The following is a 57,671-nucleotide window of genomic DNA, read 5'->3' on the forward strand; positions in this document are numbered from 1 at the left end:
CAAAATCTTTTTTCGATTAATTGGGTAGGAGAACATGACAAGGATCGTCCGATTCTTAAACTCTTCAATGATTATTTTCGCAATAAGCACAGCGGCAAAAACAATAAAGACCCCTCTGACAAAAGCCCCGATGAACATTAAATAATCTGCGGTATTATTTATTCCTTGCTGTCCGTCGTTCCTTTCCATTATTGGAAGCAGACATGAAAAAACCAGAATGAAGATGGTTGCAAGAATGGCCCCCTTAACAAACCATCCTAATTTATTTTTTTGCTGCTCAAGCTTTATCAAATGGAACAATGAAATCTCCTCCTTGATAATTCCGAATGGGTTGCTGTACCGGACTTCTTTTCTTTATCTGGAAATTAGATTCCTGGCTGATCGAGCTCAACTTTTTTTATGAAATACTCTTCCAGTGTTGTCCGTTTTCTATCAATTGACTCAATACTAATATCTTCCAGTATTAATGTCTTTGAAATTGTCGATTGAGGCACATCTGTGGCATAGACACGAATGATTTGATCATCGACCACCTTAAAGTTATGAATACCGAGTTTATCATGCAGAACCATTGCTGCCTTTTTCTGATGACTTGTCACTAATTCTATATACTCTGTATTTCTCGCCTTTATCGTATCCATAGACTCTTCTTCAATAAGTTTGCCATTCTTAATGACGCCAATCGTGTCTGCGATCTGTTCAATTTCACCAATAATATGGCTAGAAATCAAAATGGTCATTCCATACTCTTTATTTAGCATTTTGAATAATTTCCTCATGGCCTTAATTCCGGCGGGATCCAGTCCGTTAATCGGCTCATCTAAAATTAAAAATTCCGGTTTTGTAATGATTGCTCTTGCGACACAAAGCCGTTGTCTCATTCCTAATGAAAAATTTTTAGGAAGCTTATTTTCTACGTTTTCGAGGCTAACCTTATCCAAAGCGTCGCGAATAGCCTGTTTGTTATGGTATCCCATGTACGCACAATGCAGTTCTAAATTTTCTAATGCCGTCATTTTTTCATAAAAAATGGGATATTCAATCATACTGCCTATTCTCTTTAAAAAATTGAATGAATCATGTTTCAGTGGTTTCCCGAAGATTGTAATCTCTCCATGCGAAGGCTTAATCATATTTGTCAGCATCTTCATGATCGTTGACTTACCCGCGCCATTTGGCCCGAGAAATCCGTATATTTCACCTTGTCTAATGTTCATCGTTACATTAGATACAACATCCTGCCCTTGAAATGTTTTTGTCAGATTGCTTGTCTGTACAACATAACTCATTGTGAACCTCCTCGTTTTGCTAACTGTTTTCAGTGTAACGAGAGACCGTTGCTTTTTTCTGTCTTGATTCTTACGAAAATCTTAAGATGACGATAGCTACCTTTTGAGATATTTCAATGAAAATGTAAATGATGTTTTTTCAAATGGCTTGGATTGTACCGAAATATCTCCTTGCATCTCTTCAATCAGTCTTTTAGTGATCGTTAAGCCCAGACCACTGCCCTGAAATGCTTTGTTTCTTGACTCTTCAAGTGTGAACATGCGTTCAAACACACTTTCCTGCTCAGTTTCATTAATCCCTTTTCCACGATCTGATATTTCCACATAGACGCGTTCTTCATCATAAAATACCTTTAAACTGATCATCTTGCCATCCGCGCCATAGCGAAGGCCATTTGAAATCAGGTTATTTAATACACGGTTTAACGCTTCCTCATTCCCAAGTGCAAAAAGAGGTTTCTCAGGTATTTCGATAACAGCTTCCAGTCCTTTTGCTTGGATCAAATCATAAAACAATAGAATATTTTTTTTACATATCTCAGTTAGATTAACTTTATCAAGTGGAATATCTTTATCTCCGGACTCGAGCTTTGCTAAATCAAAAAAAGCATTCATTAACGTAATGAGTTCTAATGTTTTATCATGTACTTGTTGCAGCAGACGCGCGCGCTCTTTATCATCAATCTGAGGTTGGCTCTGAAGCATTTCCGTATAGCCTGCGATCACTGTCAGTGGTGTTTTAAGATCATGAGAGACATTGGCCAGCATACGCTTCATCGAGGTTTCCATTCTTATAAATTGACGTGAATTTTCTTGATTTTCATCTAATAGTTGATTTAATTGAACAAGTAACCCAACCAGCTGCTTATCATCTGATACGAGTAGGAGCCGTTCCTTTGACCGCGACATTGTGATCTGCTCAAGCTTATTTGTTATGTAGATGAGGTTCTTGTTTCTTATCTTCTTTTGTTGAAATTGATAAATGGTACAGATGAGAAGGATGATAACAATACAACTTAATAATGCGATCATTTAAAACTCTCCCAGTTTGTACCCGATGCCCCATAATGTTTTGATATAGACTGGTTTAGATGGGGTATCTTCAATTTTTTCTCTTAGGCGGCTCATGTGAACGTTAATTATATTTTCGTCACCATAGTAATCATCGCCCCAGACTGAACGATAAATTTGTTCTTTTGTAAATACCTTTTTCTGATTGATAAAAAACAAAAGGAGAATCTTCCATTCCTTTGATGTTAAGTTAATCTCAACACCCTTCTTCGTTAAACGATGATTATCCACATCTAGCACAAGCTCATGGACTGTAATGTTTGATTGATTTAATTCAGTCTGACTAACCATGTACTGTGTCGCTCTTCTTATGGCAGCTTTCACTCTTGCTGCAAGCTCAATCATTGAAAATGGTTTGGCAATGTAGTCATCCGCGCCAAAACCGAGCCCTAGTGCTTTGTCGACTTCACTATCTTTTGCTGACATAATAATGACTGGAATGTAACTTTTTGTCCTCACAATTTGAAGAAAGTCCATGCCATTTAACTTCGGCAGCATTATGTCCAACAAGACCAAATCATAATGCGTTCGTTTAAAGATACTCGCTGCTGCCTCGCCATCAAAGGCACATTTAACGTTAAAGCCCTCATTACTTAAATATCTTTTTACCATATCACTAATCGAGCGATCATCTTCAACAAGTAAAATAGTTTTTCGCAAGAAATTAAAGCACCTCCCGCTTTCACTTTGTAAAAAAAACACCTCTTAAAGTTACAATATCTTAAGAGGTGTTCTCCCACAATATTTTTTCATTTATTTTAAGTCTGCCTTATCAACTATCTTTTTCGCTTGAAGCAAGTCAAGTGGATAATTTTTTTCACGCAACTTTTTTATAACCGACACTTTATCGTTAGTTTTCAACAGTGTCTCTGCTTCCTGTAGTAATACCTTCTCATCAAATGTGATTAATACCTTGAGTTTATGAATTTCTCTTGACTGCAGATAGTTCAATAGCATCAGGATTACAATAAGTAGCGTCAATAGCAGCATCGTTTGGTTCCCTTCCTTTCAATAGTAAGGAATAAATTTTTAATGGCGCATGATCCGTCCGCTTTGCGGTAAATGACTAACTGTCCAGTAAACGTTCTTTACTCATTCAATGTGCTTCACCAAACAAATTTAAGCCAATTGCACCAATCACAATCAAACTGATGAAGATCATCTTCTGCAATGATAGTGGTTCTTTAAAAAACAAAATGCCAATGGTCACAATTAAAACAATACCCACTCCTGACCAGATCGCGTAGGCTGTACCGATTTCTATACTTTTTAGAGCGAATGACAGCATGGTAAGACTGATAACGTAACAAACAAACATGATCACTGTATATGAAATATGTGATAATCCATTTGACACCTTCATCAACAGGGTACCACAGACTTCAAACAAAATGGCCAAAGATAAATAAAACCAGCTCAAATCAATCGCCTCGCACTATTTTTTCAGAAGCTTTGCTTGTATACGTAAAGGCGCCGTAAGATCAAAATCAACGTTTGTTTTCATATCCTGCCACTTCCGACCGCTTTCAGTTTTCAAAATTAATACGACGCATCATATTTTTCAGCATTGCCGATACGATTGTTTTATGAAATCGTTCGATAACGAAAAAGTACAGTCTGCCTAACCCGTTATGAAAAAAAACGACAGTCGAAATCGTGACATACTTTCGTTCATTCACTTCATCCAGCAAAAGAGACACACGAAAATCCAGATGACGGTCGTCTTCCCCCAATAATACCTCATGGGATGTACGAGCCATGACACGGAAAATGCCTATTCTGCTTCCCTTTTCCAAGGTCAGATTCTGTCTTTCCGCCGTATCGGATGTTTTTAACCCAACCAGACTGACCAGCCGATCGCGTACTTTCATTAAGCGTGAAACCCAGGAAGGCACGCTCGTTAAAAATATTCGCGTGACAGACTCTACATCTTGTATCGATTTGCCAGGCAGGATCACTCTATACGAATCCGAATAATTGATCTGAGGAAAAGCTTGATTGGCCAAAGATTTTTCAGGAACAGGTACTTTTTCCACAGCACACTCATCCATTATTTTGTTCTCTCCTTCAATTTTATTTTAATTTCAGCACCGTACACTGCCAATCCTTAATTCGATATAAAAGGGCATCTGCGGATATATCGTTGATCAGAAACCTGGCCAACCAGAAAATTCGCAATATCTTCGTTTGTCATTTTCATTCCCGGCATGTCGTGCAGATTGACTTTAATTTTCTCCACGGCCGGCTTCTCTACTATGAAGGGCAGCCGTACCAGTGTCCAATCAGCCTCGCTATCCAACAAAATACGGAGCTCTTTTTCTTTATCTTTGATCATATCCCTGTACAGCCAGCGAAAAATTTGCGCACCAATTTGATTGAGCAGCGATTTCCGGTCACCCGGCTCATTTAATGAGCCTCCCGTAACTGTGATGTACCGCTGAATCCCCAGAGCTTTCATTGTGGTCAGGATGTGGCCTGTTACTTTGCTGTAGATGGGAGTTGCCTTATTGGGTTGCCCCAGCGTATTAATCACAGCATCGCAACCTTCGAGCAAGGTTCGAATCGATGCTATATCCTGTGCGTCACCTTTTATCACTTCGACTCGCTCGCTTGACAAGGTTGTTCTCTGCGGATTCCTGGCAAGCATTCGAACTGAGTATCCCTTTTCCAGAACCTTCCGCGCGACAAATCGTCCTGCCCTGCCATTCCCGCCGATCACCGCAATTTGTTTATTTTGTTCCATGTTTCAAACTCCCTTAACAAATTTCTTTGCCTCTGCCAGTTTCTGTTTTTTAAGTGTGCTTCTGAAAAGTACCATGACAAAACCAAGCGCAAGCGCAATAAAGCCGGCACCGGCAAGCAGGGACGGAAGCATATGATTGCTGAATGCTTCAGGAGAGGTAATCTTTTTTCCTGATTCAAAGATCAGCGTACAAATAGCTATTCCGAAAACACCCCCGAGTTCACGAGTGGCATTGCTGATTCCGCTCGCTTCCCCTGATGCATCTTCAGGAACAGCTGATAGAATCCCATGTGCAAGCGGCGTGAAACTCAGCCCCATACCGGTTCCCGCTGCCACCATGAACGGAGCCAGGTATCCGAAGGAAAAATCCGTACCTAGTCTTGAAATAAGAACCACGAACCCCATAAGTCCTATCGCCTGAAAAAGAAGACCAATGGATAATATCGTTTTTGTTCCGAATCGGGCAACTAAAAGTCCGGCAATCGGTGCGGCAACCATGGTGCAGCCGGTCCAAGCCATTTCGCGAACTCCCGCTTCAAGTGCCGTGTATCCTTGAGCCATCTGCAGGAAAAGCGTTAACAGAAAGATGGAACCGAAGATACCCGCATTCATGAGAAATCCGGCAATAATCAAAGTGGAATAGCGTCCATTCTTGAAAAAGTGAAATTGGATCAATTGCCGTTTTCGCGTTCTCTCCCACATATAATAAAGGAACAGTACAATGAATCCTCCGAAAATCGATCCCATTACATTTGGAGAGCTCCAGCCATCGGTATTGCTTCTCTGCAGACCGAAAATGATTCCGAACATACCCGCACCGAGCAAAATGATACTTAATGGATTCATCGGCTTCGCTTCTCCTTTGGATTCAGGCAGCCAGCTCAATCCGAAAATCAAGGCCAGTATACCGACCGGAACATTGACCCAGAAGATCAGCTGCCATGGTGCGCCTTCTAAAATCAATCCACCAACAAGCGGCCCGACTGACAATCCAAGGCCGGATATTCCGGACCAGATACCCATTGCCGCCGCTCGCATTTTTTCAGGGAAAGCCGTATTCACAAGTGTCAGGCTTAGCGGTACGATGGCAGCTCCCCCGACGCCCTGAAGTGCGCGGGAAAAGATCAGCTGAAGGGAATGGTGGCTCATTCCTGAAAATGCCGATCCTAAAGTAAACAGAACAACACCTGCTAAGAAAATTTTCTTGCGCCCGATTCGCTCGCCCAGCATACTGAAAGGAATTAAAAGCACCGCAAAGGCAAGTGTATAAGCATTTGTGAACCATTCCAAATCTGAGAGGCCCGCATGAAATGATTTCTGAATTGAAGGCAGGGCCACTCCGAGAACCAAATTATCCAGCATCGCCATAAATAACGCCGCACAAGTTACGACCAATAGTTTGACACGCAAAGGCGTAAACATAGGATCATCTCCTTTTATTTATTGATAAATAAATTTTATGTTAAAAAGGAGTATCCTCCTTTTAATAATCCTAAAGAAACAGTTTGGGAAGCTGCAGAACTTCTGCCATCGTAATCAAAAGTCCGCAACCGATAAATTCTTTCGCCTGGTTTTCAGGATCTTCAATTCCTGCTTTAGTAAACTCGATCCTGACTCGCTCATAGACTTCATCAAAACCGGCTCTCACATAATCCCTGATCGCTGGCTCCGGTGTGGTGAAAGCTGTCATAATCAGCAGCATTTCATTGCGGTGACTTTTCAGCAAAACTTCAAAAGCCCTTCCCATTGAAACCTGCAACTGTTCCATTGATGCTTCCGTATGGGAAAAAACATATAGAATGATGTCTTTGGCTTTTTGCAGAACTGCCAGATAAAGCGCTTCTTTCGTTTTAAAAAAATGGAATACATAGGGCTGGGTGACCCCTACTGCCCGTGCCACATCGGCAGTCGTCGTCTTGTAATAGCCCTTTTCAGCAAACAGTGCCGCTGCGGCCTTTAAAATTTGATCTTTTCTATTTAAAGGTGTATCTTCCTTGCTACTCATAAAAGATCCCTTCAGATTAATTTATTTATTGATTAATAAATAGCATGAACCTTTGAGATTGTCAACTAATGTTTAATCCTGTGTGGCCCTGTAACTAAGATACCTGATTTCAATCTTAACTGAATCAAGATTAAGACGATCACATCTATAACCGATTCCATGTTTAATAGACGCAGATCGCATTTTGCTATACGATTGTGATAAATGACAAAGCTTGGATTGGGGTCTTCAGGATGTGGCAAGCGCACTATTTAACCGTCGGAAAAGAAAAAATCAACTATAAGATCAGGGAAACCGGAAATTTGTCTGCATCAAAAGCCGTACTCCTTATACATGGTCAGGCATGGACCGGAGAAGCGTGGACGATGGTCGCCGAGAAACTGCAAGGAATCCATGTCATTGCTCCGGATATGGCGGGACACGGAGACAGCGATGAAACGAGCGACAATAGTTTTGATCATTTATCAGAACAATTGCTGGATATTTTAGATCAGCTGAATATAGAAAAAGTATGGATTGCCGCGCATTCCTGGGGTGCTTCCCTTGCCCTGAATTTTGCGGATAAGTATTCTGAACGCGTGAGAGGGTTCATGCTCCTGGATGGTGGCTATTTTAATTATCAGAAATGGCCCGGGATCAGCTGGGCAGCTTTTACAGATTTCAGCTTGCCTGAGGCTGCATTGGAGAGCGTCGATGCCTATGTCCGTTTTCAGAGTGAAGATACGCCCTTCTGGAATGAGAAGGTGGAGAAGGCGGTTCGGGATCAAGTTTCTGAAACTAAAGAGGGAAAAGCGACTTTAAAATGTCTCCCGAAAACAGAGTTAGCCTGTGCCAAAGCATTATGGAACTTTGATCCTGATCATCACATCGCCCACATTAATTTTCCAAGTTATTTAGTTGTCGCCCGGCCAGATGAAGAGAACGACAAAGTAAGGAAATTCAAAACGAACGCATTGAACCATTTCGAGGCAGTGGTCAAAGATTGCCAAGTAGTACGCTTAGAAAACACGTCTCACATGATCATGCTGGAACGTCCTGAAACAACTGCGGATCTCATATGGAAAATGATTGAAGAAAAATAGATATGTGAGATTCTCTTCAACGCAGCATCTTATCTCGCATTAAATATAATCAAGATCATGTGCCAGAGGCGTTTGGATCATTCGCCTTATTTCGGATGGATCTGTTGTCTGAGAGAGCACCCACATCAGTTTGGCGACAATTGCTTCGGTATTCATGTCACCGGCAGTAATGCCTCCCGCATCGGCAACTCTTTTGCCGACTTCATAGAGGTCCATGTTCTGCCCTTCTTCAAGGCATTGTGTTGTAATAATTACCGGGATACCTTTCTGGACCAGTTTTTCTATTCCGGATACCAGGTCTCTTGTCAGAAAAGGCAGTCCCCCGTTTCCAAAGCTCTCAATAATCAAGCCTTTAATGTGATCCTGCAGATAATCGAAAAACTGTGGGGCGAGCCCTGGGAATGCCTTCAGCAAAAAAACGTCCGGGCAAACACCGAGATGTTTTCTGAAGACGGTCTTCTCAGGTTCTGGACGAAAGGTGATCTGCGCACCGAATTCGCCAATTGCGGCAATGTATGGAAAATTGACACTTTCAAATGCATCATAGCTTTTCGTTCTCATCTTTACCGCTCGTGTTCCCTGGATCGCTTTTCCGTCAAAAGCAATAAAAACGCCCGGAATATCAGCTTGGTGGGCAAAAGTCAGCGCGTCCCGAATATTTTTTCTGGCATCGGTCTTTTTAAAACTAACCGGCACCTGGGATCCGGTGATCACAACTGTTTTCTTGATGTCATGAAGCAGATAGGAAAGGGCGGAAGCGGTGTAGGCCATCGTATCCGTTCCATGCGTCATAATAAAGCCGTCATAGGCGTTCTGATTTTCATCAATCGCCCGGGCCATAACAACCCAGTCTTCCGGCTGCATATTCGTACTATCCTTATTCATCAGTACTTTGAAATCCACCGAGACATCCTGATTGTGATGAAAATACTGGGCCAGCTGGTCAATCGTCAGACCAGGCGCGAGTCCGCCCCGCTGATGAGTTGATGCAATTGTTCCTCCCGTTGCCAAAACCAAGAGTTTCTTCACTGCGTCTTTCCCCATTTCATATCGTGATAATTTGATTATAATCATTTATTAAAAATGAAATAAGAGAAAAGGCCAAATTCGTGAACGCAAGTACCTCGTTTGTACCTCAATCCATGTGACACTTTTATTTCTAAAGTCAGGCATTTTCTACTGTGTAACCGTCCCCCTGTTACGCCTGAATGAGACGCAAAAATAGAAAACAAGCATCAGAACGGGTATCAAAAAGAGCAGAAAATAAGTTTTCCGACTCAGGTAAGGTCTTTCACTCAGATCATAAACTTGAAATCTCAGTTCCGCGTTTTTTACCACCGATCCATTTTCCATAAAATGGCCGCCTGAATAGATGCTGCCGCGATCGTAGCCGTTGCCGTACAGTGACAAACCAAGTTTTGATCTGTTTGTGCCGCTGACCTGCCTTAACGTAATTTGATCTTCAGTGCGCTGTCTTGTCCGGTTTTGATTCACCGAAAAAATTAAATCATGCCAAGGCTTGGCCTGTGCACTTGAAAAATATTGGGAGAAAAAAGTTTGATGCGTGTTCAGGTTCATCATCGAAAGATCATAGACCCCACGCCCCTTCCGATTCAAGATGTTTATTAAGACATCTGTAAACGGATGGGTTACCCGGAAGGTCTGATACACCGCATGATGCGCATCGACAAAGGCCGTCTGTTTCCCGGTCGCCGTTTCCTGATCGACAATGTATTGTTTCTGTCCGATCAATTTCTGCGTGTATCCGGAAACGTTAATCCAGGCGCAGATAACGACACTTGTCATCAGTACTCCAGAAATGATCAGAACAGGCGCTCTGCTCTTTGCTTTTGACTCGGAATGAATCCGCCCCGGGCGATTGATCAGAGTCATCAATTCACTAAAACCGATGACAGCGCCGATAAGCATGAATGGGGTAAAGAGCAGGCTGTACCTCGGTTCAGATTCCCAGACAAACGTATAAAAGATAAAATTCCCGACAAGGCAGATCTGGATCAGCAGTCCCAGAGTGATTTTCTTCGTTCTTAGATAAGTCACGGATGAGAGAATAAGGAAGAAAATCGTGACTATATGGAAGATCTGAATGATGTAAAGCATCAGCCGGTTCTGATGACCAAAAATGTATTCATAGGCTCTTGTCGGCTGGTTGGAAATCTGTGTATAAAGGTTGTATGAACGTGCGCCCATGCCCCAGGTCTCCGCTGTTTTAATCACCCAGAGGTAGGGCAGACCAGGTGCCTTCATTTGAGTAATCCTCGATTTAATCGTATTAAGATCTGCGTGGATTTTAGCCTGCTGCGTCGGCTGACTGCGGGTCAGTGTAAAATCGGCCGTGTTATACTCTCCATATTTTGAAACCCCAAGCATAATCCAGTGAACTGACGGCATGGACAAGGAAGGATCCGGTAGGTAGCCGAGCCGCTGATCATACGCATGAACGGAATAGCTTACTGCAATCAGCATCACAGCAATAACCGCTAAATTCAGCAGCACTTTTTTCAGTTTGAGTACAAAAAGCATATAAATTCCAAGAGCCGGAAGAAATAGAATCAGATTTGGCCGGACCTCATAGCCGATGCCGAGCAGCAATCCTAAGAGAATAAGGTACCTGATTTTCATGGACCGATGATAGAGATACCAAAAATATAGAAGCAAAGCGGGAAACATCAGCGTCATCGTGTCGGTATAAAAATAGGTGATATAAAAGAAAAGCGGAAAGCAGGTGAGTGTCATCATCAGTAAAAGATCAGCCATTTTTGTGTCGTACAGATGGTGAACGAGTTTCCAGGAAAAATAAATTCCGATATCCAGGACAACAGCGCAGGCCAGCTGATCGATGATTGTATAATCAGAGAAATGGACGATTGCAAAAAAGCGGTAGATCCAGTATCGAAGCACTGTCACCGGTATGTTGTTCGGGTAGACTTTGAAATAGCTGTCACCGGAGGCGTGTCCATGTGCCAGCAAATAGAGTGCCTCTCCATATGTATGTCCACCGTCAACGACCGGAGGGACGATCGAATGAAAAAAGAAAATAATCGCCAATTCAAACAGCAAAATTGCCGCGCTGAGACAAAGAGTGACCTTTTTCAGACCTGAGCGAGTCAGCTTTGAAAGGAACCGGTGAGCAGCAATAAAGAATAGAATAACGATCGCAGAAAAAATCAAAAGTGAGAGTGAAGTGCTGAATATGTGCTGATCGCTCTTTATTAAGAGTGAAAATAAAAAGCTGATGATCAGAATAACGGAAAAGCAAGCTGTGAAAATAATACTGAAGGTCGAAAGTAATACGTTTTTAAATCGTGAAATGATGGCCACATCCTTGATCCAATAGATTGCGGACCAGTTAATCCTGATCTGTGCTACATTTAATGGCATACAATCATTCGTATTATTGAGCTCTGAAAAGGGTGATCCCATGAAGAAGAAGATCATTCGTTAACAGTTTGCGAGCCCTGTCTGCATTTTATGGTGTAAAAAAAGCAAAGGAGATTCTCTCTCCTTCGCTTTTTCACTGACAGATCTATTCTTTGTGTCTTTATAATCGATCATTCGCATAAGCCAGAAGTTCATTAATTTCCTTCTTAGCGCGTTTGGTCAGCATTTTGTTGTCGTTCAGCATTTGTTCGCCCCGCGCTTTGATAAAGCGAAGGTAATCTTTTTTTCTGCTCTGGCTGTAGCCTTGTTTTGCATGATGCATGTCGCGGAAGTCGCCCTCCGCCTGTCTGGCCAATAGGAACCTGCCGATCAGCAAGGCAATTGCCAGGGACAGACAGACAAGCGTTCCCCAGCCGCCGGTCAGCTGATAGAGCAGAATGCCGATCACCATGAGCAAAGTCACCCATTTTGCGACGCTGAAAACATAGCCTTCTTCATTGTTTTTCCTAAGCGCGGTTCGTATATTTTCGAACATTGCTCTCCCCCTCCTTTTTTAGGATTTAAATTTATTTTTTATTACGTCAGGTTATACTCTTTGATCACAGACCGAAAATCCCTGCCCAGTAACCGAGGATACCTACAGCAAACATACCGAAGATGATCCAGATCGCGTTAACCTTATGTTTCAGAAGCCACATGCAGGCAAATGTCATCAGCAAAGCTACCAGGCCTGGCAGCAGTGAATCAAGAGTGCTCTGCAACGTTGTAGTTACCAAGTGACCCGCCTGATCTTTGTAATGGGCAAGAGTCAAAGGCATTTTAATATTGGTCCATTTGGAAACAAGAGAGCCCATGACAAACAATCCAAGAACCGATGCCATCTGCGTCAGTTTTTTCAGACGGTTGCCAGCGACATCCTGAACGATATCCGTTCCTTGTCTGTATCCAACTTGAAAACCATACCATCTGGTTAACATACGCACAATGTTAATGCCAAAGAAGAAAAGCAGCGGGCCGAGAATGCTGCCACTCAGTGCCAGCGAAGCGCCCAGTGCTGCGAGAATCGTGCGGGCGGTTCCCCAGAAAATAGGGTCGCCAATCCCGGCTAAAGGCCCCATGAGCCCTATTTTGACGTTGGTAATCGCGGCTTCATCAATGTCGCCGCCTTCCGCCTTTTTCTGTTCCATTGCAGCTGTTACACCAAAGATGGCTGATGCCGGCCAAGGCGTTGTGTTGAAGAATTCCAAGTGACGCTTCAGCGCGGCCGCCTGATCCTCTTTTTTATGATAAAAACGTTTGATCGCCGGAATCATGGTCACACAAACCCCGATCGCCTGCATACGTTCGAAGTTGAAAGATCCTAACATGAACGTACTGCGAAAATATGTGCTGATAATATCTCTCTTGGTCAACGGTTGAACTTTTTTCAATTCTGTTGATTCAGTCATTTATTGTACCCCCCTTATCCTAATACGTCATCGTCATCGGTTCCCGCGCTCGTTGCAGCAGCAGGGGCCTTGATGGAGTCATGAAAGTCCGGATTAAGCTGAACATAGACAACGGCCGCGCATGCACCGAGGATTCCAAGTCCGACAAGGTTCATTCCTGAAACGAAGGTTGCAAGTATGAAGCCGATGAAGAAGAACGGCATCAACGAGCGTGCTTTCATCATGTTAATAACCATCGCATACCCGACGACAACGATGAATCCGCCGGAAACCTGCAGCCCATGGGTGACAACCGGAGGAATGTCATTCAGCCATTGACTGACGATACTCGTTCCGGCAATCGCCGCAACGGCACCAGTCGGGATGGCCACGCGAAGACCCTGCAGGAACAGCGCGCCTATATGGCACCACTCAATGCCACGGAAATTAGCCTGAGCCGCGAAATGATCAGCCTGATGCTGAAAGAATACGGCAATCGTACGAACAAAGATGGTGAGCACCTGGCCTGCAGCGGCAAGAGGAATCGCAATCGCCATACCTTCACCAATGGACTGATGGCCTACAATAACGATAATAGCTGAAATCGTGGAAGCCAGTGCCGAGTCAGGAGCCATTGCGGCGCCGACGTTCATCCATCCAAGAGCGATCAGTTCCAATTGACCACCAAGAATAATACCAGTATGCAAATCTCCCAAGACAAGGCCTATCAGTGTACAAGCAACGATTGGCCGATGAAACTGTCGTTCATCCATAACGCTGGCCATGCCGCACACTAACGCAACAAGGATAACGAGAATAAATTGCATTGCATTCATAGAATAAGAACCTCCCTTTATTTTGTTTTTATATCAAATTCTTGCTCTTCAGCCGGTTCATAAAGTCTGACGCGCCAGTATTCGGCAGCTGCTGAAGAGTAAGTTTGACGCCGCGTTTATCGAGTTCCTTAAAAGCTTCAACATCCGCCGGGCTTACGGAAACAGCCTCGGAGATCAATGTCATGCCCTCCTTGAAAGTGATGCCGCCAACATTGACTTCTTTGACTTCCACACCCTGATCTATCAGGCGAACGACATCTCCTGGCGTTTCAACAACGAGCAGAACATCCAGATTTTCATAAGACGGGTTTTTGTAGCAACGCGCCGTTTTATCAATCGACATCACATAGGACTTGGTTCTGCCCGGTGCCACCTGCAGCAAAAGCGTCTTTCTCAGATCATCTTTGGCAGCGCTATCATTTGCGGCAATGATTGTACTTGCACCCACGTGGTTCACCCAGTTATTTGCCACCTGACCATGAATCAGTCTTGAATCAATTCTCAACCATTTAATAATCATCCTAGTTCATCTCCCTCTTCATCTTTGGAAAAGTCCGCCATTTTCTGACGGGCAAATATTTCGCGGAATGATTTAATCCCTTCAGCTCCCGCCTGCTTCGCTGTCTGTACCAGTTCTGTTAATGTACCGCCTGCCATCCGTCTGCCCAGAACTTCGACAAGCATCGGCAGATTGACACCGGTGACAATTTCCATGTTTTCCCGTCGGGCAACGAAACGGCTCGCCGCATTGTAAGGGCTTCCACCAAACAGATCAACAAGAAACAATGCACCGTCATCATCAAAATAATTGCTGGCCGCCATATACTTTTCCAAGAGATTTTCGGCTCCTTCGCCCGGATTAAATGTGACGGAATCCACATTTTCCATGTTTCCGAAAATCATCTTTGCCGTACCTATAAGTGCTTCTGAAAAATTCCCGTGGGACGCGATTACGATTGTTACCACTTTCCACCCTCCCTTCTTCCTTGCCTACACTTTTGTATAAGCAATTATCGTGCCAAATTGTGTATTAAAAAAGAAAGCCTTTTCAGGCCTTCTTTTATGCGCTTTTTTTATGACATTGATTCTCTTTGAAACACTGTATTTGGAAAACGAAACACTATTTGCCGAAATAAACCACTGATTTGTGTATTCCTAAAAATTAAAACACTATGCGTTTGATACACTTGAAAATAATACATTCTTCCCCAGTTCATCGAACATCATATCAATAAAATAATAAGTTTCCCCTTCGCTCAGACGGACATTTATTTTGTTTTTAAAGACTTCCAGTGCAGGCTTCAGTAAGCCAAGCACTTGTCTTTTCTCCTCGCCGAAATCACCCTCATACTTCAACTGCGAGTGTGAAACCTCACGTTCCAATGCAAACGCGAGATGCATGATCAGACGGATCTGCGTCGCATTTTTAAAATGGACGTCGAGAATTTTCTGCAGTGTATCGTTGAACGCGAGAATGGTATCTACTGCCCTTTTCGGATTGAGATAGATCAGCATATCCTGAAGACTGTCCTCACAGACTCCTTTAACAATAATATGGGAAGGATTCTCTTTGTTCGGGAGCGCCTGGTTAAAGAAGAGCGACTGCAGAATCTCCTGTCCTTCACCGCCGACAAATTGTGAGAGCGTGATGAACGGTACGCCCTCGAGCTTCGGATTTTTAGCGCCGATACTCGCCACGATCTGATACCCCGCCTGAATTTTCTGTGCGTGTTCATACAGTCCTTCGATGGACACAGGAATAACGTGGATCTCTTCATCTGTCATATTGCGGATATAGGAGCCGACAATGCTTTTGATTCTGCTTGCGATCCCGCTTCCTGTCGTGCAGATGGTCAGAATGGCTTTCGGCCGCTCATTCTCAGCCGGGCTGCTTTCCTGTCCGGACGCGCGTCTCAGTTTATATAAGGCATCCACAATCCCTTTTAGATCCATATGAAGATAGTTGGCATCCTTAACTGCGTCCAGTATCATTGGTGTAGAAACCATGTCAATCGCTTTGACCCGTACTTTGGCGCTTTCGGCAATCTTGTCTTCGAAATAATAAAGGGACCCCATATCGACCATCATCAGAACACCCGCGCCCTGATCCACCGACTGAACGGCCTGGACAATGGTATCAAAAATATCCCCGAAGTTCAGGCTGAGCGGCATATCCACAGCCGCAACCGGATAATCGCCCATCAGCTCTTTAACAACACCAACCATTGAACTTGCCGTTTGTGTGCCATGGGCAGCAACAACGATGCCGACATTTTTCTGCCGGGACAGTTCTGAGAAGGAACTGATCAGAAAAGCGATATAAGATACTTCGACCTCAGGCAGTGCAACTGACAGACGATCTTCAATCAGTTTTGCTATTTCATTGGCAGCCACGTAATCTTTTTCCGTATAGGAGAACATGGACTGTTCCAGCTTGGGCGGACAGTCCAGCTTTCGTTTCGGGTGCTCAAGGAACGAAGACAGATGCACATTCAGCAGCGACACGAACTGGCTGCTTAGATGACCGCCCAGTACCTTTGAACAAATGGCCTCCAGATCTTTGGTCAGGTCCGCAAGCCGCTTGTCAATTGCCGTCATCAGCATATCTTTCGCCGTTTTCTGATAAAATTCCTTGACCTGCTCTTTGATATCTTCCGCAATTAATTTCCTGATATCATGAACGGACAGCCCTTCCTCCGACAGCATGCTGAATTTTCCTGAAATCATCTGATACAAATCAAAAGGGGGCTCGTACTGATCCACATCGGTCAGCATCGGATCCTTTCTGCCAGTGATCACAAGGAATAAAGGCAGCTGTTGATTGAGCTGCTGATTGACTCTCGGATTATGAGAAATCCGGTGCAGGCCTTCCCTCATTTCCATCGGCAGCATCTTTGCGTCAATCTGTACAGATTCACTATTCATACTGTCAAGAAAAGCCTGGGCACAGACCAGCTGCACATTGGATTTCAGTTGCCCGATGTTGCCGAACGTGACACTGCCGATCAGAGCCTTAATCACATCGGCACTGACGTGAAACTTATGATGGGTCCGGTGTGCTTCACGTGACAAGAGAAACTTGGTTAATTCGATTTGTTCACTGACGCTTCTGTTCCTGAAATCCGGAATGTTGATCATGACCGGTACCCGTCGCAGGAAGGTCTGAAGGAGCGTCGATGCCGGATCAGCAGTCGTCGCACCGATGATCAGGACGCGGGATTCGCGCTTATTACCTGTCTCTCCAAGCTTGCTGTAACGGCCTGTGTCCATAAAATAGAACAGCATTTCCTGTCCCTCAGGAGGCAGGCGGTGAATTTCATCAAGAAACAGAATGCCGCCATCCGCTTTGGCAACAAGACCCTCCTGGTCACGTGCTGCACCTGTGAAAGCTCCTTTCACATAACCGAACAGCTGGCCGATCAACAGCTGCGGGTTATTATAGTAGTCCGCACAGTTAAAGTCGACAAAGGGCGCTTTTTCATCAATCCTGCCGATTGATCGGGCATAATGATGCATCATATGTGCGAACAGTGTCTTACCGGATCCCGTCGGACCGAATATGAGCGTGTGCAGCCCGCGAGGCGGATACATGATCGCCGATTTTGCTTGTTTCACACTGCTTTTGAGGCTTTCGCCGGCTCCGATCAGGTGAGTGAATGGATCTTCATTCTTTTCCTCTGAGGACTCGTGATGCACTAATTCCTTCAGTGAAGCGCTTTTCACTGAAAACTCACGGACAACATCTCCGAATTCCTTAAGGACAAGATCAGCAGGAATATATAAAACGGGCCGAGTCACAAATTTGATGACCCGTTTCTCACGAACGAGTTCATTCAGTTCTGAGCTTACATTGCTTCTTTGAATATCCAGGGCTTCTGAAAGGTCGGATGCCGATACCCCGGACTTTTCTAGCAGTGTCTCTTTATCAAGCTGGCTGCACAGTTTTGCTAATTCATCGAAAATTTTTTCGCGGCGACGTCCCATTGCATGCACCTCATTGTCTATCATTAATAAAAAAAATTCCCCGTATCTTTTATTATATAATAAGAACGCTTTCATAGAGCGACTATTTTCTATTAATGAGAAGATGCTTAAAAATAGTTCCTCAGATTATGTCATCTAAACAGCCACAGTTTTTATTTTTTTCAGGGTTTAGATTTCCGCCGCCGGCACCTGATTCACCTGATGCTCACTTTTACCCGTTTTAAGTACAGCCATCACGTCGTTCAGACTAATCTCCACCATATTCTTCACAGCAAGGTTTGTGTAGAACCCAACGTGTGGCGTGATCAGAACATTGGGCATAGCGCGCAATGTTTTCAACGCTTCGCTTGGCAGCTCCTTACCCCGCAGGTCAACATTAAAGAATTTTTCCTCACCTGGAAGCGTATCGAGAGCCGCCCCCGCGATTTGTTTATTCTGCAATGCCCTGATCAGAGCATCAACATCAACAACCGGACCCCTGGAAGCATTAATCAGGAATGCGTCAGGTTTCATGAGTGCCAGAGCGGTTTCATCAATCAGGCTGACCGTTGAATCCATTAGAGGCACATGCAAGGTCACTACATCCGCTTTTTTGAGCAGTTCTTCCTTTGTAGCATAAGTAAGCACATCTTTCAGGTCGTCACGCAGAACGATATCATGGGCGATCACATTCGCGCCGAGTCCTTTGAATAAACGTGCTACAGTGCCGCCGATCCGTCCGGCGCCAATTACACCGACAGTTAGCGAGCGAATTTCCCGCGCCATCAGGCCCGACCAGCGGAAATCCTGCTGTGCTTCCCGCTGTTCAAATAAGGGCAGGTTGCGGATCAGACGCATCGTCTGGGTGACTGCCAGCTCCGCCACTGAGTTAGGGGAATATGCCGGCACATTGGTGACTGCCAAGCCATTTAAGGCGGCCAAATCTATATCGATCATGTCGTAACCCGCTGTACGGGTGGAAATCTGCCGGATCCCGTATTCTTTCAACGCGGCAAAAATGGCCGGATCATCCACTTTTGTCCGCTGCTGAATCACGACCCCGTCATAATCCTTTAAAAGATGCACCGTATCAACAGTCAGTTCAATCTGATTGATATCGACCTGTACGCCGTTCTGTGCCGCCCATTCACTGATCGCTAATTCCTCGTCATCCCTGACTGTAAACATTAAAATCTTCATCATCTGAGACTCTCCTCGCTTTTTTTGTTCTTCTTAACATATTCCCCAATACGGTTCATCGCTTCTTTCAGCGTTTCCATACTCGCCGCATAGCTGATTCTGAAGTGGCCCTCGCTGCCCGGTCCGAACGAATCGCCCGGAATAACAGCGACTTTTGCCTTATGAGCGAGATCAATACAGAAGTCCAGACTGTTCTGGATCAGCCCTTCCGGTATTTCCGGGAACAGATAAAATGCCCCTTCCGGCTTCGGACAGTTAAAGCCCAGCTCTACCATTTTCTGATAAACGAAATCACGTCTTTTTTGGTACTGGACGCGCATTTCGGCGCCATCGTCCATCCCATTTTCAAGTGCTTCCTGTGCTGCGTCCTGAGCGATGGTCGCTGCCGATGTAATCGTGAATTGGTGGACCATGCCCATCTTCGTCATGATATCTGCCGGTCCGCAGATGAAGCCAATCCGCCAACCTGTCATCGCATGGGACTTAGACACACCGTTAATGAGGATCGTTTGCTTGGGAATGTATTCCGCCATTGAAACATGACCTTCGCCGTAAGTCAGTTCACTATAGATCTCATCACTGATGACAAAAACATCATGTTCTTTCAGGACATCAACCAGAGCTTTTATCTCCTCCCGGCGGTAGGTCACGCCGGTCGGGTTAGTCGGGAAATTAAAAATAATCGCCTTGACCGCGTCACCGTGTTTGTCGAGCGCCTCCGATAGCACATCCGGAGACAGGACAAATCCGTTTTTCGATGTATCCAGGAAAACCGGTTCACCTCCGTTCAGCAAAGTGACTGGAATATAGAGAGGAAAAATAGGAGTCGGAATCAGCACTTTATCGCCGGGATTCAGTATGGAGCCTAAAATCGTGTAAATTGCTTCTGTGGCGCCTGCCGTCACCAGTATTTCATCCTCCGGTTTGTAATCCAGCCCGTATTTTACCTCCATAAAATGGCTGAACGCCCGGCGAAGTTCGATCGTCCCGCTTGAAGCCGCATAGTGGCTGCGGTTATTCTCAATACTTTTCTTGCCGGCTTCTTTCACATGCTCAGGCGTATTGAAGTCCGGTTCACCCAGCGTCAGTTTGATAATGCCTGGAATGGAAGATGTCTCCTGGTCAAACTTCAGAATGTCCGAAGGCTCAAGCAGACTTAACTCTTTTTTCATTTTACCGGCTAATACGTTGGTCACCACAATCTCTCCCTTTTTCTAAGGCTTTGTTAAAATTGTCTGTTGTTTTTCGCTCCAATCAACGGAGGGGCAAAAACAACACTGAATTTAAACTTAGCTTTTTCTAAAAAAATCACCCACGGCTTCAATAGCTGTGGGTGATTAACGAATCTTTCGCAAGATGCATCAAAACCACACGGACTATTGAATCAATCCATGTGGTCATTTTTTCGAGTGCAACAAAACTACTCTCGGCTTCCGCATGGATGCAAACATCTGATGAAGTGTCTGCACCCCCGTCAATCGAATGCAGACACTACCGAAAGAACCCAAAGTAGTAATAATAGTTATTCAATTGGAGTTTTCTAAACACCTGACGGCTCACCATAAATAAAAACTCCCTAACGTTGGTGAATCTATTTAAACAAAATTTTCAAAAAGTGTCAAGGCAGCTTCTGCTTATTGCGGTACGTCAAGAAGAATTTTTCCAACGCTCTGACGGCTTTCCATCCATTCATGCGCTTTCGCTGCTTCTTCCAAGGTGTAGTGTCTGCCGACTTTCATCTTAAGCCGGCCATCCCCCAGGTACTGGAAAAGTCGGACCGATGCATCGTGCAGAAGATCCGGGCGATTTCTCACCGTTGTACCCAGGCTGAATCCCAAAACCGCCCGGCAGCTGGCGTGCAGATCCGTTGTCTTGAAATGCCCCGTTTCGCCGCCGGCACTTCCGAAGTTGACCAGCCGTCCATACATAGCGAGACAGGTCAGGCTCTTTTCAGCGACCTCACCCGAAAGCGAGTCAAGAATAACATCGACACCCTTTCCATCAGTCAACTCATTCACTTTATCCGCAAAATTTTCCGTCTGATAATTAATGACTTCATCCGCTCCTGCTTCAAGAGCAGTCACCTTTTTCTTGTCGCTTCCGACTGTTCCTATGACTCGTTTCGCGCCGAGCAGTTTGGCCAGCTGTACGGCTGTTGTACCAATCCCGCCGCCTGCTGCGTGAATCAGCACTGTTTCTCCTGGCGTGAGGCGTGCAACATCGGCCAGCAATTTATAGGATGTGAAAGCTACGGTCGGACATGCCGCGGCCGTCTCAAAATCCACTGAATCCGGAATAGAGAATGTCAGATCTTCATCGGAAGTCACATATTCCGAATAAGAACCGTTTTTGAGAAGCGCGATCACGCGCTGACCTTTTTTAAAATGCTTTACTTCAGAGCCGATTGCTTCAATGATCCCGGCCGAATCCAATCCGGGGATAAAAGGAGGCTTGCTACCCGAATGATACCTTCCCTGACGTGACATAATATCGGCAAAATTGACACTTGTCGATACGACACGGATCAGCACCTGCTTTGCGCCGATTTCCGGTACCGGTAGATCCGTATATTTCAAGACGGACGGTCCGCCAAAATCAGATACAACCACTGCTTTCATTTTTTGCCCCTCCATAAAATCAAAACTGCTATGCTTATTATAATGACTGACGAACAATGGCGTATAGTAATTCGTTTCAAGAAGAGACCAGATTCCCGCCAAACAATCTTAGTCATCAAATAAACCAAGCTGCTCGATTTCGCCAAGGCGTTCCAGACTCTGCGGATCATGGTCCTCAAAGAATGCTTTGCTGATCCTTTTTTCCTTAGTCATAACTTGTTTTCCAGCATCAGAGGATTCTCTCAATCGACAGCTGTAAATAATCGGAAAATAATCCTGCAGAAATTTGCCCTCAGCCAGGGCCGTGAGTGCAATGATCTGAAAACCGAGCTGCTGCGCGACAAAGAAAACGGGACTCAAGACATGATCGCTGGAGGCCTGACCGAAGGGATTATCAAGAATGACAGACCGATGCAATTGACCACTGGCCTGTAGATGCTTCTTTTTTTCCGCAACATAGTTAAGAATGCCGAGGAAGAGCGTCATGTTCTTGCTCCATCGTTCACCTCCGGACCAAATATTGCTTGTCTCCCAGGTGTAAAAGCGCGTCGACACAGTGCTGTCGCTGGCGACTTTGCGCAATGTGACCTTTAAGACATCACTACCAATGATTTCGCGAAGCAGCTGTTTCGATTGCAGCCAAGTATCCAGGGCTTTGTGTATTTTCCCACTGTCTTGCATACCTTCTTCGTTTTTAAAATTCGGGTCGTCCAGTTTGCTTAGAATCCATTCAATGTGATTGCGAATCCGCGCTTTTCCGTCTTCTTCTTTCCATTCAGGAATAGTAAAAGAATAAATCTGTTTCCAATCATCTTTCACTTTGACCTTTGTTTTCTTTGGAATCTGGCGCAGTTCTTCCGCCAGCGTAAGCAAATGGGTATGAATCTGATCGATGAACAACTGCAAGTCTTTGTCTCTTTGACGGATGTGCTCTCGGGCATAGTGAGAAATGCGTTCGATGCGCAGTGACATATTCTTCTTGAATGCAACAATGGCTTCATAGCTCTGCTTGGTTTCAATGCCGCTGATCGCCATTTGTCTGAGTTTCACATCGGAAATTTGTGTCCGGCAAAAGTTCTTAAATGTCTGCCGGGCATGGTCGACTTCACTCTTGCCGGCTGTCACATCATCTTGATTTTCTTCTAAAGTACGCGTAATAGCCGACACAGACTTTTTACGGTTATAGATAAGATCGTTGATTTCTTGGCTGGTTAACGTAATCGCTTCGAGATCCGGTGCCGTGAAATGATGGGCGATCTCAAATTTATCGAGCTGCGTTCTTGCCTGATTGATTGCCGTCAGTTCTTTCTCAATACGCCCGGTTTCCTGATCAAGATAGTGTTTGCGTTCGTTCAGCCGCTGCTTTTCGCCCTGAAGTTCCTGCTTTGCATCGCCTACATAAGCATGATAGTTAACAACTACTTCATTCGGGAAGTGCTGCTGGAATTGTTCTTTACAAGTTTCCAATTTTCCATCCTGCTTGTCCTTTTCCGAACGGGCTGTCTGTACAGCATCAGCGCATTGTTCTCTCTCCTTTTCAAGTGCTTTAATACGCACCCGGAGCCCGTCAATTAGATGATCGCCGTCACCTGGGAACACTTGCGTTTCATCAATGGAATCGTACTCGCGGCGCAGGCGGCGCATTTCTTCTTCCAGATGCTTGATTTCGTTTGCCGCGCCTTTACGTTTTTCTTCCCATTCACCGCGCGTTTTGCTGATTTGCTTCAGGCGCATTTCTAAGTCCTTAATCTGTTCCTTGATCACCGCTTTGCTTTTGTCTGTCTTTTCCGGAGTCAAGTCGCGTAAAGTGATATAGTCGTCATCCCGCCTCAGAATGCGCAATTCGGCAGATACATTGGTGAGCCGCTCTTCAATGCTGCCATTCTTCTCGTTCAGAGCATTGACTGCATCCAGAACAGCTGTCAGCTCCTGCTCGGCTACGCGCACTTTTTCTTTTGCCTGCGTTAATAACTCTTTCTCCTCTTCAATTGTTTTCTCAATGACCAGTGAGCGTTGGGCTTTTTCCATATATGGTGCCAGCCCGCTTCGTTCTTCGCGGTGCTGATCGATAGCATTCTTACCCTTGATCCGCTCAGATTCCAGATCGACTGCTTCCTGTTCCACCTTGCGAATCGTCAGAGTAAGCGTCTCAATATTATTTTGCAATTCATTCTTTTTTGCTCGCTGATCTTCGACTGTTTGATAAGGATACTCTTTTAAAAAGCTGCGGAATGTATGGAGTGTCTGCTTCCAGCGTGCTGACTCGCGTTCATTAGCGACTCGTCGCTCCGTCGCCTGATCGGCTTCATCGCCCAGCCGCTGTTTCCATTCTGCAAATAAATCGGGATTCGCATTGTCCCGCCAATGAGCCGGAGCTACCCATTGGCCGGCATTTTCTGCATCCGCCGACAGCGCTTCTTCCGTTGAAAGCACTGTGATCGGGTATTGCAGACGTGCCGCGAATTGATCCAGCTTTTCCAGAAGTTGCGGTTTTTCTGAGGCCGTGGTCACAAGGGTAAGTGGCCATAGTGAGTAACTCATCATCCGCTTTCGATCAGAATCATCAACCATTTGCAGGTATTCTACACCAGTTGCAAGAAACCTGAATTGATTTTTCCATGTAGGGATTCGTTTGTCTAAATAAGCATCGCCAAAAAAAAGACTCTGATCGCCATGGTCGTCAACAAACCTGCGAGCGACCCTTTCTTTATAGAAAAGCTCCTCTCGCTCTGATGTGAAACGATCAATTGTCTCGCAGAGCCGATGTATGATCGAATCCTGGTCCAAATAGACGGTCTCGAGTCCTCCCCATTGCGCGCGAAGTGACGCCAGTTGATCGATCACACCATGCTCTGCCCTTTCCATTTGCGCAAGTACATTTTGTAGCTGATCGGTCTCGCGTATCGTCTCACTTTTCTCAACCTGTAACGCCGCGTTCTGTTCCTGAGCCTCGTTCTGGCGCGCGCTCAATATCTTCTCCTTCTGTCCTAAAGCAATGATGGACTTGTCTAAAAATTGATCTCGAATCTTCCATTTTTCAAGTTGGTCTTTAACCGTTTCCTGTTCCAGATTGATTGGCAATTCACGGATTAATTGACCCATATTTTCCTTATGTGTTTGTAGGCGTCCCTCAATATTCGCACATGAATCACGCCTCATTTTTACTTTTTCAAAACAGGCTTTCTGCACATTTTCCTGCTCACTCATTTGACGAATAATCGGTTGTTGTGCTGTTTTCAGTTCCTGTTCCGTTGTTTCTAAGCTTTCAATTTTCTGCAGCAAACAGCCGAGCAGCTGCCGTCTGGCCAATTCAAACTGGCTGCGAAGCTCGCGTGCATCCGCGCGTTGATCCATTGCCTCCAGATGATGCTCACATTCCTGCAGCAGTTCCATCTGATCCTTGCGCCCCGCACATGCTTTTGCCCATTGCAATGAGGCAGAGATGCGCCGGTCTTTTTGCAGTTGTTCCTCCGTTTCCAATTGCAAAGCAAGTGCCCTTTTATAAGCTTGTTCCAACGTCTCAAGCGCTGTCTGTTCTGTAAAAATCTTATAGGATTCTACCTTCACTGCGTACGTAAAGCTTTCATTTTTCCATTCAAGAACCTTTGCATCCTTCGCCTCCTGCTCCTCCTGCTGTTTGCGCTGCTGATCGGTCAGTTCCTTCCAGATCCCTTTTGCCTGTTGCTTTGTTTTTATGTACGTCATTTCACGCTCATGCAATGCTTCACTGGTTTTACTATAATCCTCCAGCGCGCTGCTGATCTGCTCGTTTTCTTCAATCATCTCTTTCAGCTTCTGATAATTTTTAAAACTTTCAAGCTGTTTTTCAAACAAATCGGCGAACAGGTGCCGATCGTGCCCAACCATCGAATCCTCCACAGTTGGGATCAGCAATCGGTCAAACAGCTGACTCGTATTCTTGCACTCATCAAAAAATGCTTCAACGCCGCCTTCAGAACCGTTAATTTTGACAACACTCTCCCATTCACTGGAAATAATGTTGTACTGCTCCTCAATAAAAGCTTCATAATCTTTAATCGTTTTAAAGGTTTGCGCACTGAGCGTTCGCTCATGCATCCCGCTGTAATAATCTTGCATTTCACCACGATCAGCGGGTCGTTTACCGCCCCTGATGTCGCGGACAAATGGAATACCCTCAATACCGTTCAGATCATTCTCCTGGTATTCATAAACATAGCGCAGCGAATCGAGCGTGTTCTTCGATGTAAAAAGTGAAACCGCAGTCACCACGTAACGTCTCGGCCGCTCGTTGATGATCCATTCGATTGCAATATGTGCCGGTGCACCATCGAGCATCAATGTATTTTTAATTTTGCGATCGGCAAGGTCGATATGCGGCAGAATGGCCTGAAGCGCAGTTTGAATAAATACAGTTTTCCCGCCGCCGTTTTCAATCAGGATCGCACCGTTGTGTCCGTCAAAGAGAAACAATTCGTCATTATAGCGTTTGTTGCCTTCTTCATAGATGACATTCGTCAAGCGGATTTTACTGATCGTCGGCATGCGGTTCATCTCCTTCAAAGCCGTAAATAAATTCAAAAATTCCTTTATTGTATTCAACTTCCATGAAATAACGCTGAACGATCGTCTTCGCTTTCTCCGTCAGCCGAATCTCTTCGTTACCAATATCCTGCACCAGATTCTGATCGATCAAAAACCGTTTGACCGTGTTGATAAAACTCATGCGGCTGATCGTATTACCGCTTTGCTTTTTGGCAGTCTCTTTAATGTCATCCATGTCGTCCCATTTTTCAATAATCAGTCGCCAGTTATAGGAAAACTCTTGCTCCAGCTTTTTCAGTTCTTCTTCATCATGGATTTTCAATTGATCCATGCGTTCCTGAATAAAACGCACCCACTCGTCCAGACGCAAAAAAAGCCGTGTCGGTTCCTGACTCTGATACGTGTCGTAAAAGCTGCCAAACAGAATCATCGTCGCAAAATACAGCAGATAGAGATCACCGTTGGTTGACCCGGCACGCATATAATTGCGTTTGATCCAGTCATTACTGACATGAAAGGGGGAAAGCTTGGTTTCAGGCACGAGGAACAACTGCTCGCTGGTACTGATCACGACGCAGTCCACTTCCCCGGCAAATGTATCCAGCAGACCGCGAATCGCATCATCCGCACGATAATTTTGCACGGCATCTTCTCCTGCGGCACCGTCCCTGGCGAGAATCGTATAAAGTCGAAAAGCGTGGATCACTTTTTGTTCAGGATAGTTCATCGTTATCCTCCTCAAGATGGATCAGCATCTCCTGGATTGAGAAGCGCTTGTTTTTTTGGATGATGCCGCTTCCTTCATGCACATGGAGCACCTGGTCCCCAAGCAACGCCAGGGCTTCATCGAGCACTGTTTTACCTTTATCGCTGTCCTCTGTTTCTCCATTCCTGATCGGCGTACGCTGATGTAGAACAAGCCAAAACTGATAAAAATAACGATAATCAAGTAGATTCGAACGGTTGCGCTCTTCGAGAAAATTCATGAACTGAGACAGTTTCCGCACTTTTCGCTGTTGATAAGCGTGTAGAAACAGTTCCATTAATTCACGATATTTTTCCGCAAGAACACGTCGATAGGACAAGGTTTCCTCATCTGAATCGACAACGATAAAACCTGAATCATCTGCCAACTCACGTTCTTCACTGATTTTCTGATCGGCAAGGATGGTCAGCGGTGACCACTGTCTGTTCTCCTCTACCTTCACAAAAGGCTGGAGTATGCCGGCCATCGCTTCAAGCGGCAAGGGTGTCGCAATAATTTTCGCAGACAAGTCCTGATCGAAATTAAATGCCTGAATACCTGTGTAGTACAAAGACTCTTGTGCCGTCAGCAGTGTGGTATTTTTCAAATCACCGGTTTGATCCAACAGGCGTGTATGCTCGTAATGAACCGACTCCAATTCACGCGCGATCCGCAAAACCAAATCATACGTCCGTGTCTCTTTCTTATGCACATCCTTTGCGTACAGGCGCTCACGGGTCTCTTTCACAAAAGCGCGCAGTTCTTTGAATTCGTCATTCTCCCGATTCAAGCGTCCATAGATATCCTCAAGCAGCTGCTTATAGCGCTCAAACGTCTCTTCAGACACAATACTGCGCTGAATTTCGTGCTTGAGCCGTGTCATCCGATCAACTAGGCTTTCCACATCAATATGCATCTCATTGATCTGCCTCAATGCACCTTTGAATTCGCCTTTGTCCAGCTGTTTGCGCAGCATGAGCTGATTGATCGACAACTGAAATTCACTGTAAAATTCCTTCGTTGCAAATACGAGTTCAAGCCCGTCCTCATCCAGAGTATAGTACTGCGCATTTGTTTTCAGATCGAAACTGCTCGCCTTCAAAATCGAGTATTCAATACCATCGTCCTGACCTGTTTCCCAATTAAAAAAGGTATAACGTCGTTTTTTTCCAGTGGTTGGTCGAAAAGTCTGAATGATCAACCGAGCCAGCCGCTCATAATCTTCAGGATCAAGCCGGTACTGTGATTCAGCCGTTTTTTCAAGAAAAGCTGCCAATTGCCTGGCACCCGCCTTATATTGACGCATTAGTTTCTGTTCAAAGAAAAAAAGCAATGTGAGCAGGCCCAAACCCTTCATATCAATTTCATTGTTCTTATGATCCTGTTCACGTTTACGTTCCAGTTCGTACAGAGGATCAAACAAGGCTAATCGCCGTATCCGCTCTTTATAGCCATTCACAATTTCGTGCAGATCAAGTTCTTCCAATCGCTGTTCCTCCATATCTGCTGCAGTTCCTTCGTTTTCAAGATTTCCTGCGGATAATAGTTTCCTTCATGCAGTGCCGTGCGCATTTGCCGGATTTGTCCTTCTGAAAAAAAGGGGAAAAAGGCATCCGCCGCGGCATTCCGCAAGTGCTGATAAGCCTTCCCGACAGCAGCTTCTTTTCTCAGGCAAGCCTGATAGAAGGGGAGTGCAGGCTGTGCCGCTTGTCTTCGATTCAGTGAGTACCAGATTGAAAGTCCTTCCCAATCTAAATCGCCAAAATAGAAAAAGTGGTGCACAGCCTTAATCGGATACTGCATGGCAAACTGATCAATACTCTTGACGATCGCCTTTCCGCATCCATAAATCAGCGTTGCAAAGCTCGTTTCTTTTAAAACAGGCAGTAAACCCTGATAAGTCGTTTTATTTTCGACAATAAGATGAATGTGTTCTGATTCATTAATTAATTGAGGGTTGATCGCGAACATCAGGGGATCTGAGACAGGAATAATGTTCAGGCGGGGATACAAATTAATTTTTTCCAAAAGTTCCTTTCCGCCATTTTCATCAATCCATTTTTCATCCTCAACTAATTCAAAACTCCGCTCTGGAGCGGGAACCTGGTCCTCCGGAAATCCGTGGGCTTTAAGGTAGTGATCTATTTTGAGAAGATACGGCAGATCTTTCTCCCACAACCCCGGATCTCCGCGATAATAGCCGTCAAGGCTGATCGCTTTGTGCATCCGTGCCCGGTAGTGCTGAAGCTCTTTGTGGTAATCACTTTTCAGCGCATTTTTATTAATCCGATATCGGTAGGCAAGCGATGGAGTGCGATCCGTGCGCCCTGCCGCACGTATCATGACAAGAACGTCTTCATTTTCAAATTTGCGTAGCGCGTCAGCAAAATCCGCATAAGAATCATAGATAGGAGTAAATAGCTGCTCAAGTTCTTCTAAATTGATCGTCATCTTCGGAAACATTACAATCCTCTTTGCTGCTTCATCCATATTTAACTCTCCCGCATTGACACTTATAGTTCCATTGTACTAATTTTTCAAACTTCTCGCTCTTTTTTTGTAAAAAAAGAATGTATTGATAATCAAATTTTAATTTTGAAAAATAAAAAAGAGCAGGTTGATCTGCTCTTTTCTCAATTTTCACCTTAATTGGTCCAATCAATTGGTAATTGATAAGCAATCGGATCCACCTGTCCGGCTTCTTTAAATCCCTTAATCCGCAACCGGCAGCTGTCACAGGTTCCGCACGCTTCTTCTCCGCCCTTATAGCAGGAAGTAGTGAGATCATACGGCACACCCAGTTCGGTTCCGAGCCGAATGGTCTCTCCCTTAGTCAGATACATCAGCGGTGTTTTTATGGACAGGTGATGATTCGTCACTCCCGTTTTCGTCGCAAGATTAATCGTCTGGTTCATGCTTTCAATAAATTCAGGCCGGCAATCCGGATACCCGCTGTAGTCGACCGATGACACACCGGTAAAGATCGCCTCCGCTCCGATTACTTCCGCGTACGCGCTGGCGAGTGACAAAAAAATCATATTTCTGGCCGGCACATACGTGACCGGTATCCCGTTATCTTCTCCGTCATCAGGAACGTCAATCGACTGATCAGTCAGAGCGCTGCCGCCGATTTGCCTGAAAAAGTCTAGATCAATAATGCGGTGTTCCGTGACGTTGAAAAATGAAGCGATCTTTTTCGCCTGCTCTATTTCACGCTGGTGGCGCTGCCCGTAGCTGAAAGTTAGTGGATAAAGTTCGAAACCCTCACTCTTCGCGATGCCCATACATGTTGTACTGTCGAGTCCGCCGCTCAGTACAACAACGGCTTTTTTCGTCATACCCGGTTCCTCCCATCAATCCTATTCTTTTTATAGAAATCAGCGATTATCAATCTTCTCAGGATACAGGTCATGCCGGCTCAACCGGTCGAAGGCAACCTCTTCCCAGCGGGTTTCCTTCTTTCCGTAATTCACATACGGATCAATGCTGATACCACCTCTTGGCAGGAACTTCCCCCACACCTCAAGGTATTTCGGATCCATCAGCTGAATCAGGTCGTCGGCGATTTTGTTGACACAGTCCTCGTGAAAATCACCGTGATTTCGGAAACTGAATAAATAAAGTTTCAATGATTTGCTCTCAACCATTCGCACATCCGGCACATAACTGATATGCAAGGTTGCGAAGTCCGGCTGATGGGTAATCGGGCACAGGCTTGTAAATTCCGGAAAATTGAATTTGACAAAATAATCACGGTCCGGGTGTGCGTTCTGAAAGGTCTCCAAGAGTGTCGGATCGTAATCAAAAACATATTGCGTGCCCTTGTTGCCAAGCAGCGTCAGGCCCTCTTTTTTTCGGTCGTTCATTTTTTATCTCCTCTCACTCCTGATTAAATTGCGGTATGACACGTCCATTTTTGCTTCCATGGATCCATCGTACAATCAGATAGATCAGCGGAACACCAACGACCGCATATAAAAATTTAAGCACATATTCCGTGCCAATCGTTGTAAAAATCGCCGTTATCGGCAAAATTCCGGTAAATCCGATAAACATAAAAACGGTCGAATCCGCGAGCTGACTGATCGCCGTGCTGAGCAAACTGCGCAGCCACAGCATTTTACCCTGGGTCCGCTTCTTGAGTCCGACAAAAATAGTGATATCAAGCGTTTGTGAAACAGAATAGCCGCATAATGAGGCGAGCACAACTCTCGGCAGTGCCCCAAGAACCAACGCGTAGGCTTCCTGTCCCTTCCAGAAAGGCGCGGCGGGCAAGTGGATCGCCAGCTGAAGCAGCAGGACGAACAGGACATTGGCGAGCAGACCGACCCAGACAATTTTCTGAGCGACCGGTTTGCCCCAGCATTCGGTAATACTATCTAATACAAGAAAAGTAAGCGGGTAAATGATAATTCCTGAGGTCATTGAAAATCCGCCAACGGAGAAAAGCTTTGAGGCAACAAGATTTGCGGCAATCAGGCAGGTCATAAATACCATTGCCAGAAAAATGAGTTTGAAAGGAACGTTCACTTTCGTTTGAATCTGATCCAACAAGATCACTCCCGTAGTTTTTTTTGTAAGGCAGAGGAGGGTTTCGAACTCTGCCAAAATTGCAACCTCTTGATTATAGAAGTTGCGCGACTCATTGACAAGGGTCGCTTTGAGCGGTACTCAAATTTTAGCTGGTCTCTTGTGGCCATTTTATACCACTCTTAGAAACTCAAAGCGGACGAAGAACATATCAACAAAAAGATTCAATTACACACAAAAGCTCTCAACTCGAGATACGATCCCATGGGGAACAATTCTAACACGTTCAATGTATAATAATGGTTAGAATGTGTTAGAAAAGATTGGAGGAATTCAAATATAGTTCCTCCCACCTCTCTTATTATTGAAGTGAATCAAACGATAACAGTAGCACTTATTTGTCGAAAAAGTACGCTCTTTCCACTTTGCAGACGCGGACGCTGTATGCTGAATACCAGTTGCTTCGGCCATTTTTCTGAGCCATTCGGTGATCGGTATTTTCCTTCCACAGTTTGATTGACTCCAAAGTGTCCCAGTAGGAGACAGTGATTCCGAACCCTTCGTTATCCCGTGTACTCTCAACCCCCAGAAATCCTTTTTGTACAGAAGCCAGCTGATCCATCAAGTCAGCTGTTTCACTGTAACTTTTATTATCTTCTTCTGTTCTTCGGGATGTAAAAATAACGGCATAATATGGTGGTTCAGGAGTTTTTGCAATCGGCACGTTCCCACCTCCATATAGTTCAGTACGCATCCGCAGGCTCATTACCAGAATTGCCAACAGACAATTATGCGTTATGAAATAAAATAAGCTTGATCAGTAAAAAAATATCAGAACTCGGCCAATTTTATCAGAACTCAGTAAAATATATCAGAACTCAGGCAGATTTATCAGAACTCAGTAAAATATATCAGAACTCCACTAATTTCATTGATTATTTTCTAAACCATTTTCTCGTACACTTTCAGATTCTGATAAACAACTTTCAATAGCGGCGCATCTACATGAAATTGATCAGCGAGCTGCAATAGATAGCCCTGCAGGTGATCCCCTTCGATGGAGGAGCCCTTTTCCATATCCCGCTGCATCGACGATTTCATATCATAGCCAATCTGATCAATCGTTTTCATATGCTGATCAACGATGTTGTTCTGAATCGGGGCACCAGCTGCTCTCATAATCTGAGCGCCTTCTTCAAACATCTGCCGGATAAAGTTCCGCCCGCCTTCGCTTTCACGAATCGGTCCGATCGGGGCGCGCATTAGTGTTGTCACACCTGACAGAACGGTAATAAATAAATATTTATGCCACAAATCCTGTTCGATATGATCACTCAGAACAAAATCCGCTTTTGTGCCGCTGAACGCATCGGCGATCTCACGGATCCGCTTGGTATCCGGATGTTCCAACTCACCATAGACGAGCCGGTCTGCCGGGCTTGTCTGGATCACATCTCCTGTTTCATTTAATGTTGTTTCAATGAAGCATAATCCCCCAATGACTTTGTCGCCGTCAAATGCCTGCTTTAATTGAGACACATGGGCGATACCGTTCAGCAGCGGTAAAATCACTGTTTCCCCGCCGACAAAAGGTTGCAGATCCTCGATTGCTTCTTCCAGATGATAGGATTTTGTCGAAAATAAAACCAAATCAAATGGGCCCGCAACGTCCGTTTTCGTCACTAATTTTGGCGTGCACGTAAAATCTCCATTTACGCTGCGGATGATCAGGCCATTCTTCTCAAGCTGCTGCTTGCGCTTGCTGCGGACGAGAAAAGTGACATCTTCCCCTTTCTCCACTAAGCGGCCGCCAAAATAGCCGCCGATTCCGCCGGCTCCTAAAACCAGAATACGCATAGTAACCTCCCGTTTCCAAAAACGATTTTTTTAATTGTAACATAACTATGTCGCCGGCATCCTTTTCGAAAGCTCGATCACTCCTTCACCCTTTTAGGCAGACTGACTGTAAAGGTACTTCCTTCACCTGATTTACTTCTCACCGTAATGTTTCCACCCAATTTTTCGGCAATCTCCAGTGAGATAAAAAGTCCCAGACCCGTTCCGCCATATTTCTGATTACGTGATTTTTCGACGCGATAAAACCGTTCAAAGATATGCTTCTGCTCTTTCTCTGGTACACCTACCCCAAAGTCCTGAACGGAAATCTGAATGAAATGATCATTCTCTTTTTCCTGAATCTTAATCGGCGTGCCTGGATCAGAATATTTCAAGGCGTTCGCGATTATATTGTGCAGGATCCGGTTCATACCTTCTTCATCCGTGTATATGAAGGGTGTTTTACCCTTTAATTCGATCTGAATATCCCGTTTCTCCGTCTTAATCTGAACTTGGAAACTGTTCAATGCGGCGACCAGAATCTTATCGATCCAGACCTTTCTAACCACGGGTTTATGTTTTTTATTCTCCTGAGTGGTAGTTACCTCAAGCAGTTCATCCGTCAGCTGGCTCAGGCGCATCGCTTGATTTTGAATCGACTCCAGATAAACCGGTCTCTCTTCATCATCGACCATGCCGTCTAATATCGCTTCAATTTGAGAACGTATGGAAGTTACCGGCGTTTTAATATCATGGGATAATTGGGCAATCATCGTTTTTTTTTCGTCTTCTGATTTCCTGATTTGATTAAAAGATTCTTCCAACCGCTCCGTCATATGATTGAAGTCTTCCGCCAGTTCTGCCAATTCCTTCGGCGAGCGGATGTCCCTTATTTTTTCAAAATGGCCCTGGGCCAGCTTACGGCTTTGCCTGCTTAATTTTCTGATTGAGCGCAAAGCGGGCAGAAACAGCAGATAACTTAAAATGAACGCGAACGTGCAGGCGATAACCATAATTAACGTGACGATATAAGCGATGCCCTGCTGAAAGAGCATATATTTTACACTGAAAAAGACAATAACAATGACCAATGACAGGGCGAATCCGTAAGACAAAAGAATTAAACTGCGCAGTTTCACGTTCCGTCTCCCTCCAGCTTATAGCCGAGACCCCAGACGGTTTTAATCACAGGATGTGGGCTGCCGTCTGACGCGCGCTCTAGTTTTTCACGCAAATGATGGATATGGACGTTCATCGTATTCGCGTCTTCGTAGTATTCAGCACCCCAGACTTTATCGAAAAGCTCCGATTTTGAGTAGACCCTTTCCTGATCCAGAGCCAGAACCCATAACAAATCGAATTCCTTGAGGGTCAAATCAAGCGGAACATCATAAAGCGTGGCTGACCGTTTTTCGTAGTCAATTTTTAAAGCACCCCTGTTAATCGTATGGCCTGCATTTTTATTCACACGCCGTAAAATATTTTTGACCCTCAAAACAAGTTCCCGGGGACTGAAGGGTTTTGTCACATAATCATCCGCACCCAGTGTTAACGAATAAAGTCGGTCCTGCTCCTGTGTTTTCGCACTGATGAACAGGAACGGAATTTCTTTGCCTGAGTCAATGATCTGCAGAATAAAATCATATCCATCTACTTCAGGCATCATAATGTCTGTCACAATTAAATGGACTGAACGATGCCGGCAGATTTCAAGAGCTTCACCGCCATTCGAGGCGGTCAGCACTTTAAAATTTTCTTTTTCCAGATAGCGCTTCGCCACGTCAACAATCGTCGGCTCGTCATCGACAATAAGGATCGTTTCAGGCATTGATTCCACCTCTTTTCACTAAGATAACCGGGATGATCCATGGATTCAAGTCATAACAGACCCATTCCGGTAAAATGGGCCTGTTCCTATAAAAACTTACACTGAGGGATTACTTTCGCTTTTTCTTCTCATACGGTCCTTCAGATAAAAGTAAAGGTTCGCTAAACTGAAATGGGAGGCCTGTCTGATCGCTATCAGGAGAATTACGGCCACCAGCAATTGCAAGGGGTAAATATAAATCATATTGGCCAACCAGTAGTTAATGTTCATGAAGATCGCACCCGATAGGGCTGGCAGAGTAAGGATCCCCGTAATTAATCCTGCGCCGGCCAAAATCTCCCCCCAGGGAATCAGCAAATTGAACAGTGCTGTATTGGGTTCAACAAAATGCACCATAAAGACTTTATACCAATCCGGGGTCACCGTATTGCTCGTGACAGCTTGAGTCAAGCCGGACATTGTAAAATGTGCCTGGACTTTGAAAATGCCTTCATGCAGCCAGCTGATTCCAAGACCCACTCTGATCAGTGAAAAGAGAACATGGTTTGTCAGCGTTCGGATTTTCATGACGGATCCATCATCAGTTTGGCTTCACCGAATGTGACATGGGCTTTGTTGCAGTAGATGACCACCATATTGTATATCGTGGGATCAATGCCGCTTAGAGAGAAGCTCTGTTCCATTTTTTTCAAATCAATTTTGGCAATCTGTTTGCCGGTCGATAGGTCTCCGTCCTTAGTCAGGTACACATGAAGGTCGGGGCCTTCATCAGTTTTGAAGTTCGATAACGTTAACATGGTGTTTGTGACGGTAGCTGTTCCGCTAACCATCTTTTGGTTGGTGCCTTTAAACGAACCGGAAAAGCTCATGCCGGGATCCATGATCTTTGCTTCGCCAAATGCGACGTGCGCTTTGTTGCAGTAGATGACCACTGTATTGTACATCGCAGGATCCACGCCATTCAGTGAGAAGGTTTGATCCATTTTTTTCAAGTCAATTTTTGCGATGGATTGGCCGTTTGTTACATCCCCGTCTTTAGTCAGATAAACATGAAGGTCAGGGCCTTCGTCTGTTTTAAAGTGGGTCAACATTAATTTGCCGCCCATGACTTTAACCATGCCTGAAACCATTTTTCCATTTTTTCCACTGAAACTTCCTGATAAAGTGGTCATGGATTGACTCATTGAGGAACTTGTCATTGAATCGGGCGCAGAACTTTGGGTGCTTGAGCCATTCATATCAGTATTCCCGCTCCCGCAGGCCGCCAAAACGAAAATCAAAACCAACAGCAGAGAAAGGACACTTAATTTTTTCTTCATCAATCAGTCACTCCTTAAGGTTATTTATTACAGTCCTAACTGTAACAAACAGAAGTGATCTGATACTTAGGCAATTCTTAACCGTTTCTTAAGCATAAAATAACGTTTAATAAGCTATTCATAATTCTGTTTTCAGCCGTTCTTTTCTTTTTAAAAGGAACATCAGGCCGGCAGAAAAAAGACCTATACCACCGATAACCAGCCAACCCGAAGAAATAGAGAAGAGTGTAATGTAATGGCCCATCATCAAAGGCCCTAAAGTATAACCCGCCCCAGTAATTATAGGGATCAGCGCACTCACTCTGCCACGATGGGACGATGGTGTATAATTGGCAATAAATGTCGGGGAATTAATGGAGATGAGTATTTCGCCTACCGTCATGATGAAGATCGCCAGATAGAAAAATAGCAATGCGTGAATCAGGCCGAAAAGGCCAAATGCGAGAGCGTAGCAAAGCCCGCCTGCCGCGATCACTCCGATTGGTCGAAGAGATAGGGTTAGTTTGGAAAGAAGCGGCGTCAGTATTATCACAATAACTCCGTTAAAGCTTGCCAGAGTTCCATACAGTGCGGCTCCATTGCCACCAAACAAACTTGCCATCTGCAGCGGCAGCGTAAAACCCCACTGCGAATATTCAAACTGAAAGCAAAATAAAATCAGTGCAAAATAGATCAAGATACGTCTTTTTAATAGAACCCGGAACACCGATCCCTCCATGTCCTGCTCGAGTGTCCGTTCTTCCCCTGAATCGGCAAATTGAAGACGTCCTTTCGTCTCTCCGATAAAAAGAACCACCAACAGCATCGATAGGATTGTGGTCAGGCCGTCCACGATAAAAACCAGTGGAAGATTATTCTTGAATAAGATGCCTCCGATAATCGGACCAACCGCGAAGCCAAGATTCCAGCCCATGTAGCTCAAAGAGTAGGCTGACTTTCGATTTTCCGGAACCGTGATGTCCGCCAGTAACGCGTCATAAGCCGGGTCGCAAACCGAATAGAGAATGGACGATGCCATCAGTACATAGACCAATCCCATCGATGGTTTCATAAACCCGCAGGCGAGAAGGGCCAGCGCGCCCAGGCTTTGCGAGATCAGAATAATGTTCTTTCTTCCGATCTGATCAGCCAGTTTACCTCCCAGAATCATACCCGGTGCGTAGCTGATGCCAAGTAAAGTGATAAATAGCCCTGCCGTATCACTTTTCATGCCAATCTTCTGTGTCAGGATCAGTACAAGAAGCGGCTGCACAAAACTCCCGACACTGTCGACGAAACGGGACAGAAAAATAATATAGATTTCTTTGGGTAAACCGCGATAGACGCTGAAAAAAGACATTTTATTCACCGTTTCGATGTTAAACTTTGAGAAAAGGTCCCAAACCGTTATTTATTATATCAGAGTATTAGGACAAGCGATTTCAAAGTAGCATTAAAAAATAAAACAGAAAACCGTTTCTGCCCTTTTATTGTCTAATAGGTATAGAGATTATGAAGAACGCTGGTGAGCCTATGCCGGGAAACTATTTTCACCGGAACAAAAAACAAAATGATGAAGCTTTTTCCGAATTAATGGTATCTTACCACAACGAGCTCTATCGCACGGCGTGGCGCTATTTGAAGAATGAGCATGATGCTCTGGACGCGCTTCAGGAGGTCGGTTATCGGGCCTACAAAAATTTTCATAAAGTCAAAAATCCGCAGTATGTAAAGACCTGGATGATCCGAATTATGATTAACTATTGCCTGAACGAAATGAATCGGAGAAAACGGGTTATTCCTGTCGACTCCCTTTCAGAAAAACAGGGGCGTGATCAGGACCGCGCCATCAGTCTCGATGTCGAACGTTATGTTCAGAGTCTCGATGAAAAGTATCAGCTGATTATCGTCCTGAAATATTATCATCAGTACACACTTTCTGAAATTGCTGAAAACCTGGAGATTCCGATTGGAACAGTGAAAACAAGGTTAAATCACGGCCTCGGATTGCTGAGAAATAAGATGCAGAAGGAGGAGGGAAAATGATGCCTGATTTTGAAAAAGAGATGGAACGGTTCAGCAAAGCGTTTGACCATACCCCGGAGTCCGAACACTCAGAACAAGCGATCACTCTCGGTATCGAGCGTGCCCGAAGCAAGGCCAAAAGAAACCGCCGGATGCTGCAGGTCGCTACGGTCGCGGCCGCCGTCATTTTATTGTTTTTCTCTTCAGTAAAAATATCGCCTGCCTTCGCGGCTTATGTGGCTAAACTTCCTGGCCTGAATCAAATCGTCTTTCTGATCAACGGGGATCGCGGACTTAAGGATGCGGTTAACCACCACGCCCTGCAGCAGCTGAATTTATCCGAAACAAAAGGGCGCACCACCTTCACTATTAACAGTATGATTGCCGATCAGAATCAGATGATTCTCTTCTACACAATCAGGAATCCAGGAAAGAACGGAATATTTGCTATGAGTAAGATCGATGTGAAAAATACTTCAGGCGAATCAGTCATGGGCCATGCGGGTTTAGATTCTGATGCTCCGACCAAAAAGAATTCTGTCGTGCACCAGCGTCTGACGATCTCTTTCAAGAATAATAAACTGACTGATCCGCTTTATCTGTCAATCAGACGGAATGCTGTTTCCTGGCGCTTTACGATTCCCTTTGACATTAAAAAGTTTGAGCGTATGAAAAAAAGCTACCCCATCCATCAAACCGCTGTCCTGCAGGGGCAAAAGATCAATTTTGAATCGATGACGATTTATCCGACAAGAATCGCTATCCGGGTCAAATATGATCCGAACAACACAAAAAAGATCACCGCTTTGGATGACCTGAGGATTGTTGACGGAAACGGGCACCAATGGAAGCCTATTGTTAATGGCCTGGAATCGTCCGAGATTAACAGTAACGAGCAAATCCTGTATTTTCAAAGCAATTACTTTTCAGAACCGAAATCGCTCTATTTAATGATGACACATGCACGGGCCATTGATAAAAACATGCGGAATGTCGTTGTTGATCCGGTTAAGAAAAAGCTGATGAAGAAACCGAAAGATGGCTGGCTGACGCTGAAGTCCATTCAAACAGTCAAAGATCGTATGGATGAAACACGCAAAGATCAGATCGTCACACTCTCTCTGCGCTGGCCGAAAAGAGATGCCAACATAGGTTATCAGATCTTTGCCTCCACTTTTACCGATCAGACTGGAAAAACGTTCACACTCCGTGGCATGGGAACAGCAATGATTGGTGACACGCGGAATGATTTGCAGCTGATTATTGCTGACAGAAAATATAAAGGGCCACTGACCTTCAAGATCATTGATTACCCATCTAGGATTTACGGCAATGTCCGGATCAAAATAAAATAATCTTAAAACAGTCTACCTGGAGTGCCATCAGAACACTCAGGTAGACTGTTTGTTTAGCGTCACGGTTCAGTTTCTCACTTGTGTGTGCCCTGAGAGATGTACTCGTTTAACTTCTCTCGGCTCATTGAACAAGTGCTGGTGTTTTAAGGCCGGGAAAACGCACTTGTCAAAAACCCCGACCAATGTTCCCTGAAAGATCAGCGCAAAAACCGTACCGACATTGATTGCATAAATCTGTTGTGCATCCAGCCAGCAGAGAAAAATGATCACGACCGGTGGCGCAAAAGTAACCAGCTGAGCAATGGTCGCGTTGCCCTTAAAGTATTTGAAACGGATAATCTGCATCAGGTCATCGACCGGATGGAGAATCAGATTGACCCGTTGATAAATGGAAATTCCCATGGATATAAGGGATATTCCGGCTATATCGAGAATGATCCGTACGAAAAGCGGCAATTCATTGATCCCGAAACTCAGTAAGAGCTGAGTGATCAGACCAACCAGATAACTGAATGGAACCATAAAAATCAAGTTTCCCAAAATGCGGTGCCATTCAACCTTATGAACAATGATCGTATTAATGAAAATAACAGCTACACCAAATCCAAACAGCGTTACATCCAAAGGAATGGCTGTGAGCTGTGTCAGATTAACGGAAGACGCTGTCCATAAGGCGCTCCCTAAATTCAGTGAAACAGTCAGCGCATTTCCAAGAGCGTTAACAAGAATTGAAATCATAAAATAGACAATACTTTCTGAGCGGGTGATTGGTTTTGCCTGATCGGTTAACACAGAGATTTCCTTCCTGATTCGGGTATCTGCCCGGTTTTATAATCATGACTTTTTGATACAGTTTACATTCTAATACTTTTTGTTCAACAAAAACCAGATGAATTTGGCAATTTCTCGACGATCAATCTGGTTTTTGACTGTTCAGCCTGTATTCATTTCCGTTTACCCGCGGGTGCTCAGAAATTTCTTGAGTTGTGTCACTCCTTGAAGGATCTGCTCCGGCGTCAGGCTGCCATATCCCATAACCACTTGATGCGTGTGTCTGCCTTTATTCATTGCGAAGTGTTCCACCGGATAAATGCGCACTCCCTGCTTCTCAATTTCTCCAGCGAGCGCATCATCAAAATCAATATCCGGAATGTCAACGACCAAATGCATACCCGCCGCTCTTCCGATTATTTTCGCATTTTTAAAAGATGCCCGAACAGCTGTCTCGAGCACTTCCCGTCTTTTTCGATAAATTCTTCTCATCTTGCGAATGTGGCGATCCAGATACCCCTCTTCAATAAAACGGGACAAGACAAGCTGGTCAATGGAAGAGGTATGGCGGTCATGAAACCACTTCAGACGGCGGAACGTTTCAATCAGGTGTGTGGGAAGCACGACGAAACCCATCCTGAGAGCCGGCGACAGGATTTTGCTGAACGTCCCGACATAGATCACCCGCTCCGGATCCAGTCCCTGGATGGATGGAACCGGCGCCCCTTCGTATGTAAATTCGCTGTCATAATCATCTTCTACAATATAATTATTCAATTCCCGGGCGTATTGAATCAGCTGCACTCTTCTTTGAATCGACAGAATACCACCCATTGGAAATTGATGAGAAGGGATAACGAATACAAACCCGGTACCCTCCTCCTTTGGGAGACACTCCGGTATGATTCCGTTCTCATCCACTGGCACAGGAATAATGCCTGCTCCGGCACTGAAAAAAATATTGCGCATTTCGTCCGTTACAGGATCTTCAACAGAGATACCGGTCCGAGCTTTGATTAGCATCTCTGTTATAAGCCTCAGAGCCTGAGTGGCTCCTGTTGTAATCATGATCTGCTCCGGATGACAATGGACGCTCCTGACCCTTTGGAGATACTTAGCCAGTGTAACTCTGAGTTCTCTAATCCCGCCGGGCTCAGCATAACCAAAAATGTGATCCGGAGCTTCGTAGCAAATGTCCCTGGTCAGCTGTCCCCATTTTTTTCTCGGAAATTGATCCATCGCCGGATGACTGCCGCGAAAGTCAATTATGGGCTTCCGATCTGCCACGTTAGGCATTACTTTTTCGTATTCCGACGTTTTACCTTTCGCAGGTAAAAAAGAACCCTTGGCAACAAATGTCCCTGATTTTGACCGGACTTCCAAATAACCTTCCGCAATCAGCCGCTCATAGGCTTCCAGAACAACATTGCGTGATACGCCGATTGCCGCACTGAGCCCCCGTGATGAGGCGAGACGCTCCCCTTCCTCCAGATCCCGGTTCAAAATGCTCTTACGGATCTGATCATATATTTGCTGCGTCAGAGATACCGAACTTTTTCGATCGATGGTGACAAATAACATTCCAATCCCCCGATAAACAAACTGGTACCATAAAAGTTTTTATTTTTTGGATCTATTATAGGCCAGTATAGCATGCTACGATTTAAAAAAATATTGGAGGAGATTTTTAATGAAAACAATTGGTCTGATCGGTGGATTAAGCTGGGAGTCAACTGCCGAATACTACCGCTACATCAATACAATCGTACAAAAAGAAATGGGCGGCCTGCATTCGGCCAAATGTCTCACGTATTCTTTTGATTTTGAAGAGATCGCTGCGCTTCAGAGAGCCGGGGAATGGGATAAGGCGACCGATCTGATGATTCACGCGGCCACTACGCTGGAGAATTCGGGGGCTGACGTTCTGGTCATCTGTACCAATACCATGCACAAAATGGCTTCTGAGGTCCAGGGTGCCGTGTCCATTCCATTGATTCATATTGCAGATGCAGCGGCTAAGGCCATTCAGAAACAAGGATTGACGAAAGTCGGATTACTTGGAACAAAATTCACAATGGAACAGAACTTTTATAAAAACCGGCTGATGACACATGGCATTTCGACGATCATTCCGGAAGAAAGCGATCGTCAGGTCATTCATGATGTTATTTTCGGGGAATTGTGCCAGGGCGTTTGCTCCCCTGCCTCAAAAGATAAGTACCTGCATATTATTGATAAGCTCCTGTCTCAGGGTGCGGAGGGTATCATTCTCGGCTGTACGGAAATCCCATTACTTATCAGTCAACAGGATTGTTCCGCGCCGATATTCGATACAACCTATCTTCACGCTGAAGCAGCAGCTACATTGGCTCTAGAGACTGTCTCCTGTTAACCACTGACAAAAAACCTGCCTCCGCTGAGGCAGGTTTTTTTGGCACTTCATTTCGTGTTTGATTAATCCACTCAGAGATAGACGGATGATGCGCGGCCGTGTTTTTTTAGAGGATGCCCCTGACGGTTCACAGCGTAGATACCGGTACAGACGAGAACAAGTGCAACGGCATTCTCCCACTTATAAATATTTTCGCCCAAAAAGATTGCTGACAAAATGGCACCGGATACCGGAATCAGAAAGTTGTAAACAGAAATCGGACCCACTTTGTTATAGTTTAAAAGAATGGTCCAGAGGGTAAAAGCGAGTGCTGAAAGCAGGCCGAGGTACAGCAACACCAGCGTGGATCCGAACGTAAAATGCGCCACATAACCCTTGCCGGAAATGCCCATAAGAAGAAGTACAACGCCTCCGATCAGCAATTGATAGCCGGTCACAATCACCGAGTCCATTCTCTGGCAGATCCTTTTGCCATAAATCGCTGAAGCAGAAAAAGCAAAAGCGGCTACTGCAACAAAGCCCTCTCCGATGATTTTAAAGTTGAAACTCAGAAGGTCACTACTGAAGTTCACAAGTAGGACACCTAAAAACCCAAGAATGCACCCCACGGCTTTACTGAAATTGATGCGGTCATCTCTGTAAAGGAAATGGGCGAGGATCACACTGAAAAAGGCGGAGGTACCGTTCATGATTGACGCTTTGAGGCCTGTGGTGTGGGCCAGTCCAATGTAGAAGAACACGTACTGCAGCGTCGTTTGAGTTAATCCCAGAAGAATGAGGGACTCGATATTCTTCCAGGTGAGTGTAAATAATTTTTTGGACATCATCAATGCCAAGATTAAAACCATCAATCCGGCGATGATGAATCTGTATCCGGCGAAAGACAGTTCGGCAAATACATTGCCCGTGCTGATTTGAAAGAGCGAATAGCCAATTTTGACCCCCGGATAAGCACTTCCCCATAAGATGCAGCAAAATACCGCCAGCACAATCACAACTTTTTTGTTTGTAAAAAACTTTTCTCCATCCAATGATGTCAGCGCCCTCTTTATGAGTAATTGATCTTGCCAGGATCTGCCGTTCGATGAAACAAAATACATTCCCTTTATTATACGATACAGGCCATATTTTTTCAGATGATGTTCATAAAATTCATCGGTGTAGTACGCGAGACGTGCTAATATAAGTTTAGTTACTTGATAGTTATATCAATCATCTAAAAAAGGCTGAACACATTCAGGAGGCAATTACATTGGGGAATCAGAAAGTTATTGTCATTGGTGCAGGCATTTCCGGGCTTGCAGCCGTTTACTATATGAAGCAAAATTTACCTGAAGCCCACATTACTTTGTTGGAGGCCTCAGACCGGATCGGCGGAAAAATCAAAACCGTGAGGCGGGACGGGTTTGTTATTGAATGTGGTCCAGAGGGATATATGGCCCGCAAACCCACGCTGACCAACCTGATCAAGGACATTGGCCTCGGTGATCAACTGGTCCATTCAGGCACAGGTACATACTATATCTACGTCAATCATCGTCTCAGACAAATGCCAAAAGGTTCCGTTATGGGCATTCCAACCAAAATGCTTCCCATGGTGACGACAGGGCTGGTCAGTCCGCTTGGGAAACTACGCGCGGCATTGGATTTACTGATTCCACGTGTCTATCAGGACAAAGATATTTCACTTAAAGAATTTTTTGAAAGGCGCCTTGGATCGGAGCTCGTCACCAATATGATTGAGCCTCTGCTGTCCGGCATTTACAACGGCGATCTGGCGGACATGAGCCTTGAGGCGACACTGCCGCAGTTCGCGGCTATTGAGAAAAAGCACAGAAGTCTGATTCTGGGCATGAAAAGTATCCAACCGCCGAAGCAGGCAGGAACATCAAAGAAATCAGCGGGCCGATTCTTATCGCTATCATGCGGACTGGATGTTCTGGTAGAAAAGCTGGCTTCATACGCTGACGAAATCCGGTTGAAAACGCCTGTTGATCATGTCGAACCTGGGAAAGTCACCCTAAGTGATGGAACCGTTTTGAATGCCGATTCAATCATTTTGGCAACATCACCAAAACAGCTAGGACCTCTGCTTGATTTTCCGGAGGCCTGGAGCCTGAGCAATGACAAGCGGACAACAACTGCCACCGTGGCTCTCGCCTTCAAAAAAGAAGAGGTGGAACAGCTGGACGGGACAGGCTATGTCGTCTCCAGAAAAGAAGGGCTGAATATCACGGCGTGCAGCTTCATGAATCATAAATGGTCCTACACGGCGCCTGAAGATTGCGCACTCATCCGTACGTACGTTGGGACAGCTGAAGATGCGGCGATCGTTGAAGAAAGCGATGAAGCGATTGAGGAAAAAGCACTGGCCGATCTGAGAAAAATATCAAAACTAGGGACACCCTTGTTTTCCGTCATCACGCGACAGATTGATAATATGCCGCAATACACCGTCAATCACAATCAGCGTGTTCAGGCGTTTGAAGATGCTCTTGGGAAAATCAATGGTGTTTATGCCTGCGGCGCGTTGCTTCACGGCGTGGGTCTACCAGACTGTGTAGACAACGCAATGCATGTCGCCGAAGAAGCGGCCGGTCAGCTGAAAGAAAATGAGGATGCAGCGACAAACTCCTAATTCTTCATGCTTGTATTATGATCGGTTTATAAAGCCGAAAAAAGTTCTTTACCAAAAGGATAATCCACCTGGTAAAGAACTTTTTTGTGATTGACGGAGAGACAGATGAAACCAGCCTACTCTTTTTTCCGGCGACATGGCTTTTCCGCTCATTTCAGAGCTGTCTGTCTCTCCACTCTCCCGTCGATCATCCAATAAACGATGCTGATAAGAATCATCGCCGCCATCAACGCAGAATACAGGAGAATTGAAGAATTGAGTCCGATCCAGTGGGCAACAAAGCCCAGGCCCAGGATCGGAAGACTCACACCTAAATAGGTTATTACATAGAAGGAAGCGATAATGTCGCCGCGAGATTGATCCGGCGAGATATGATTCGTTAGGGCGAGGCTTCCCGCAAAAGTCGGGCCATGTCCGAAACCGATCAAAATGGTCGTTAAAAATAGGAAGAGTAATGATTTTGTCGATAGCGTCATAACGAGAGCGACGAGCCCTAGAATAATGAGAACGAAGCCGAGAATGACTAATTTTTGTAATGATAATCTTTTGAGGATGACCTGGCTGATCGTAGAGATGCTCAGAACCAGGGCAACGATTGCCCCGGAAACGGCTAAGTTCGAGCTCCCCACCAACTGGTCGGCATAGCTCGGGATAATAGAGAGCATCAGGCTCATGATTGACCAGGCAATAAACGAGGTCATGCCGGATAAATAGAACCGGTTCCGAATGCTGTGCGGCACAGCTGGCCGATGCACATGGACAGAACCTGTGTGTTTCACTTTTTCACTCATGTATAAGAGACCCACAAAACCCGGAATCGCAAGGAACATATGAATAAAATAAGCCAGCTTCATTGGAAAAGGCGCATACTCACCCAGAAATCCTGATAGTACAGGGCCAAGCGCATTGCCTACTGTCACGGCCATCGATCCAATAAAAGCCGCTTTGATCCGGTTATGCTTTTCATCCAGTTCCGTTAACGCCGCGACGGCCACACCATTCATCATGCCGACCGATAAACCCTGAAAGATCCGCGAGACGAGCAGCATCATAAAATTAGTAGATAAAGCAAAGCATACCGATCCGACGATGATAAAAAAGACTCCGGGGATCAGTAATTTTTTTCTCCCCACCTGATCGGACAGCTGTCCGGAGATAATAATCGTTGGGATCACCACAACCGCGTAAATCGCAAAAAGAAGCGTCACCATACCTGCCGACAGATGCCATTGTGTCTTGTATAGCGCAAGCAGCGGCGATGGAATATTCGTTCCTAAAAGCGTAATGAACAAGTTATAGGCCACAAGCCAAAAAAGGGTGGCTCGATTTGAGAAAATCCCGTTTAGCTTATTTTGGGCGCCCCAAAGCGTCGGGCGGGGTCGCGTCACATTGACCTGAATCACTTCCATTAAGCCGTCAAGCTGCCGAATCACCTTCTCAAGAGCCATAGTCTCAATCTTCAGTGAAATTTTCATTCTAGATGTGTGTACTTCTTTATATGTGCCAACCGTTAACGCATCGATGTTCAGACCCGACTGACTAAATAAATGGGAAACCTGAGCCAAGATACCTGGCTGGTTTTTGACAATCACGGAAATGCGGTGGGTTTTCATATTCTCCCCCCCTTCTGATTACTTGGGTTTCATGATATCATTCCATTATCTATACGAAAAATATCTGTTTTATTCGTCTACCATACCTTTGAGGTATACATCAGGAGGAACCATTGATGGATATCAGACAGCTTCGCTATTTTCTGGCGATCGCCAGAGAAGGACAAATTACGCGTGCGGCAAAAACATTGAATATGGAACAACCGCCCTTAAGCCGACAATTAAAGCTCATTGAGGAAGAACTTGGCGTCACCTTATTTGACCGGAATGGAAAACGTATGACATTGACCGAAGCCGGGACAGTCCTGCAGGCCAAAGCAGAAGCGCTGATCCATCAGCTGGAAGAAACGGTCACAGAAATAGCGGAAATTGATCAAGGGATCCAGGGTATGCTCTCCATCGGTTCCGTCTTCTCCTGTGTGTCTTTATTGCCGGAGAAAATCGCCTTTTTTCGCGAGTGCTACCCGCGTGTCACTTTTAAGATTCTGGAAGGCGATCATGTGGTGTTGGGTGACTATCTAGAGGACCGCAGCATTGAACTGGTAGTCACGAGACTCCCTTTTGAGTCGAGCTATGATTCAGAACGATATGCCGTGCTTCGTCTCCCTTCTGATCCCTTCGTGATGATTGTCCCGAAGAAACGGAACTGGCGACCGGCGCAGTCCTCATTTTTACTCCAAGATCTCGCAACAACGCCTCTGATCGCTTTAAAAAGCGACAAAACAATTCAATTAAACGAAAAAATCGTCAACGAGTGCCGACGATTAGGGTTTGAGCCCAATATCATATGCGAATGTTCCAGCGTCTCGATAACGATCGCCTTAGTCATCGCCGGAATCGGCGTGACCATCCTGCCGAAATCAGTTTTGTCCGCTTTTTCGGTCGCCGACATTGAATTATTTGATCTGCCCGATATTACGGTGCAATCCGATGTCGGCCTTATATGGCTTAAAAATCGTTATCTGACCAAAAAGGCGCAGCGGTTCATTGAGTTGTTTCAACCATCATAAAGGAGCGAGATAAGACGAGATGAAAATAAGACAGGTGAGAAAAAAGAACCTGACATGAGATACCAACACTTCTGACGCTCTCTCAGATATAATAACCCTGTATTGTTCATTTCTGTTTTTTTATCTAAAACCTCTTGAACGGCTTTTCGCATGAGTTCCGTAGTTTCCGCAATTGTATAACCTTGTTTTCCTCCTGACCTTTCCTCTTCCGTCACACCGGTATCAGGTGAGCATATTCCTGTTCTTATTTTGCAGATGCATTTATAATTTTCAGCAAAAATATTACAGTTCTTCAGAAAAATGATTATTACACGCACCGCGCTACATAATCGAAAGGAATGATGGACTTGGCTGTTTTATCGACCTATGAAAACACTCAGATTTATTATGAAGAAAAAGGAAATGGAAATCCACCTATCTTATTAATACACGGTGTAACAAATAGTCATTTAACATTTGATCAGGAATTTGAGTGGATGAGCAAAGAACACTTAGTCGTACGCTATGATTTACGGGGCCACGGCGACTCATCAAAATCTGAAAAGTACACGCTTGACGATCATATCCATGACGGGATTGCGCTGATCACCCGATTAGGTCTCAGGAATGTCATACTTCTGGGCGAGTCTCTGGGAAGCTACATCGCACAAGGGATCGCAGTCAAACGGCCTGATTTGTTATCAAAGCTGATCCTTGTTGTCCCAGCATCGCATGGTGAAGGATCATCATTTGGGAAAGTACAAAGGGAACACGCCCATGAATTAATCGGTAAAACAAGCGACGAAGCATTCAGGATTTTATTTAAATATGTGATTCATACACCCTCAAGATTGGATCCAATCGTAGAGCAGACGTTACAACATGATCATCTGTCCGTTACCCAAAAACAGGCGGCGATCCAGTCGATCACGCGATTTGATTTCCGAGAAGATCTCCCAAAAATAGAGCTGCCCACACTCGTAATCAGCGGAAAGTTCGATAATTTAAATCCGCCTGACCTGGGAAAAGAAGTTTCTGATTTAATTCCGGATGCGCAATTCATTGAATTTGACAATGAAGGTCATTTGCTAAGACTGGAAAACCCTGAACGTTTTAAAAGGGTCATAAGCAAATTTTTAAACATAAGCTAAACAAATCAATTTAAGGTTCCCACAGATCAAACTTTTTCAAAGACAAAAATTAATCGTATTGATATATGGACGTTCCTACCATATAATTAAACTTTTTTATAAAACAGAAAGTTCATTCAAGAAGAAAAGGATCCATTTTGATCAATCTTTTTTCAAAATGGATTCTTTTCTTTTGCTGTAAAGCATGGGTTTGTCGAACGTTTTTGAACAAATTTTATTTTAAAACTACAGCATGCTTTCTTCAATATCCATGATAACAAGATCACTTTCCCACTTTTTCGTCAGATAAACCGGCTCACCGCTTTCTCTGCATATTTCCGCGATTTCATTGTAGTTCTTTCTTATCGCTACTGAAGGCTTTATCTTCATGATGATCCACCTTATAGCAAAATAGTACACTTATTACGTAATAATATGACTACCTCAATCAATTAGAAACAAAACGACGATCAAAAGATAACCAGCTCAAGACTCACTACGTCTCGGTATGGCTTCAGTTAAACACGGCTTCGCTCGCATGAATTTGTTGACACCGTTTAAAGGGCATTGTACCATAGTTCTATGAATATAAAACAACCAAACAAAAATCTAGTTCTTGTTCCTATGTTAAAAGCTTTGGCTGACGAAACACGACTAGACATTGTTCGAACGCTGCGTGACACGCCAGGTGAATTAAGCTGCGGAGACATTGGCGAGAGGATGAGTATTGCGAAATCAACTGCTTCGTATCATTTCAGGACATTGAGAGAAGCCGGGCTGATCAGCACCCGCAAAGACATTCGAACAAAATATGTCAGCCTGCGCCGTGATGTATTTGATGAGTATCTACCAGGTTTCCTGGATTCCTTGTGAGTCCGGGTATTTATTTATTTTATAGTTCCATTATTGTAGAACAATAAAATTATGAAGGAGATCACAATGAAGAAAATTCCAGTACTCTTTTTTATAACCACGTTTATCATCGGAACAGACACTTTCCTCATTTCACCACTCTTACCGACACTTAGCCAGGTGTACCATACACCATCCAATCTTTCGGGATGGATGGTCAGCGCTTATGCACTAGGCTACGCCTTATTTGCCTTGATTGCCGGTCCTTTATCCGATGGCATGGATCGAAAAAAAGTCATGATCCTCGGCTTGTTTGGCTTTGCTCTGGCAACCTTTTTGTGCGCGATCTCTCCAAGTTTTTGGACAATGATTCTTTTCAGATTCCTGGCCGGCGTCAGTGCCGCTTTCGTTACCCCGCAAGTTTGGGCTTCCATTCCACAGCTTGTCGCACCCAAAGCAATCATCAAAACAATGGGCTATGCAACTGCCGGCCTTTCTGTTTCCCAAATGATCGGCCTTCCTGCAGGTAGCTATCTCGCAGCCTTCTCATGGCACGCGCCGTTTTTTGTCCTTTCTCTCTTTGCATTGCTCCTGAATTTTACGATCCTGTTGATGTTACCTTCAATACCTGCCACTCGAACAAACAAGAGTCGTCACATGGGACAAATTTACATATCTATTATGAGGGCCCCTCGTGCCCTAAATTTTTTTGCAGCCTACTTCATGTTTCAAACCGGTTTTTTCACCTCCTATGCATTTTTCGGAACCTGGTTCACTCAAGCCTTTTCTCTAAATGTAGCTTCTATTGGCACGAACATGATCCTGCTTGGGCTCGGCAACTTAATCGGATCACTTTTCGGCAGCAAACTCGTCGCAAAAATAGGCGTGGCAAAATCCATACTCTTTTCTTTAATTTTTTTATCCGTCACTTACGCACTTCTACCGTTCTCCGGATTCCTGTGGATCGCCGAAAGCCTGTTCTTTCTCATCTTTTTAGTTGGCGGTTTTATTTTCCCAGTTATGATGAGCACGCTTCAATCACTTGCACCGTCAGCACGAGGCACCGTGTCGGCTTTAACCAGCGCCGTGATGTATGCCGGTACCACAGTGGGAGGCGTTATCGGCGGGCTGTTATTTGGCCCATTTCATGGGTTTACCGGGATCGGGCTGTTTGCTGCGATAATGAATATAATCCCCCTCTTCATCTTTCAAAGAGCGGGACTGTTTCATGACGCAAAAGAAGAGAGGGCACACTGATCCTGCCACTCTGCATCCGTCGGTGAACGGTGGGCAGAGTCACAAGCGCCTGCCTTATTTGACTCGATCAATGATCCGGTCGGCAGCCTGAGAAGCGGTGATGCTGCTGACATCTATTTTTGTTGTATTCATTTCTTTATATAATTTCAGTCTTGCAGTACTGGTTTCTATTTGTTCCACAGTTCTGATCCCCTTCTCCACATCTTTCATGATATGTACCCGGAGCGCTTCCTCGGTGCAAATCAGCGAAATTTTGTGGAGTTCGTATTCTGTATTCAGGCGGGACAAAATTTGTTCAAAAATATATTCCTGGTGAATCACCCAGCAGAAAACAATGTATTGAAATCCTGAATTTTTTAAATAAGCATTCAGCAGGTATGTAATGTTATCAATGACCATTTTCTTGTTTTCTTCCGTGATATTCCATGGATTCATCTTCCAGCACCAATCTCCGTCCAAAAAAACGCTTGGCTCCAGCCGGTCAGACAAGATTTCGGATACAGTGGATTTCCCTACGCCCATTGTTCCGTTAATGATAATCAGTTTTTTCATTTGGTTTCCTCTGTCAAATTTTTTTGGCCATAAATATAGCCGTATTTTTATACTGACGATGAAGTTTAACCTCTTTAAAACCGGCTGATTTTAGCAGTTTTATTTGATTTTCCGCGGTACATGGCGTATCGATATGATAGAAACCGTGAGTCAATCCAAGTTCAGACCTGAGCCGCTTACTTTCTGCAAAGAAAAAGTCTTCATCTTTTTGTGAGTTCGCAATATAATCGGTCTCAATATAGAACCCGTCAGATGATAGGCAATAATAGATTTTCTTATACAGAGTTACCTTTTGTTTATGTGTAAAATGATGCATCGTTTGGACAGATAGTGCGCTATCAAATTTTCCCATCCCGAAGTCAACATCAAAATATGATCCATTAATAAGAGTCAACTGGTCAGCTTTATCAATGTATTTTGATTTCAAGCGTTCAAGCATTTTTGATGATAAGTCTATTCCTGTAACATTTATGGTTGGATTTAATTTAAGTATTTCGTCTAACTCTAAGCCAGTACCGCATCCCAAGTCTAATAAATTCAAATCCTCTCTTTTCGGGACCAGCCGCGCAGTTTCAGTATAAAACTCATTGGAATCAGTAACACTTTCAAGCATGTGTTTTTCATAGTTATCAACTCTTCTGTCAAAAAAACGGCCCATTTCTTCTAATAACTCACTCATAGTTTTTCTCCTTAAATGACCAAAGAAAATCTGTGAAAAGCGTTTTTCATTAACTCAACGACCTTTTCATGAGGTAAATCAATATCATTGGACACAATTTGTGTTGCAATTCCGTGCGAATAGAGCCAAACGTCTCTGAAAAGACATTGAGCGCGTTCAAGACTTAATCCTGTTACATTTTTGGCATTCATAATTGAAGGTTGGTTCCAATCTTCATGAAGTATTTCTTCAATGCTTTTTCCCTCACAGGTTTTATCCATAAACAGGGTATTAAAAATATTTTTTTCTTTTCGTGCAAATTCGATATAGGCAATGCTCTGCGTTAAAAGCCTATTTTCATCGCTCATTTTACTTTCCATAAATGAGTTATAGTAATTGTTTAGTTTTTCAATTACATCTTGTTTCAACGCGTCCATATTTTTGTAGATACGGAACAGTGGCTTCGTTGAACAATTCAATAGATCGGCGAGACTTCGAGCGTTTATACTTTCCATTCCGCTCTTCCTTACTAACTCAGTTGCTGCTGCTAAAATATCTTCTTTTTTTATAATTGGTATCGGTGGCATTTTTAACTTCCTTTAAGGTAACGTTAGTTGCGTAACGTTTGTTACCATAATAATGCAGTTCACTTTTAGTGTCAATTATTTCACTAACCAGCTCTTACGAATCTGGGGAAGTATTCTACGTACGGGTTGCATCACCTCGGTAAAATCTATTGAAATTTAATAAAAAGCCCTTAAAATTAAAGGCTTTTTATGCACCACTGTTTAGTTAATCGCACGATTATGATTTATTCCCTGATCACGAGAAGTACCCCGCTGAGGACTAAGACTGCACCGATCCAGAATGTTCCGCCTATACTTTCTCCCAGAAGAAGCCACCCAAGGAGTGTGCCCATTAATGGTTGAAAAAAGAAGAACAAACCGCCGCTTGACGCGTTCAACAATTGTAATCCGCGATTCCAGAGTAAAAATCCGCAGGCAGTTGAAACAACTCCCAAATAGAGAATGCCGCCCCAGATTACCGGATGAGCCAACTGATTCATATTGATTTCATGCAGCTGTCCTAAAGTAAAAGGCGTAAGTATCACAATAGCGACTAAAATGGAGTAGTTTGTTATTTCAATTGATGAATAGCTTTTCGGGACACCTTTTACAAGAACGGACATGAGTGCCCATGTCAGTGCCGCAATCAGAAGGAAAAACCCACCCAATTGACCGGGCATGTTAATATGACCGTTTCCGACAATCAATAATACTCCAATCGTTGCTAAACCAACAGACACGGCTTTTTTCACATTCAGCCGTTCTTTAAGCAGCAGCCGGGCAAAGATGACCATAAAAGCTGGAGTAGAAGAAGTAATAACAGCTCCCATTTGTGCTGAAGAAAACATCGTGCCGAATTCCTGCGTTACGATTGAAATCGTATTGCCAATGACCCCAATTAATACTACTAATACAAGATCGCGTTTATGGATTCTCCATGACTGCTTTTTTATCAGGCTAATGATCAGTAGCGTTATAAAAGCGACACAATATCTCATCCAAACAAGCTCTATTGGTGGTATCACGGCTACGACAACTTTAACGACAACATACATACCGCCCCAGATGCTGGCGGCCAAAGCTAAATATAGAGAACCTAACCAAGTGTTTTTCAATTTCTGTACCCTCCGTATTTGAAGTCTGGTCAATAGATGCCCCTGACGGAGAGAAGCGGTCCCTTCACTCCATTAAGGACGGAGGAGTGCCGCTGGTACATCATTTTCAAATAATGGAGCTGAAAACATTTTGTTTCACCTCTGTTTCAATTAACATGTATTCTTTAAAACTCATTCTACTTTGCAGAATTTATTTTTACAATCTCATTTTTTCTTGAAAATAATCTATCACCCGTTTTTTCTAAATTAAAGACGCGCCCATCTGTCACAGGATATGAAGATAGGCATATGGTGTAATTGAGTTTGAAGTATTAGAAATCACTTACAAGGAGATCTCATCTGAATGAATGAATTCTATTCCTATGATCCGCCTCAGGATTTTGAGACGATCAATCAACCTTATTATACCGATGACTTAACCCCTTATCAGGATCGTCAGACCGGTACGCCTCCTGCGATGCCCTACCCGATGCAGCCGCAACCAGGCGGACCTTACCCGACACAGCCCACATCGCCCATGCCTTACCCGGCTCCATCCCATCCAGGGGCGCCTTATCCGACGCAGCCATACCCGATGCCCTATCCGCCGCCCCCCTCCGGTCCGCCCTATTATGGTGTACCGCGCCCGAGACCGCCCTACTGGGGACCGGGAACAGGTACTCCCTGGCCATACGGCACGCCGCGTTTTTGAGTAAAAGATTTTTTCAACACGAACACTGGATTGGCCCTTATGAACAACAAGTTATTTGCCCTTGATTATGACCGTACAAAACAAGAAAGTTCTTTACCGGTACCAAGAAACCCACCAGTAAAGAACTCTTTCTAATAAGTGAAAGACGTCGATGGAATGACATTAGATAAATATAAGTCTCCTCTCTTCTAAATCTTACAGGTTATTTCTCACCCGCTCTTTGCCCTGGAACAAATTTCCGGTCGGGGTCAAGCGGGTTTTCTTTAGCGGACAGATCCTCTGGACTGAGACAGAATATTGCGGTGGCGCTTCCCATGGAAGAACGGTATTTTTCAACCTGGTTTCTTGACAACGGTCTGTTATAGTATCCGGGAACATATTTATCAAGCATCTTCTGCATCGCCTCTGTCCCTTCGTCAAGATTGGAAATGCGGGCGACTTTGCCAAATAACATGACGCTCAGATAAGCCGTGCTGGTATGCGCAGGCACGGTATGAGCCATTGTCCCGTATTCTTCACAGACTGTAAAACAAACGTTTGAATGAACCTGTAAAATATCTGCCTTTCTCCCCTCAGTTGCTCCGTGAAAATAAATTTTGTTGTTGTACCAAACAAAGTTCAAAGGAACAACATACGGTTGATTCTCTTCGGAAAGGCCCAAGAATCCAATCCGCGCGTGGTTCAGAAAGAGATTGATTTTTTCTTGATCCCGACATTCGTTCATCTGTCTTCTCATGGGGTGCATCTTATTTTTCCACCTTTCAGCCATCTATTGGTTATAATCTTTATTATAAGAACCACTGTATCTTTTGAAAGATACAGTTTTTGATCTTCAAACCAGTACAGAGGCGGGAGAGACTTGGAAATTGTTCCGGAACTTGATAACCGTTTAAAGGATCCTTTGTATAGCCAATTGTATCAGTACTTCAAAGCTGAGATTGAGAAATCCGCACTTCAAAGAAACACTCATCTTCCATCGATTCGTTATCTGGCAGATACTTTAAACGTGAGTCACACAACCGTACAAATGGCGTATCAGCAGCTTCTTGCTGACGGCTATATTAAAAGCAAGGAACGCAGCGGCTACTATGTTGCCGAACTGGACAGCGATTTTATTAACTCCGCTGACATCCGCAGCCCAAACACTTCTTCAGCAGGTTCTGCGGGGGAGAATACAGGCGGCGTTTTATATGATTTTTTTATTACGGGTTGCCAGCAGAGAAAACTCGTCATTTTAATGACGAGATGAATCCGCGTCTTGGACAACCCCGTACAGACAAGAGACAACATCTCAATACCGTGTTAAAAATCGAACATATGTGCTATGATCATCTCAGAAGGAGATGAATTCCATGGTCACGAAGGGCTTAAAATTGAGAATCTATCCCAACAAACAGCAACGCCAGCAATTGGCTCAAAACTTTGGCTGCACTCGCTTTGTCTGGAATCAGATGCTGGCGATGCTCAATGAGCGGCATGAAAATAGTCCTCAGGCTTCTTTTTTGACTGCTTATGCCCTGAATCATTTGCTTCCCTTGCTGAAAAAGGAACATCCCTTTCTTAAAGAAGCGGAGAGCACCAGCCTGCAGGTCACCAATCAACATTTAATCGAAGCCTTTCACGCGTTCTTTAGAAAAGAAAAAGGACACCCCAAGTTCAAAGCTAAACACGCCTTCAAACAAAGCTATACCTCAAAATTTGTGAATGGCAACATCCAGCCCGTCGGCGATCATGGGATTCGCCTGCCGAAACTGGGGATCCTACGCTTTAAAGCGGGACAACGAATCCCGGAAACAATCAAACAAGTCACCCTGAGCCGCACGCCGACAGGGAAATATTTTGCCGTCTTAACCGTGGAAGGCGAAAATCAAGCCTTCCCAAAAACCTGTCAAACGATCGGTTGTGATTTAGGGGTCGCAGATTTGCTCGTTGGTTCCGTGGAGGATCTCCGGTGGCCCACCACTCGTTTTGATCAAGGCTTAGCCCATAAGCTCCGGATCTGGCAGCGAAAACTGGCTCGACGGCAGCAATTGGCGAAAAAAGCCATCACTTGGGATCGCCATTTAAAGGTACCGGTGCCCCGAACGATGGATCACTTTAAAAATGTTGCCCGAGCCCGCTTGCAGGTGGCCCGCATCCAAGAAAAGATAGCCAATCAACGGGCCGACAAGCTCCATAAATTGACGACCCAACTCGTGAAAGCGTATGACCGGATCGCCCTGGAGAACTTAAAAACCAAAAATCTGCTTCGGAATCATACACTCGCCCGGGCGATCGCCAACCAAGCATGGGGCGAACTCCGGCGGTTGCTCACCTATAAGTGTGCGTGGTACGGCAAAGAGCTCGTGCTTGTCAATCCGTACAAAACGTCGCAGCTCTGTTCCACATGCGGGCATGACGATGGAAAGAAAGCTCTGGCGATCCGGGAATGGACGTGCCCACAATGTGGTACGCACCACGACCGGGACGTCAATGCGGCCAAAAATATTGAACGTCTCGCTTTGGTTAAACAAACCGTCTGTGGGCTCGGGACGAGCCCTGGTTAACAGCTGTGGCCTCTGCTTTGGTCTTCTCAAAGTAAGCGAACGGTATTCCCAGAAGCTCGCCATTTCAATGGCGAGCAGTTCACGTCGGACATTGATACCACTCATTTTCCATTGGCCGGCTGGAAAA

Annotated in this window: 58 protein-coding genes (2 of these 58 cut by a window edge); 13 read left to right on the forward strand and 45 right to left on the reverse strand. The window is 44.7% G+C overall.

Annotation, left to right across the window (positions count from 1 at the left end):
• From E4665_RS06040 to E4665_RS06085, 10 genes are all read right to left on the reverse strand, one after another.
• Positions 1 to 300, reverse strand: partial view of an ABC transporter permease gene (locus E4665_RS06040; RefSeq protein WP_167815128.1) — the beginning only. 399 nt of this gene lie to the left of the window's left edge; the window shows 300 of its 699 coding nt (coding positions 1–300); its start codon is at positions 298 to 300; its stop codon lies off the left edge, out of view.
• A 65-nt stretch (positions 301 to 365) separates the two neighbouring features.
• Entirely contained in the window at positions 366 to 1,289 is a 924-nt protein-coding gene (locus tag E4665_RS06045) for an ABC transporter ATP-binding protein (protein WP_135347908.1), read from the reverse strand.
• A 96-nt stretch (positions 1,290 to 1,385) separates the two neighbouring features.
• Positions 1,386 to 2,321 (reverse strand): sensor histidine kinase, encoded by a 936-nt coding sequence (locus E4665_RS06050; RefSeq protein ID WP_135347909.1) that lies wholly within the window; start codon positions 2,319 to 2,321, stop codon positions 1,386 to 1,388.
• A complete protein-coding gene (locus E4665_RS06055; RefSeq protein ID WP_135347910.1) occupies positions 2,322 to 3,020 on the reverse strand; it encodes a response regulator transcription factor in 699 nt (232 codons plus the stop codon). It lies immediately after the preceding gene.
• Between the two features lie 93 nt (positions 3,021 to 3,113).
• Positions 3,114 to 3,350 (reverse strand): hypothetical protein, encoded by a 237-nt coding sequence (locus tag E4665_RS06060; protein WP_135347911.1) that lies wholly within the window; start codon positions 3,348 to 3,350, stop codon positions 3,114 to 3,116.
• Positions 3,351 to 3,456: 106 nt separating this feature from the next.
• Positions 3,457 to 3,780 carry a DMT family transporter gene (locus E4665_RS06065; RefSeq protein ID WP_135347912.1) on the reverse strand — a complete coding sequence of 108 codons (324 nt, stop codon included), beginning with the start codon at positions 3,778 to 3,780 and terminating at the stop codon, positions 3,457 to 3,459.
• A gap of 106 nt (positions 3,781 to 3,886) precedes the next feature.
• Positions 3,887 to 4,411 (reverse strand): DUF2867 domain-containing protein, encoded by a 525-nt coding sequence (locus E4665_RS06070; RefSeq protein WP_135347913.1) that lies wholly within the window; start codon positions 4,409 to 4,411, stop codon positions 3,887 to 3,889.
• Between the two features lie 56 nt (positions 4,412 to 4,467).
• Positions 4,468 to 5,103 (reverse strand): NAD(P)-dependent oxidoreductase, encoded by a 636-nt coding sequence (locus E4665_RS06075; RefSeq protein WP_135347914.1) that lies wholly within the window; start codon positions 5,101 to 5,103, stop codon positions 4,468 to 4,470.
• Between the two features lie 3 nt (positions 5,104 to 5,106).
• Positions 5,107 to 6,525, reverse strand: coding sequence for an MFS transporter (locus E4665_RS06080; RefSeq protein ID WP_135347915.1), 1,419 nt, complete (start codon positions 6,523 to 6,525; stop codon positions 5,107 to 5,109).
• A gap of 70 nt (positions 6,526 to 6,595) precedes the next feature.
• Positions 6,596 to 7,108: a TetR/AcrR family transcriptional regulator gene (locus E4665_RS06085; RefSeq protein ID WP_135347916.1), complete on the reverse strand. Its 513-nt coding sequence runs from the start codon at positions 7,106 to 7,108 to the stop codon at positions 6,596 to 6,598.
• Between the two features lie 233 nt (positions 7,109 to 7,341).
• Here E4665_RS06085 and E4665_RS06090 point away from each other — a divergent pair, with 233 nt between their 5' ends.
• Positions 7,342 to 8,190 carry an alpha/beta fold hydrolase gene (locus E4665_RS06090; protein ID WP_135347917.1) on the forward strand — a complete coding sequence of 283 codons (849 nt, stop codon included), beginning with the start codon at positions 7,342 to 7,344 and terminating at the stop codon, positions 8,188 to 8,190.
• Positions 8,191 to 8,229: 39 nt separating this feature from the next.
• Here the strand turns inward: E4665_RS06090 and E4665_RS06095 are convergent, their stop codons facing one another.
• From E4665_RS06095 to E4665_RS06215, 25 genes are all read right to left on the reverse strand, one after another.
• Positions 8,230 to 9,219: an asparaginase gene (locus E4665_RS06095; protein WP_135347918.1), complete on the reverse strand. Its 990-nt coding sequence runs from the start codon at positions 9,217 to 9,219 to the stop codon at positions 8,230 to 8,232.
• A gap of 147 nt (positions 9,220 to 9,366) precedes the next feature.
• Entirely contained in the window at positions 9,367 to 11,589 is a 2,223-nt protein-coding gene (locus tag E4665_RS06100) for a glycosyltransferase family 39 protein (protein WP_167815129.1), read from the reverse strand.
• A 160-nt stretch (positions 11,590 to 11,749) separates the two neighbouring features.
• A complete protein-coding gene (locus E4665_RS06105) occupies positions 11,750 to 12,124 on the reverse strand; it encodes a hypothetical protein (RefSeq protein ID WP_135347920.1) in 375 nt (124 codons plus the stop codon).
• 64 nt (positions 12,125 to 12,188) lie between these two features.
• Positions 12,189 to 13,037, reverse strand: coding sequence for a PTS system mannose/fructose/sorbose family transporter subunit IID (locus tag E4665_RS06110; RefSeq protein ID WP_174845458.1), 849 nt, complete (start codon positions 13,035 to 13,037; stop codon positions 12,189 to 12,191).
• 14 nt (positions 13,038 to 13,051) lie between these two features.
• Positions 13,052 to 13,852 carry a PTS mannose/fructose/sorbose transporter subunit IIC gene (locus tag E4665_RS06115; protein ID WP_135347921.1) on the reverse strand — a complete coding sequence of 267 codons (801 nt, stop codon included), beginning with the start codon at positions 13,850 to 13,852 and terminating at the stop codon, positions 13,052 to 13,054.
• Positions 13,853 to 13,880: 28 nt separating this feature from the next.
• Positions 13,881 to 14,372: a PTS sugar transporter subunit IIB gene (locus tag E4665_RS06120; protein ID WP_135347922.1), complete on the reverse strand. Its 492-nt coding sequence runs from the start codon at positions 14,370 to 14,372 to the stop codon at positions 13,881 to 13,883.
• Positions 14,369 to 14,818, reverse strand: coding sequence for a PTS sugar transporter subunit IIA (locus E4665_RS06125; RefSeq protein ID WP_135347923.1), 450 nt, complete (start codon positions 14,816 to 14,818; stop codon positions 14,369 to 14,371). Before E4665_RS06125 ends, E4665_RS06120 begins: the two co-directional genes overlap by 4 nt.
• Positions 14,819 to 15,022: 204 nt before the next feature.
• The gene (locus E4665_RS06130) at positions 15,023 to 17,836 is read right to left on the reverse strand and encodes a sigma-54-dependent transcriptional regulator (RefSeq protein WP_194085996.1); all 2,814 of its coding nucleotides are present in this window, start codon (positions 17,834 to 17,836) and stop codon (positions 15,023 to 15,025) included.
• Between the two features lie 168 nt (positions 17,837 to 18,004).
• Positions 18,005 to 19,018: a D-2-hydroxyacid dehydrogenase gene (locus E4665_RS06135; protein WP_241654705.1), complete on the reverse strand. Its 1,014-nt coding sequence runs from the start codon at positions 19,016 to 19,018 to the stop codon at positions 18,005 to 18,007.
• The gene (locus tag E4665_RS06140) at positions 19,015 to 20,211 is read right to left on the reverse strand and encodes an aminotransferase class I/II-fold pyridoxal phosphate-dependent enzyme (protein WP_206663556.1); all 1,197 of its coding nucleotides are present in this window, start codon (positions 20,209 to 20,211) and stop codon (positions 19,015 to 19,017) included. Before E4665_RS06140 ends, E4665_RS06135 begins: the two co-directional genes overlap by 4 nt.
• Positions 20,212 to 20,649: 438 nt before the next feature.
• Positions 20,650 to 21,633: a quinone oxidoreductase family protein gene (locus E4665_RS06145; protein ID WP_135347925.1), complete on the reverse strand. Its 984-nt coding sequence runs from the start codon at positions 21,631 to 21,633 to the stop codon at positions 20,650 to 20,652.
• Between the two features lie 108 nt (positions 21,634 to 21,741).
• Positions 21,742 to 26,157 carry a coiled-coil domain-containing protein gene (locus E4665_RS06150; RefSeq protein ID WP_135347926.1) on the reverse strand — a complete coding sequence of 1,472 codons (4,416 nt, stop codon included), beginning with the start codon at positions 26,155 to 26,157 and terminating at the stop codon, positions 21,742 to 21,744.
• On the reverse strand, positions 26,141 to 26,884 hold the full coding sequence (locus tag E4665_RS06155) for a DUF6063 family protein (RefSeq protein ID WP_135347927.1): 744 nt from the start codon (positions 26,882 to 26,884) through the stop codon (positions 26,141 to 26,143). The genes E4665_RS06150 and E4665_RS06155 overlap by 17 nt, the downstream gene beginning before the upstream one ends.
• A complete protein-coding gene (locus E4665_RS06160) occupies positions 26,871 to 28,388 on the reverse strand; it encodes a replicative DNA helicase (protein ID WP_135347928.1) in 1,518 nt (505 codons plus the stop codon). Before E4665_RS06160 ends, E4665_RS06155 begins: the two co-directional genes overlap by 14 nt.
• On the reverse strand, positions 28,358 to 29,392 hold the full coding sequence (locus tag E4665_RS06165) for a Wadjet anti-phage system protein JetD domain-containing protein (RefSeq protein ID WP_135347929.1): 1,035 nt from the start codon (positions 29,390 to 29,392) through the stop codon (positions 28,358 to 28,360). The genes E4665_RS06160 and E4665_RS06165 overlap by 31 nt, the downstream gene beginning before the upstream one ends.
• 155 nt (positions 29,393 to 29,547) lie before the next feature.
• On the reverse strand, positions 29,548 to 30,240 hold the full coding sequence (gene queC / locus E4665_RS06170) for a 7-cyano-7-deazaguanine synthase QueC (protein ID WP_135347930.1): 693 nt from the start codon (positions 30,238 to 30,240) through the stop codon (positions 29,548 to 29,550).
• A gap of 39 nt (positions 30,241 to 30,279) precedes the next feature.
• On the reverse strand, positions 30,280 to 30,768 hold the full coding sequence (gene queF / locus E4665_RS06175) for a preQ(1) synthase (protein WP_135347931.1): 489 nt from the start codon (positions 30,766 to 30,768) through the stop codon (positions 30,280 to 30,282).
• 13 nt (positions 30,769 to 30,781) lie between these two features.
• Positions 30,782 to 31,453: a queuosine precursor transporter gene (locus E4665_RS06180; protein ID WP_135347932.1), complete on the reverse strand. Its 672-nt coding sequence runs from the start codon at positions 31,451 to 31,453 to the stop codon at positions 30,782 to 30,784.
• A gap of 373 nt (positions 31,454 to 31,826) precedes the next feature.
• A complete protein-coding gene (locus E4665_RS06185; protein ID WP_135347933.1) occupies positions 31,827 to 32,156 on the reverse strand; it encodes an antibiotic biosynthesis monooxygenase family protein in 330 nt (109 codons plus the stop codon).
• A gap of 218 nt (positions 32,157 to 32,374) precedes the next feature.
• The gene (panE, locus tag E4665_RS06190) at positions 32,375 to 33,289 is read right to left on the reverse strand and encodes a 2-dehydropantoate 2-reductase (RefSeq protein ID WP_135347934.1); all 915 of its coding nucleotides are present in this window, start codon (positions 33,287 to 33,289) and stop codon (positions 32,375 to 32,377) included.
• A gap of 77 nt (positions 33,290 to 33,366) precedes the next feature.
• Positions 33,367 to 34,407, reverse strand: coding sequence for a sensor histidine kinase (locus E4665_RS06195; RefSeq protein ID WP_135347935.1), 1,041 nt, complete (start codon positions 34,405 to 34,407; stop codon positions 33,367 to 33,369).
• Positions 34,404 to 35,096, reverse strand: a complete 693-nt coding sequence (locus tag E4665_RS06200) for a response regulator transcription factor (protein ID WP_135347936.1) — start codon at positions 35,094 to 35,096, stop codon at positions 34,404 to 34,406. Before E4665_RS06200 ends, E4665_RS06195 begins: the two co-directional genes overlap by 4 nt.
• Positions 35,097 to 35,192: 96 nt before the next feature.
• Positions 35,193 to 35,663: a DoxX family membrane protein gene (locus E4665_RS06205; protein ID WP_135347937.1), complete on the reverse strand. Its 471-nt coding sequence runs from the start codon at positions 35,661 to 35,663 to the stop codon at positions 35,193 to 35,195.
• The gene (locus E4665_RS06210; RefSeq protein ID WP_135347938.1) at positions 35,660 to 36,415 is read right to left on the reverse strand and encodes a DM13 domain-containing protein; all 756 of its coding nucleotides are present in this window, start codon (positions 36,413 to 36,415) and stop codon (positions 35,660 to 35,662) included. The genes E4665_RS06205 and E4665_RS06210 overlap by 4 nt, the downstream gene beginning before the upstream one ends.
• Before the next feature lie 118 nt (positions 36,416 to 36,533).
• The gene (locus E4665_RS06215; protein WP_135347939.1) at positions 36,534 to 37,754 is read right to left on the reverse strand and encodes an MFS transporter; all 1,221 of its coding nucleotides are present in this window, start codon (positions 37,752 to 37,754) and stop codon (positions 36,534 to 36,536) included.
• 152 nt (positions 37,755 to 37,906) lie between these two features.
• On the opposite strand from E4665_RS06215, the gene E4665_RS06220 reads away from it, so the two are divergent.
• Both E4665_RS06220 and E4665_RS06225 read left to right on the forward strand, forming a co-directional pair.
• Positions 37,907 to 38,440: a sigma-70 family RNA polymerase sigma factor gene (locus E4665_RS06220; protein WP_135347940.1), complete on the forward strand. Its 534-nt coding sequence runs from the start codon at positions 37,907 to 37,909 to the stop codon at positions 38,438 to 38,440.
• The gene (locus E4665_RS06225) at positions 38,440 to 39,774 is read left to right on the forward strand and encodes a DUF4179 domain-containing protein (protein WP_167815130.1); all 1,335 of its coding nucleotides are present in this window, start codon (positions 38,440 to 38,442) and stop codon (positions 39,772 to 39,774) included. Before E4665_RS06220 ends, E4665_RS06225 begins: the two co-directional genes overlap by 1 nt.
• Before the next feature lie 66 nt (positions 39,775 to 39,840).
• On the opposite strand, the gene E4665_RS06230 is transcribed toward E4665_RS06225, so the two are convergent.
• Positions 39,841 to 40,566, reverse strand: a complete 726-nt coding sequence (locus tag E4665_RS06230; protein WP_241654707.1) for a YczE/YyaS/YitT family protein — start codon at positions 40,564 to 40,566, stop codon at positions 39,841 to 39,843.
• 162 nt (positions 40,567 to 40,728) lie between these two features.
• Positions 40,729 to 42,126 (reverse strand): MocR-like pyridoxine biosynthesis transcription factor PdxR, encoded by a 1,398-nt coding sequence (pdxR, locus tag E4665_RS06235; RefSeq protein ID WP_135347942.1) that lies wholly within the window; start codon positions 42,124 to 42,126, stop codon positions 40,729 to 40,731.
• Between the two features lie 109 nt (positions 42,127 to 42,235).
• Here pdxR and E4665_RS06240 point away from each other — a divergent pair, with 109 nt between their 5' ends.
• The gene (locus E4665_RS06240) at positions 42,236 to 42,937 is read left to right on the forward strand and encodes an aspartate/glutamate racemase family protein (RefSeq protein WP_135347943.1); all 702 of its coding nucleotides are present in this window, start codon (positions 42,236 to 42,238) and stop codon (positions 42,935 to 42,937) included.
• Between the two features lie 71 nt (positions 42,938 to 43,008).
• Here the strand turns inward: E4665_RS06240 and E4665_RS06245 are convergent, their stop codons facing one another.
• Positions 43,009 to 43,968 carry a DMT family transporter gene (locus tag E4665_RS06245; RefSeq protein WP_135347944.1) on the reverse strand — a complete coding sequence of 320 codons (960 nt, stop codon included), beginning with the start codon at positions 43,966 to 43,968 and terminating at the stop codon, positions 43,009 to 43,011.
• A gap of 221 nt (positions 43,969 to 44,189) precedes the next feature.
• Here E4665_RS06245 and hemG point away from each other — a divergent pair, with 221 nt between their 5' ends.
• Positions 44,190 to 45,575, forward strand: a complete 1,386-nt coding sequence (gene hemG / locus E4665_RS06250) for a protoporphyrinogen oxidase (protein ID WP_135347945.1) — start codon at positions 44,190 to 44,192, stop codon at positions 45,573 to 45,575.
• A 149-nt stretch (positions 45,576 to 45,724) separates the two neighbouring features.
• On the opposite strand, the gene ilvN is transcribed toward hemG, so the two are convergent.
• Positions 45,725 to 47,188 (reverse strand): acetolactate synthase small subunit, encoded by a 1,464-nt coding sequence (gene ilvN / locus E4665_RS06255; RefSeq protein ID WP_135347946.1) that lies wholly within the window; start codon positions 47,186 to 47,188, stop codon positions 45,725 to 45,727.
• Between the two features lie 116 nt (positions 47,189 to 47,304).
• Here ilvN and E4665_RS06260 point away from each other — a divergent pair, with 116 nt between their 5' ends.
• Both E4665_RS06260 and E4665_RS06265 read left to right on the forward strand, forming a co-directional pair.
• Positions 47,305 to 48,198: a LysR family transcriptional regulator gene (locus tag E4665_RS06260; RefSeq protein ID WP_135347947.1), complete on the forward strand. Its 894-nt coding sequence runs from the start codon at positions 47,305 to 47,307 to the stop codon at positions 48,196 to 48,198.
• Between the two features lie 347 nt (positions 48,199 to 48,545).
• Positions 48,546 to 49,328: an alpha/beta fold hydrolase gene (locus tag E4665_RS06265; RefSeq protein ID WP_167815131.1), complete on the forward strand. Its 783-nt coding sequence runs from the start codon at positions 48,546 to 48,548 to the stop codon at positions 49,326 to 49,328.
• Positions 49,329 to 49,553: 225 nt separating this feature from the next.
• Here the strand turns inward: E4665_RS06265 and E4665_RS06270 are convergent, their stop codons facing one another.
• Positions 49,554 to 49,697 carry a type II toxin-antitoxin system Phd/YefM family antitoxin gene (locus tag E4665_RS06270; RefSeq protein WP_206663558.1) on the reverse strand — a complete coding sequence of 48 codons (144 nt, stop codon included), beginning with the start codon at positions 49,695 to 49,697 and terminating at the stop codon, positions 49,554 to 49,556.
• Between the two features lie 192 nt (positions 49,698 to 49,889).
• Here E4665_RS06270 and E4665_RS06275 point away from each other — a divergent pair, with 192 nt between their 5' ends.
• The gene (locus tag E4665_RS06275; protein ID WP_135347949.1) at positions 49,890 to 50,180 is read left to right on the forward strand and encodes an ArsR/SmtB family transcription factor; all 291 of its coding nucleotides are present in this window, start codon (positions 49,890 to 49,892) and stop codon (positions 50,178 to 50,180) included.
• A 66-nt stretch (positions 50,181 to 50,246) separates the two neighbouring features.
• Entirely contained in the window at positions 50,247 to 51,416 is a 1,170-nt protein-coding gene (locus tag E4665_RS06280; RefSeq protein ID WP_135347950.1) for an MFS transporter, read from the forward strand.
• A 54-nt stretch (positions 51,417 to 51,470) separates the two neighbouring features.
• Here E4665_RS06280 and E4665_RS06285 read toward each other — a convergent pair whose 3' ends face one another.
• The 4 genes from E4665_RS06285 to E4665_RS06300 all read right to left on the reverse strand — a co-directional run bounded on the left by E4665_RS06285 (position 51,471) and on the right by E4665_RS06300 (position 54,307).
• Entirely contained in the window at positions 51,471 to 51,968 is a 498-nt protein-coding gene (locus E4665_RS06285) for an AAA family ATPase (RefSeq protein WP_135347951.1), read from the reverse strand.
• 13 nt (positions 51,969 to 51,981) lie between these two features.
• Positions 51,982 to 52,647: a class I SAM-dependent methyltransferase gene (locus tag E4665_RS06290; RefSeq protein ID WP_135347952.1), complete on the reverse strand. Its 666-nt coding sequence runs from the start codon at positions 52,645 to 52,647 to the stop codon at positions 51,982 to 51,984.
• A gap of 11 nt (positions 52,648 to 52,658) precedes the next feature.
• Positions 52,659 to 53,213, reverse strand: a complete 555-nt coding sequence (locus tag E4665_RS06295) for a TetR/AcrR family transcriptional regulator (protein WP_135347953.1) — start codon at positions 53,211 to 53,213, stop codon at positions 52,659 to 52,661.
• A gap of 224 nt (positions 53,214 to 53,437) precedes the next feature.
• Entirely contained in the window at positions 53,438 to 54,307 is an 870-nt protein-coding gene (locus E4665_RS06300; protein WP_135347954.1) for a DMT family transporter, read from the reverse strand.
• A gap of 343 nt (positions 54,308 to 54,650) precedes the next feature.
• Between E4665_RS06300 and E4665_RS06305 the strand changes: the two genes are divergently transcribed.
• Positions 54,651 to 54,998, forward strand: coding sequence for a hypothetical protein (locus E4665_RS06305; protein WP_135347955.1), 348 nt, complete (start codon positions 54,651 to 54,653; stop codon positions 54,996 to 54,998).
• Between the two features lie 202 nt (positions 54,999 to 55,200).
• On the opposite strand, the gene E4665_RS06310 is transcribed toward E4665_RS06305, so the two are convergent.
• Positions 55,201 to 55,743: a pyridoxamine 5'-phosphate oxidase family protein gene (locus E4665_RS06310; protein WP_174845460.1), complete on the reverse strand. Its 543-nt coding sequence runs from the start codon at positions 55,741 to 55,743 to the stop codon at positions 55,201 to 55,203.
• Between the two features lie 114 nt (positions 55,744 to 55,857).
• On the opposite strand from E4665_RS06310, the gene E4665_RS06315 reads away from it, so the two are divergent.
• The 3 genes from E4665_RS06315 to E4665_RS06325 all read left to right on the forward strand — a co-directional run.
• On the forward strand, positions 55,858 to 56,247 hold the full coding sequence (locus E4665_RS06315) for a GntR family transcriptional regulator (RefSeq protein ID WP_135347956.1): 390 nt from the start codon (positions 55,858 to 55,860) through the stop codon (positions 56,245 to 56,247).
• Between the two features lie 103 nt (positions 56,248 to 56,350).
• Positions 56,351 to 57,544: an RNA-guided endonuclease TnpB family protein gene (locus E4665_RS06320; RefSeq protein ID WP_135347957.1), complete on the forward strand. Its 1,194-nt coding sequence runs from the start codon at positions 56,351 to 56,353 to the stop codon at positions 57,542 to 57,544.
• Positions 57,545 to 57,634: 90 nt separating this feature from the next.
• Positions 57,635 to 57,671: the start of an aminotransferase class I/II-fold pyridoxal phosphate-dependent enzyme gene (locus E4665_RS06325; RefSeq protein ID WP_338325998.1), read on the forward strand. Its footprint extends 320 nt past the window's final position; the window shows 37 of its 357 coding nt (coding positions 1–37); it begins with the start codon at positions 57,635 to 57,637; its stop codon lies beyond the right edge, outside the window.

This window comes from Sporolactobacillus shoreae (assembly GCF_004684935.1).
In the GTDB taxonomy this organism is placed as follows: domain Bacteria; phylum Bacillota; class Bacilli; order Bacillales; family Sporolactobacillaceae; genus Sporolactobacillus; species Sporolactobacillus shoreae.

Coding starts and splice junctions, on each gene's coding strand:
- E4665_RS06045 (WP_135347908.1), bottom strand. CDS start 1,289: ATGAGTTATGTTGTACAGACAAGCAATCTGACAAAAACATTTCAAGGG.
- E4665_RS06050 (WP_135347909.1), bottom strand. CDS start 2,321: ATGATCGCATTATTAAGTTGTATTGTTATCATCCTTCTCATCTGTACC.
- E4665_RS06060 (WP_135347911.1), bottom strand. CDS start 3,350: ATGCTGCTATTGACGCTACTTATTGTAATCCTGATGCTATTGAACTAT.
- E4665_RS06070 (WP_135347913.1), bottom strand. CDS start 4,411: ATGGATGAGTGTGCTGTGGAAAAAGTACCTGTTCCTGAAAAATCTTTG.
- E4665_RS06075 (WP_135347914.1), bottom strand. CDS start 5,103: ATGGAACAAAATAAACAAATTGCGGTGATCGGCGGGAATGGCAGGGCA.
- E4665_RS06080 (WP_135347915.1), bottom strand. CDS start 6,525: ATGTTTACGCCTTTGCGTGTCAAACTATTGGTCGTAACTTGTGCGGCG.
- E4665_RS06085 (WP_135347916.1), bottom strand. CDS start 7,108: ATGAGTAGCAAGGAAGATACACCTTTAAATAGAAAAGATCAAATTTTA.
- E4665_RS06090 (WP_135347917.1), top strand. CDS start 7,342: ATGTGGCAAGCGCACTATTTAACCGTCGGAAAAGAAAAAATCAACTAT.
- E4665_RS06100 (WP_167815129.1), bottom strand. CDS start 11,589: ATGCCATTAAATGTAGCACAGATCAGGATTAACTGGTCCGCAATCTAT.
- E4665_RS06105 (WP_135347920.1), bottom strand. CDS start 12,124: ATGTTCGAAAATATACGAACCGCGCTTAGGAAAAACAATGAAGAAGGC.
- E4665_RS06110 (WP_174845458.1), bottom strand. CDS start 13,037: ATGACTGAATCAACAGAATTGAAAAAAGTTCAACCGTTGACCAAGAGA.
- E4665_RS06115 (WP_135347921.1), bottom strand. CDS start 13,852: ATGAATGCAATGCAATTTATTCTCGTTATCCTTGTTGCGTTAGTGTGC.
- E4665_RS06120 (WP_135347922.1), bottom strand. CDS start 14,372: ATGATTATTAAATGGTTGAGAATTGATTCAAGACTGATTCATGGTCAG.
- E4665_RS06130 (WP_194085996.1), bottom strand. CDS start 17,836: ATGGGACGTCGCCGCGAAAAAATTTTCGATGAATTAGCAAAACTGTGC.
- E4665_RS06135 (WP_241654705.1), bottom strand. CDS start 19,018: ATGATGAAGATTTTAATGTTTACAGTCAGGGATGACGAGGAATTAGCG.
- E4665_RS06145 (WP_135347925.1), bottom strand. CDS start 21,633: ATGAAAGCAGTGGTTGTATCTGATTTTGGCGGACCGTCCGTCTTGAAA.
- E4665_RS06150 (WP_135347926.1), bottom strand. CDS start 26,157: ATGCCGACGATCAGTAAAATCCGCTTGACGAATGTCATCTATGAAGAA.
- E4665_RS06155 (WP_135347927.1), bottom strand. CDS start 26,884: ATGAACTATCCTGAACAAAAAGTGATCCACGCTTTTCGACTTTATACG.
- E4665_RS06165 (WP_135347929.1), bottom strand. CDS start 29,392: ATGGATGAAGCAGCAAAGAGGATTGTAATGTTTCCGAAGATGACGATC.
- queC (WP_135347930.1), bottom strand. CDS start 30,240: ATGACGAAAAAAGCCGTTGTTGTACTGAGCGGCGGACTCGACAGTACA.
- queF (WP_135347931.1), bottom strand. CDS start 30,768: ATGAACGACCGAAAAAAAGAGGGCCTGACGCTGCTTGGCAACAAGGGC.
- panE (WP_135347934.1), bottom strand. CDS start 33,289: ATGCGTATTCTGGTTTTAGGAGCCGGCGGAATCGGCGGCTATTTTGGC.
- E4665_RS06200 (WP_135347936.1), bottom strand. CDS start 35,096: ATGCCTGAAACGATCCTTATTGTCGATGACGAGCCGACGATTGTTGAC.
- E4665_RS06205 (WP_135347937.1), bottom strand. CDS start 35,663: ATGAAAATCCGAACGCTGACAAACCATGTTCTCTTTTCACTGATCAGA.
- E4665_RS06210 (WP_135347938.1), bottom strand. CDS start 36,415: ATGAAGAAAAAATTAAGTGTCCTTTCTCTGCTGTTGGTTTTGATTTTC.
- E4665_RS06215 (WP_135347939.1), bottom strand. CDS start 37,754: ATGTCTTTTTTCAGCGTCTATCGCGGTTTACCCAAAGAAATCTATATT.
- E4665_RS06220 (WP_135347940.1), top strand. CDS start 37,907: ATGAAGAACGCTGGTGAGCCTATGCCGGGAAACTATTTTCACCGGAAC.
- E4665_RS06225 (WP_167815130.1), top strand. CDS start 38,440: ATGCCTGATTTTGAAAAAGAGATGGAACGGTTCAGCAAAGCGTTTGAC.
- pdxR (WP_135347942.1), bottom strand. CDS start 42,126: ATGTTATTTGTCACCATCGATCGAAAAAGTTCGGTATCTCTGACGCAG.
- E4665_RS06240 (WP_135347943.1), top strand. CDS start 42,236: ATGAAAACAATTGGTCTGATCGGTGGATTAAGCTGGGAGTCAACTGCC.
- ilvN (WP_135347946.1), bottom strand. CDS start 47,188: ATGAAAACCCACCGCATTTCCGTGATTGTCAAAAACCAGCCAGGTATC.
- E4665_RS06260 (WP_135347947.1), top strand. CDS start 47,305: ATGGATATCAGACAGCTTCGCTATTTTCTGGCGATCGCCAGAGAAGGA.
- E4665_RS06270 (WP_206663558.1), bottom strand. CDS start 49,697: ATGAAGATAAAGCCTTCAGTAGCGATAAGAAAGAACTACAATGAAATC.
- E4665_RS06275 (WP_135347949.1), top strand. CDS start 49,890: ATGAATATAAAACAACCAAACAAAAATCTAGTTCTTGTTCCTATGTTA.
- E4665_RS06280 (WP_135347950.1), top strand. CDS start 50,247: ATGAAGAAAATTCCAGTACTCTTTTTTATAACCACGTTTATCATCGGA.
- E4665_RS06285 (WP_135347951.1), bottom strand. CDS start 51,968: ATGAAAAAACTGATTATCATTAACGGAACAATGGGCGTAGGGAAATCC.
- E4665_RS06290 (WP_135347952.1), bottom strand. CDS start 52,647: ATGAGTGAGTTATTAGAAGAAATGGGCCGTTTTTTTGACAGAAGAGTT.
- E4665_RS06295 (WP_135347953.1), bottom strand. CDS start 53,213: ATGCCACCGATACCAATTATAAAAAAAGAAGATATTTTAGCAGCAGCA.
- E4665_RS06305 (WP_135347955.1), top strand. CDS start 54,651: ATGAATGAATTCTATTCCTATGATCCGCCTCAGGATTTTGAGACGATC.
- E4665_RS06310 (WP_174845460.1), bottom strand. CDS start 55,743: ATGCACCCCATGAGAAGACAGATGAACGAATGTCGGGATCAAGAAAAA.
- E4665_RS06320 (WP_135347957.1), top strand. CDS start 56,351: ATGGTCACGAAGGGCTTAAAATTGAGAATCTATCCCAACAAACAGCAA.